Origin of the sequence: Microbacterium sp. NPDC089987 (assembly GCF_044748505.1) — a bacterium.
GTDB lineage: Bacteria > Actinomycetota > Actinomycetes > Actinomycetales > Microbacteriaceae > Microbacterium.
This window is the reverse complement of record NZ_JBIVGE010000001.1, coordinates 224,731-282,401: the sequence shown is the minus strand read 5'-3', so window position 1 is coordinate 282,401 and position 57,671 is coordinate 224,731. Positions and strand designations below refer to the sequence as shown.

General features: G+C 68.9%; 49 protein-coding genes and 3 tRNA genes (2 of these 52 only partly in view). 10 read left to right on the top strand and 42 right to left on the bottom strand.

The features are described 5' to 3' along the window. The 3 genes in view from glmM to rplM are tightly spaced (at most 29 nt apart) and all read right to left on the bottom strand, a layout consistent with a single transcriptional unit that may run on beyond the window. Window positions 1-308, bottom strand: partial view of a phosphoglucosamine mutase gene (glmM, locus tag ACIPV2_RS01385; RefSeq protein WP_400837447.1) — the 5' portion only. It extends 1,057 nt beyond the left edge of the window; 308 of the gene's 1,365 nt are visible here — the first part of the coding sequence; its start codon is at window positions 306-308; the stop codon falls past the left edge of the window. Between the two features lie 17 nt (window positions 309-325). Beyond that, on the bottom strand, window positions 326-811 hold the full coding sequence (gene rpsI / locus ACIPV2_RS01380) for a 30S ribosomal protein S9 (protein WP_099195945.1): 486 nt from the start codon (window positions 809-811) through the stop codon (window positions 326-328). 29 nt (window positions 812-840) lie between these two features. Beyond that, window positions 841-1,287: a 50S ribosomal protein L13 gene (gene rplM / locus ACIPV2_RS01375; RefSeq protein ID WP_071640481.1), complete on the bottom strand. Its 447-nt coding sequence runs from the start codon at window positions 1,285-1,287 to the stop codon at window positions 841-843. Between the two features lie 670 nt (window positions 1,288-1,957). Here rplM and ACIPV2_RS01370 point away from each other — a divergent pair. Next, complete coding sequence (locus ACIPV2_RS01370) at window positions 1,958-2,953, top strand: hypothetical protein (RefSeq protein ID WP_400837443.1); 996 nt, start codon at window positions 1,958-1,960, stop codon at window positions 2,951-2,953. A gap of 405 nt (window positions 2,954-3,358) precedes the next feature. Here the strand turns inward: ACIPV2_RS01370 and ACIPV2_RS01365 are convergent, their stop codons facing one another. The 18 genes from ACIPV2_RS01365 to ACIPV2_RS01280 form a co-directional block, all read right to left on the bottom strand. Further along, complete coding sequence (locus ACIPV2_RS01365) at window positions 3,359-4,027, bottom strand: endonuclease/exonuclease/phosphatase family protein (RefSeq protein WP_101188158.1); 669 nt, start codon at window positions 4,025-4,027, stop codon at window positions 3,359-3,361. A 64-nt stretch (window positions 4,028-4,091) separates the two neighbouring features. After that, a complete protein-coding gene (gene truA, locus ACIPV2_RS01360; RefSeq protein ID WP_400837439.1) occupies window positions 4,092-4,940 on the bottom strand; it encodes a tRNA pseudouridine(38-40) synthase TruA in 849 nt (282 codons plus the stop codon). Window positions 4,941-4,969: 29 nt separating this feature from the next. Continuing rightward, entirely contained in the window at window positions 4,970-5,206 is a 237-nt protein-coding gene (locus ACIPV2_RS01355; RefSeq protein WP_400837437.1) for a YbdD/YjiX family protein, read from the bottom strand. Next, window positions 5,206-7,479, bottom strand: coding sequence for a carbon starvation CstA family protein (locus tag ACIPV2_RS01350; RefSeq protein WP_400837434.1), 2,274 nt, complete (start codon window positions 7,477-7,479; stop codon window positions 5,206-5,208). Before ACIPV2_RS01350 ends, ACIPV2_RS01355 begins: the two co-directional genes overlap by 1 nt. A 117-nt stretch (window positions 7,480-7,596) precedes the next feature. Continuing rightward, the gene (locus tag ACIPV2_RS01345) at window positions 7,597-10,944 is read right to left on the bottom strand and encodes an ATP-binding protein (protein WP_400837431.1); all 3,348 of its coding nucleotides are present in this window, start codon (window positions 10,942-10,944) and stop codon (window positions 7,597-7,599) included. Further along, a complete protein-coding gene (locus tag ACIPV2_RS01340; protein WP_400837428.1) occupies window positions 10,941-11,837 on the bottom strand; it encodes a DUF4194 domain-containing protein in 897 nt (298 codons plus the stop codon). The genes ACIPV2_RS01345 and ACIPV2_RS01340 overlap by 4 nt, the downstream gene beginning before the upstream one ends. Beyond that, a complete protein-coding gene (locus ACIPV2_RS01335) occupies window positions 11,830-13,299 on the bottom strand; it encodes a DUF3375 domain-containing protein (RefSeq protein WP_400837425.1) in 1,470 nt (489 codons plus the stop codon). Before ACIPV2_RS01335 ends, ACIPV2_RS01340 begins: the two co-directional genes overlap by 8 nt. A 203-nt stretch (window positions 13,300-13,502) precedes the next feature. Continuing rightward, window positions 13,503-13,576 (bottom strand) — tRNA-Met (locus ACIPV2_RS01330). A 32-nt stretch (window positions 13,577-13,608) separates the two neighbouring features. After that, window positions 13,609-13,680, bottom strand: a tRNA-Thr gene (locus ACIPV2_RS01325). 66 nt (window positions 13,681-13,746) lie between these two features. Then, entirely contained in the window at window positions 13,747-14,997 is a 1,251-nt protein-coding gene (locus ACIPV2_RS01320) for a M23 family metallopeptidase (RefSeq protein WP_400837423.1), read from the bottom strand. Window positions 14,998-15,128: 131 nt separating this feature from the next. Continuing rightward, window positions 15,129-15,923 carry an inositol monophosphatase family protein gene (locus ACIPV2_RS01315; protein ID WP_400837420.1) on the bottom strand — a complete coding sequence of 265 codons (795 nt, stop codon included), beginning with the start codon at window positions 15,921-15,923 and terminating at the stop codon, window positions 15,129-15,131. Next, window positions 15,920-17,200, bottom strand: coding sequence for a hypothetical protein (locus tag ACIPV2_RS01310; protein WP_400837417.1), 1,281 nt, complete (start codon window positions 17,198-17,200; stop codon window positions 15,920-15,922). The genes ACIPV2_RS01315 and ACIPV2_RS01310 overlap by 4 nt, the downstream gene beginning before the upstream one ends. 74 nt (window positions 17,201-17,274) lie before the next feature. Then, window positions 17,275-18,084: an enoyl-CoA hydratase/isomerase family protein gene (locus tag ACIPV2_RS01305; protein ID WP_400837415.1), complete on the bottom strand. Its 810-nt coding sequence runs from the start codon at window positions 18,082-18,084 to the stop codon at window positions 17,275-17,277. Between the two features lie 158 nt (window positions 18,085-18,242). Then, window positions 18,243-18,734, bottom strand: a complete 492-nt coding sequence (locus tag ACIPV2_RS01300; protein ID WP_400837412.1) for an FBP domain-containing protein — start codon at window positions 18,732-18,734, stop codon at window positions 18,243-18,245. A gap of 9 nt (window positions 18,735-18,743) precedes the next feature. Next, complete coding sequence (locus ACIPV2_RS01295) at window positions 18,744-19,265, bottom strand: nucleoside deaminase (protein WP_400837409.1); 522 nt, start codon at window positions 19,263-19,265, stop codon at window positions 18,744-18,746. 19 nt (window positions 19,266-19,284) lie between these two features. Then, window positions 19,285-21,927: a multicopper oxidase domain-containing protein gene (locus ACIPV2_RS01290; RefSeq protein ID WP_400837407.1), complete on the bottom strand. Its 2,643-nt coding sequence runs from the start codon at window positions 21,925-21,927 to the stop codon at window positions 19,285-19,287. Next, window positions 21,924-23,243 (bottom strand): hypothetical protein, encoded by a 1,320-nt coding sequence (locus ACIPV2_RS01285; protein ID WP_400837404.1) that lies wholly within the window; start codon window positions 23,241-23,243, stop codon window positions 21,924-21,926. The genes ACIPV2_RS01290 and ACIPV2_RS01285 overlap by 4 nt, the downstream gene beginning before the upstream one ends. Before the next feature lie 65 nt (window positions 23,244-23,308). After that, entirely contained in the window at window positions 23,309-23,968 is a 660-nt protein-coding gene (locus ACIPV2_RS01280; RefSeq protein WP_400837401.1) for a helix-turn-helix transcriptional regulator, read from the bottom strand. A gap of 58 nt (window positions 23,969-24,026) precedes the next feature. On the opposite strand from ACIPV2_RS01280, the gene ACIPV2_RS01275 reads away from it, so the two are divergent. After that, window positions 24,027-24,344 (top strand): DUF2249 domain-containing protein, encoded by a 318-nt coding sequence (locus ACIPV2_RS01275; protein ID WP_400837398.1) that lies wholly within the window; start codon window positions 24,027-24,029, stop codon window positions 24,342-24,344. Between the two features lie 27 nt (window positions 24,345-24,371). Here ACIPV2_RS01275 and ACIPV2_RS01270 read toward each other — a convergent pair whose 3' ends face one another. The 4 genes from ACIPV2_RS01270 to ACIPV2_RS01255 all read right to left on the bottom strand — a co-directional run bounded on the left by ACIPV2_RS01270 (window position 24,372) and on the right by ACIPV2_RS01255 (window position 28,067). Beyond that, window positions 24,372-25,571, bottom strand: coding sequence for a hypothetical protein (locus tag ACIPV2_RS01270; protein WP_400837395.1), 1,200 nt, complete (start codon window positions 25,569-25,571; stop codon window positions 24,372-24,374). A 9-nt stretch (window positions 25,572-25,580) separates the two neighbouring features. Next, window positions 25,581-25,796, bottom strand: coding sequence for a hypothetical protein (locus tag ACIPV2_RS01265; RefSeq protein ID WP_400837392.1), 216 nt, complete (start codon window positions 25,794-25,796; stop codon window positions 25,581-25,583). 69 nt (window positions 25,797-25,865) lie between these two features. After that, window positions 25,866-27,446, bottom strand: coding sequence for a tetratricopeptide repeat protein (locus ACIPV2_RS01260; protein ID WP_400837389.1), 1,581 nt, complete (start codon window positions 27,444-27,446; stop codon window positions 25,866-25,868). 312 nt (window positions 27,447-27,758) lie between these two features. Next, on the bottom strand, window positions 27,759-28,067 hold the full coding sequence (locus ACIPV2_RS01255; protein ID WP_400837387.1) for a hypothetical protein: 309 nt from the start codon (window positions 28,065-28,067) through the stop codon (window positions 27,759-27,761). A 382-nt stretch (window positions 28,068-28,449) separates the two neighbouring features. Here ACIPV2_RS01255 and ACIPV2_RS01250 point away from each other — a divergent pair, with 382 nt between their 5' ends. Next, entirely contained in the window at window positions 28,450-29,103 is a 654-nt protein-coding gene (locus ACIPV2_RS01250) for a hypothetical protein (protein WP_400837384.1), read from the top strand. 206 nt (window positions 29,104-29,309) lie between these two features. On the opposite strand, the gene ACIPV2_RS01245 is transcribed toward ACIPV2_RS01250, so the two are convergent. Together ACIPV2_RS01245 and ACIPV2_RS01240 are read right to left on the bottom strand one after the other, a co-directional pair. Then, a tRNA-Tyr gene (locus ACIPV2_RS01245) sits at window positions 29,310-29,390 on the bottom strand. A gap of 86 nt (window positions 29,391-29,476) precedes the next feature. Further along, complete coding sequence (locus tag ACIPV2_RS01240) at window positions 29,477-30,382, bottom strand: carbohydrate kinase family protein (protein ID WP_400837381.1); 906 nt, start codon at window positions 30,380-30,382, stop codon at window positions 29,477-29,479. A gap of 106 nt (window positions 30,383-30,488) precedes the next feature. Between ACIPV2_RS01240 and ACIPV2_RS01235 the strand changes: the two genes are divergently transcribed. After that, complete coding sequence (locus ACIPV2_RS01235; protein WP_400837378.1) at window positions 30,489-31,076, top strand: hypothetical protein; 588 nt, start codon at window positions 30,489-30,491, stop codon at window positions 31,074-31,076. Between the two features lie 196 nt (window positions 31,077-31,272). Here the strand turns inward: ACIPV2_RS01235 and rpoC are convergent, their stop codons facing one another. Next, window positions 31,273-35,148, bottom strand: a complete 3,876-nt coding sequence (gene rpoC, locus ACIPV2_RS01230) for a DNA-directed RNA polymerase subunit beta' (RefSeq protein WP_400837375.1) — start codon at window positions 35,146-35,148, stop codon at window positions 31,273-31,275. A gap of 46 nt (window positions 35,149-35,194) precedes the next feature. Next, on the bottom strand, window positions 35,195-38,695 hold the full coding sequence (locus ACIPV2_RS01225) for a DNA-directed RNA polymerase subunit beta (RefSeq protein WP_400837372.1): 3,501 nt from the start codon (window positions 38,693-38,695) through the stop codon (window positions 35,195-35,197). Between the two features lie 204 nt (window positions 38,696-38,899). Between ACIPV2_RS01225 and ACIPV2_RS01220 the strand changes: the two genes are divergently transcribed. Then, window positions 38,900-39,403: a hypothetical protein gene (locus ACIPV2_RS01220; RefSeq protein WP_400837369.1), complete on the top strand. Its 504-nt coding sequence runs from the start codon at window positions 38,900-38,902 to the stop codon at window positions 39,401-39,403. Between the two features lie 16 nt (window positions 39,404-39,419). On the opposite strand, the gene ACIPV2_RS01215 is transcribed toward ACIPV2_RS01220, so the two are convergent. The 4 genes from ACIPV2_RS01215 to ACIPV2_RS01200 form a co-directional block, all read right to left on the bottom strand. Then, window positions 39,420-41,150 (bottom strand): ABC transporter ATP-binding protein, encoded by a 1,731-nt coding sequence (locus ACIPV2_RS01215; RefSeq protein ID WP_400837366.1) that lies wholly within the window; start codon window positions 41,148-41,150, stop codon window positions 39,420-39,422. An 11-nt stretch (window positions 41,151-41,161) separates the two neighbouring features. Further along, complete coding sequence (locus ACIPV2_RS01210) at window positions 41,162-42,109, bottom strand: ABC transporter permease (protein WP_101188138.1); 948 nt, start codon at window positions 42,107-42,109, stop codon at window positions 41,162-41,164. Continuing rightward, window positions 42,109-43,113, bottom strand: coding sequence for an ABC transporter permease (locus ACIPV2_RS01205; RefSeq protein ID WP_101188137.1), 1,005 nt, complete (start codon window positions 43,111-43,113; stop codon window positions 42,109-42,111). The genes ACIPV2_RS01210 and ACIPV2_RS01205 overlap by 1 nt, the downstream gene beginning before the upstream one ends. Window positions 43,114-43,252: 139 nt before the next feature. Further along, window positions 43,253-44,929 (bottom strand): ABC transporter substrate-binding protein, encoded by a 1,677-nt coding sequence (locus ACIPV2_RS01200; protein WP_400837362.1) that lies wholly within the window; start codon window positions 44,927-44,929, stop codon window positions 43,253-43,255. 163 nt (window positions 44,930-45,092) lie between these two features. On the opposite strand from ACIPV2_RS01200, the gene ACIPV2_RS01195 reads away from it, so the two are divergent. From ACIPV2_RS01195 to ACIPV2_RS01180, 4 genes are all read left to right on the top strand, one after another. After that, the gene (locus tag ACIPV2_RS01195; RefSeq protein WP_400837359.1) at window positions 45,093-46,334 is read left to right on the top strand and encodes an LCP family protein; all 1,242 of its coding nucleotides are present in this window, start codon (window positions 45,093-45,095) and stop codon (window positions 46,332-46,334) included. A gap of 16 nt (window positions 46,335-46,350) precedes the next feature. After that, window positions 46,351-47,220 (top strand): spermidine synthase, encoded by an 870-nt coding sequence (locus tag ACIPV2_RS01190; RefSeq protein ID WP_400837356.1) that lies wholly within the window; start codon window positions 46,351-46,353, stop codon window positions 47,218-47,220. A 109-nt stretch (window positions 47,221-47,329) separates the two neighbouring features. Further along, window positions 47,330-47,860, top strand: a complete 531-nt coding sequence (locus ACIPV2_RS01185; protein WP_101188134.1) for a hypothetical protein — start codon at window positions 47,330-47,332, stop codon at window positions 47,858-47,860. 34 nt (window positions 47,861-47,894) lie between these two features. Then, window positions 47,895-48,383, top strand: coding sequence for a SprT-like domain-containing protein (locus ACIPV2_RS01180; RefSeq protein WP_400837352.1), 489 nt, complete (start codon window positions 47,895-47,897; stop codon window positions 48,381-48,383). Between the two features lie 135 nt (window positions 48,384-48,518). Here the strand turns inward: ACIPV2_RS01180 and ACIPV2_RS01175 are convergent, their stop codons facing one another. The 9 genes from ACIPV2_RS01175 to ACIPV2_RS01135 all read right to left on the bottom strand — a co-directional run bounded on the left by ACIPV2_RS01175 (window position 48,519) and on the right by ACIPV2_RS01135 (window position 57,189). Continuing rightward, window positions 48,519-48,893 (bottom strand): DUF3054 domain-containing protein, encoded by a 375-nt coding sequence (locus tag ACIPV2_RS01175; RefSeq protein WP_400837350.1) that lies wholly within the window; start codon window positions 48,891-48,893, stop codon window positions 48,519-48,521. A 130-nt stretch (window positions 48,894-49,023) separates the two neighbouring features. After that, the gene (locus ACIPV2_RS01170; protein WP_400837347.1) at window positions 49,024-49,701 is read right to left on the bottom strand and encodes a 2-phosphosulfolactate phosphatase; all 678 of its coding nucleotides are present in this window, start codon (window positions 49,699-49,701) and stop codon (window positions 49,024-49,026) included. 91 nt (window positions 49,702-49,792) lie between these two features. Next, window positions 49,793-51,262 (bottom strand): FtsX-like permease family protein, encoded by a 1,470-nt coding sequence (locus ACIPV2_RS01165; RefSeq protein WP_400837344.1) that lies wholly within the window; start codon window positions 51,260-51,262, stop codon window positions 49,793-49,795. Further along, window positions 51,259-52,020 carry an ABC transporter ATP-binding protein gene (locus ACIPV2_RS01160; protein WP_400837341.1) on the bottom strand — a complete coding sequence of 254 codons (762 nt, stop codon included), beginning with the start codon at window positions 52,018-52,020 and terminating at the stop codon, window positions 51,259-51,261. Before ACIPV2_RS01160 ends, ACIPV2_RS01165 begins: the two co-directional genes overlap by 4 nt. Window positions 52,021-52,122: 102 nt before the next feature. Next, on the bottom strand, window positions 52,123-52,758 hold the full coding sequence (locus ACIPV2_RS01155) for a response regulator (RefSeq protein WP_400837338.1): 636 nt from the start codon (window positions 52,756-52,758) through the stop codon (window positions 52,123-52,125). Window positions 52,759-52,785: 27 nt separating this feature from the next. Further along, window positions 52,786-54,000, bottom strand: a complete 1,215-nt coding sequence (locus ACIPV2_RS01150; RefSeq protein WP_400837335.1) for a sensor histidine kinase — start codon at window positions 53,998-54,000, stop codon at window positions 52,786-52,788. A gap of 293 nt (window positions 54,001-54,293) precedes the next feature. Next, window positions 54,294-55,085 carry a class I SAM-dependent methyltransferase gene (locus ACIPV2_RS01145; RefSeq protein ID WP_400837332.1) on the bottom strand — a complete coding sequence of 264 codons (792 nt, stop codon included), beginning with the start codon at window positions 55,083-55,085 and terminating at the stop codon, window positions 54,294-54,296. Window positions 55,086-55,156: 71 nt separating this feature from the next. Then, window positions 55,157-56,278, bottom strand: coding sequence for an AMP-binding protein (locus ACIPV2_RS01140; RefSeq protein WP_400837329.1), 1,122 nt, complete (start codon window positions 56,276-56,278; stop codon window positions 55,157-55,159). After that, window positions 56,278-57,189, bottom strand: a complete 912-nt coding sequence (locus ACIPV2_RS01135) for a 1,4-dihydroxy-2-naphthoyl-CoA synthase (protein ID WP_400837326.1) — start codon at window positions 57,187-57,189, stop codon at window positions 56,278-56,280. Before ACIPV2_RS01135 ends, ACIPV2_RS01140 begins: the two co-directional genes overlap by 1 nt. A 72-nt stretch (window positions 57,190-57,261) precedes the next feature. Here ACIPV2_RS01135 and ACIPV2_RS01130 point away from each other — a divergent pair, with 72 nt between their 5' ends. Then, window positions 57,262-57,671: the 5' portion of a peptidylprolyl isomerase gene (locus ACIPV2_RS01130; protein ID WP_400837323.1), read on the top strand. Its footprint extends 289 nt past the window's final position; 410 of the gene's 699 nt are visible here — the first part of the coding sequence; its start codon is at window positions 57,262-57,264; its stop codon lies beyond the right edge, outside the window.

Here is a 57,671-nt window from a genome sequence, read left to right as displayed (position 1 = left end):
CCGAAGTCGGCGTCGACGTCTGAGATGAGGAAGGCCGCGGCCGGCGTGGGCAGGGTTCCGGCATCCAGCACATCCACGCCCGACGAGGCGAGACCCGCCTCGACGGCGGCGCTGAGGAAGTGCCCCGAGATGCGCGGATCACGCGCGACGACGGCGGTGAGCCGCTTGCCGACGGTGCGACGCGCGTCGGCAATACGGCCCTGGCCCAGGACGACAGCAGTCGCCTGGGCCAGGTGGAGCGCAAGCTCGGCGGTGAGGAGCTGACCGTTGGCCAGCCCCCGCACGCCGTCCGTTCCGAACAGTGCCATAAGAGGAACTGCGCGGATCAGCGCTTCGAGTACTGAGGAGCCTTGCGGGCCTTCTTGAGACCAGCCTTCTTGCGCTCGATGACGCGAGCGTCGCGCGAGAGGAAGCCGGCCTTCTTGAGGGTCGGGCGGTTGTTCTCGGCGTCGATGTTGTTCAGCGCACGGGCGATGCCGAGGCGCAGCGCGCCGGCCTGGCCCGAGTCGCCGCCACCCGAGATGCGGGCGATGACGTCGTACGCACCCTGCAGGTTCAGCACCGTGAAGGGGTCGTTGATCAGCTGCTGGTGCAGCTTGTTCGGGAAGTAGTCCTCGAGCGTACGACCGTTGATCGTGATGGTGCCCGAGCCGGGAACCAGACGCACGCGGGCAATGGCCTGCTTGCGACGGCCGACAGCGGCGCCGGGAACGGAGAGCACGGGGCGGGGAGCCGACTCCTGAACCTCAGCCTCAGGGCTGGAGGTCGAGAAGTTCTGCGGGAATTCGGTGGTGTCCTGGATTTCAGCCACGAGTATGTCCTTTGAAATCTGAGGGGCGCTTACTGCGCGACCTGGTCGAGGGTGTACGGCGTGGGCTGCTGAGCGGCGTGCGGGTGCTCGGCACCTGCGTACACCTTGAGCTTCGACAGCTGCTGACGACCCAGGGTGTTCTTCGGGAGCATGCCGCGGACGGCCTTCTCCACGGCGCGAACCGGGTGCTTCTCGAGGAGCTCGGCGTAGCTCGTGGCGGTCAGACCGCCCGGGTAACCCGAGTGGCGGTAGGCCATCTTCTTCTGGAGCTTCTGACCCGTGAGGGCGACCTTCTCGGCGTTGACGATGATGACGAAGTCACCGGTGTCGACGTGGGGAGCGAAGGTGGCCTTGTGCTTGCCGCGCAGGATCGCTGCGGCGTGCGAGGCGAGGCGACCGAGAACGACGTCAGTGGCGTCGATGACGATCCAGTCACGCTGGACCTGCCCGGCCTTCGGGGTGTAAGTGCGCGTCACGATAGTGCTGCTTTCTTGATTCGAACGGAGAGGTTCGTGAATCCCACTCCGGGGTGGGTTCCGCCTCGAGGATCCGAGAAGAAACACGCGCCAGTGGAGGGCTCACGTTCGCGGGTGCGACCGCAGTTGATCACACACCAAGGGTCAAGCTTACAGCATCCGGGCTGGTGCGACGAACTACTCTTCCCTACTCCCGCCGCAGGTCCCATATGGCCGCATCGACTCGGGTGAGGCGGCCACATGGGACCGCCCGGTGTGTTTGGCGGCGTGCTCTCCCTTCTCGCCCTCTCCCCTCCTGCCGCCGCAGGTCCCATATGGCCGCATCGTCTCGCGCAAGGCGGCCATATGGGACCACTCGGTGTGCTTGGCGGCGTGCTCTCCATCCTCGGCCTCTCCCCTCCTCGCGCCGCAGGTCCCAAATGGCCGCGTCGTCTCGCGCAACGCGGCCATATGGGACCACCCGGCTTGCTGAGCGCCGTACTCTCCCTCCTCGGCCTCTCCCCTCCTCCCGCCGCAGGTCCCAAATAGCCGCATCCCCGCGAGTGAGGCGGCCATATGGGCCCACCCCGCGAGCGCTGATCGTCCTGCACATGCGCTGTCTGCTTCGGGTTCTCCACCGTCCGTGCGTCTGGCTTGTTCACCAGTCCCAGGTCGAGGCGAGAGTAGACGGATGCCGACGACACCGAGCGACCTGCCGACGACAGTCGGCGCGCATTTCAGCGTCGGGAGGGGTCGAGAAGCCGGCCTCACGAGCCGCCGGATGCGCGCGAAGGATCTCGTCCGGCCGTTCCACGGCGCACGTCGCACGGTCGCCGACATCGCCGCAGAGCAGGACGAGATCGCCCGAGACACCGAGCCGCTCGCCCCGACGCGCGCGAGCATGCGCCGCATGCGCTCGAAGGCACTGTCGTACCTGCAGGTCGCCACCCCCGGCAGCTTCATCTGCGGCGCCAGCGCCGCCGTGCTGCACGGCTACCCGGTGAATCCCCCGAACGACCTCGACGTCGCGGTCTTCGCGCCGCGGCGAGCGCCGAAGGGGCGGGGCGTCAAAGGACGCACAATCGCAGTGCATCTGGTCGACGTCGAGGTGGTCGACGGCATCCCGACCTCCTCTCCAGCCAGCACGTGGGCGATGCTCGGACGCGATCTCAGTGTGCGAAAGCTGATCATCCTCGGGGATGCCATCGTCCGAGTTCCCCGCGACGAGCGAGGGATCAAGCATCCGGAGCGGGCCGGGGCGACGATCGAGCAGTTGCAGGCCTCGATCGACGCCGGTTCACGACCCGGGCTGAAGAAGCTGCGCGCCGCGCTGGACCGGATCCGGGTCGGCTGCGCATCGCCGTTGGAGACCGAGTACCGGCTCGACAGCGAGGACGCCGGCCTGCCCGAGCCAGAATTGGATGCCGACATCTGCGACGCTCGAGGCCGGCGACTGGGCATCTCGGAATTCGCCTACCCGCGGTACGGCGTCGTGGTCGAGGTTGAGGGCGATCACCACCGCTCGTCGAAGCATCAATGGAATCGCGACCTGCAGAAGTACCGAGACTATGCGAACGCAGGCTGGGAGGTCGTGCGCTTGACCGCATACGACATCCGGACGCTGCGGAGGGGCCATCGCATCGTGCGCGAAGTCCTGATCCGGCGGGGTTGGCGCCCTGACCTCTGAACCGTGCGCTCGCCCCTTCGACGAGTGGGCCCAGGTGGTCGCGTCCCCGCGCCGAGGCGGCCATATGGGACGACCCGAGCAAGGGTGTCAGGTCACAGGTCCAAGCCATGTTACGAGTGGGCCCAAATGGCCGCACCCCCCGCGCCGAGGCGGCCATATGGGACCACCCGAGCAAAGGGGGGCGAGGTCACACGGCCCGAGCCACTCGACGAGTGGGCCCAAATGGCCGCATCCCCCACGCCGAGGCGACCATATCGGACCACCCGAGCAAAGGGGGGCGAGGTCACACGGCCCGAGCCACTCGACGAGTGGGCCCAAATGGCCGCATCCCCCACGCCGAGGCGACCATATGGGACCACCCGAACAGCGAGCCGGGGCCAGGCCAGGCGAGCCCCCGCCCCCGACTTACTCCGCCTCGGCCGTGACCAGGATCGGGCGGTGATCGCTCGTGGCTTGCGGCAGGGTCGTGATCTTCGAGATGTCGAAGCCGACCGAGGTCGCGAAGTCGTAGTGCCCCTTGAACACCCGGTAGCGCGTGTACGTGCGGTCGTCGCTGAGGGTGAGGGTGTACCCGTGATCGCGCACCGTCTGGCCGAGTCGCTCCTTGAAGACGGGGTAGTTGTAGTCGCCGACCATGAGCACGGGCATTCCGGGCCCGAGCTCCTGCAGGGCATCCAGCCCCGCCCTGATCTGGTTGCGGCGCAGCGAGTTGAGGGCGGTGAGCGGCGCGGCGTGGAACGACGCGACGATCAGCCCGTGTCCGGTGTCGATGTCGCGCAGCCGCGCGCCGAGCACGCGCTCGTGCGCCGGCTTCAGCACCCGATCGTGCAGCGACTTCTTCAGCCCGATCGTGCGCACCTGCTCGACCTCGAACGTGTTGCGCCGCAGGTACATCGCGAGCCCCAGCCGGTTGCCGCTGGTCGTGTGCACGAGGGACAGCCCGCCGATGACATCCGGAAGGGCGGTGGTGTCGCACTCCTGCAGACAGAGGATGTCGGGATCGTGCTCGTCGACGAGCGCCGTCAGCTCCGTTGCGGCGCGATGCTTGCGAAGGTTGTACGAGATCACTCTCATACCCGCCACGTTACCGCCGTGCCGCAGTGCCAAGACCGGGGTTGCGCACGAGACCTGCGCGGGACTATTCCTCGTCGCGGTCGCGTCGGGCGCGGGTCTGCTCGGCGCGGGATGCCAGCAGCTCGTCGGCCGGATACCCGACCTCGACGAGCGTGAGCCCCCTCGCCGGCAGCACCTTGAAGGCGCTGGTGCGGGTCAGCTCATCGCGCAGCCGGGCGACGTCGGAGACCTCGAGCTTGCCCTCCCCCACCGCGGCGCACGCGCCGACCAGCGCCCGCACCATGCTGTGGCAGAACGCGTCGGCCTTCACCTCCGCGACGAGCACGCCGTCGCGGTCACGCGCCCAGCGGTAGTCGAGCAAGGTGCGGATGGTGGTCCCCTCCTCGCGCGGCTTGCAGTACGCGGCGAAGTCATGCAGGCCGATGAGGGTCTGCGCGGCGGCATCCATCCGCTCGACGTCGAGAGCGGCGCGGATCGTCGTCGTGTCGTTGCGGCGCATCGGGTCGTAGCCGACCGTCGCGTCGGCGAGCCGATAGCCGTACCGCCGCCACACCGCCGAGAAGCGCGCGTCGAACCCCTCGGGCGCGAGGCTCGTGCGAGTGACGGTCACGTCGGGGTAGTTGCCGAGCACCCCTCGGATGCGACGGGCGAGAGATCCCGCAGGATCTGACGCCGCGTGCCCGTGGCGCGTCTGGAGTCGAGCCCACTGGAGCTCGTCGAGATCGAGGTGCGCGACCTGATCGGAGGCGTGCACACCGGCATCCGTCCGCCCGGCGACCACCAACTGGGCGTCGGAGCCGAGGATGCGCGCCAGCGCCGCCTCGATCGTGCCCTGCACCGTGCGCAGGCCGGGCTGCTTCGCCCAGCCGCGGAAGTGGGTGCCGTCGTAGGCGATGTCGAGACGGATGCGCACCCGTTCAGCCTAAATGGGCGGGCCGGACGTCAGCAGCAACGGGCCCCGGGGTTGCGGTCCTGCTCGTCCATCCGCTCTCGCCAGAACTCCCGCTCGGTGAGCACCGGCGCATCCGGGTGCTGCGCCCGGTGATGAGCGACGTACGTCTCGTACGCCCGGTCACCCATCAGCGTGGTGACGTACCACCGGATGCCCGAGGCCGCACCCCGCATCCGCCGCCAGAGGGCGACGGATGCGGAGCGGAGCTCCAGGCCGGACGCGCTCATCAGTGGCCGCCTCGAGTGCGGGCCGTACCGGTAGCGCTGTCGTGCTCGCGCCACTGCTCTTCGATCTCGCGCTCGGCCTTCGTGGCGATGAAGCCGGCCGGGGCGAAGCGGCGCGAGGGAGTCGGCTCGTCCTCACCGTCGTCGGTGATGCCCCTGCGGATCGAGTTCACTCCCGAGATGACCGCCACGGCGATCACGACGATGGTCAGCACCACGAACACGATCGACAGGGTGCCCTGTACGGCCGTGTTGCGGATCACCGCCTCGACCACCTCGGGCTCGCCGAGGCTGCCGTCGGCGGCCGCCTGCGCGGCACGGTACTTGGCGTTGTTGGCCCAGTACCCGATGGCCGGCACCGGCGAGAAGATCTTGTACATCGACGCGGTGATCGTGATGACGGCGGTGAAGGCCAGCGGCACCGCGATGATCCACAGCCAGCGCACGTAGCTCGGACCGCGCTTGGCGACGATGGCGAACACCACGGCGAGCGCGATCGCCGCCAGCAGCTGGTTGGCGATGCCGAACAGCGGGAAGAAGGTGTTGATTCCGCCGAGCGGGTCGGTGACGCCGAGGATGAGGATGTAGCCCCACCCGGCGACCATGATCGCCGTGCAGATCCAGACCCCGGGACGCCAGCTGATGTCACGGAACTTGGGCATCCAGGCGCCGATCGAGTCCTGCAGCATGAAGCGCGCCACGCGGGTGCCGGCGTCGACGGCGGTGAGGATGAACAGCGCCTCGAACATGATCGCGAAGTGGTACCAGAAGCCCATCATCGCGGTGCCGCCGCCGATCTGGTGCATGATGTGCGCGAGCCCGAGCGCCAGGGTGGGAGCGCCGCCCGTGCGCGAGACGACGGTCTCCTCGCCCACCGCCGTCGCGGTGCTCGTGAGCATCTCGGGAGTCAGATTCACGCCCGTGAGGCCGAGCGAGTTGACGAAGGTCACGGCTCCCTCGACGGTGCCGCCGGTGAGCGCTGCCGGCGAGTTCATCGCGAAGTAGATGCCCTGGTCGATCGAGATCGCGGCGACGAGCGCCATGATCGCGACGAACGACTCCATCAGCATCCCGCCGTAGCCGATGAAGCGCGTCTGGCGCTCCTTCTCGATGAGCTTCGGCGTCGTGCCCGACGAGATCAGCGCGTGGAAGCCCGACAGGGCCCCGCAGGCGATGGTCACGAACAGGAACGGGAACAGCGTTCCGGAGAACACCGGCCCCAAGCCGGTCTCGGCGAACTCGGTGAACGCGGGCACCTCGATCTCGGGGCGCACCAGCACGATGGCGCCGGCGAGCATCACGATGACGCCGATCTTCATGAAGGTCGACAGGTAGTCGCGCGGGGCGAGCAGCAGCCAGACGGGCAGCACGGCGGCGATGAATCCGTAGACGATGATGGCCCATGCGATGGTGCTGCGATCGAGGTGGAAGATCGCCTGGCCCCAGTCGGTCGCGGCGACGGCGCCGCCGCCGACGATGGCGGCGATGAGCAGCACGAATCCGATCAGCGACACCTCGGTGATGCGACCGGGTCGCAGGAAGCGCAGGTACAGGCCCATGAAGATCGCGATGGGCAGCGTCATACCGACGCTGAAAACGCCCCACGGGCTCTCGCCGAGGGCGTTGACGACCACCAGCGCGAGGATCGCGATGATGATGACCATGATGAGCAGCGAGGCGATGATCGCCGCAGTTCCGCCGACCTTGCCGAGCACGTCGCGTGCCATCTGCCCGATCGAGCGTCCGCTGCGTCGCATCGAGAAGAACAGCACGGTGTAGTCCTGCACGGCACCGGCCAGCACGACGCCGACGATGATCCAGATCGTGCCGGGGAGGAAGCCCATCTGGGCGGCGAGCACCGGACCGACCAGCGGGCCGGCTCCGGCGATCGCGGCGAAGTGGTGGCCGTACAGCACGCGACGGTCGGTGGGCACGTAGTCCTTGCCGTCTTCGCGGATCTCGGCGGGGGTCGCACGGCGGTCATCCGGGCGGGTGATGTACCGCTCGATCACCTTCGAGTAGAACCGGTAGCCGATCGCGTAGGTGCAGACCGCCGCGAACACGAACCAGATCGCGTTGACGGTCTCGCCGCGGACGATGGCGAGCATGGTCCACGCCACGCCGCCGAGCAGGGCGACCGCGACCCAGAGCACGATCTTCGGCACGGTCATGCGGGATTCCCGCTCGAGCTCAGCCTCAGGAACGGCGACAGGTGGCAGTGCGGGGTCGTGCACGGACGCGCCGGCGCCCCTGCGGGATTCTCGGGAGGAAGCCATGGGATCTCCTTGACGGCATCATTGCGGTGTAGGGGCTCCCTCACATTATCGACGCGGGGATGCCGCGCCGGGGGGCATACCGCACCGTGGAGCCGATTTGGGCAACGGCCACACCCGTCAGTCGACCGCGACCTTCGGCTTCGCCCACGAGCGCCCGCGGGTGTCCTTGAGGATCGTGTACTCCACATCGACGTGCGGCTCGATCGCGCTGTACTTGTCGTTCGGCGCGCCGATCACGAGCTGGAATCCCAGCCCTCGCCACGCGCCGATCGCCCGCTTCGTGAAGTGCGCGTCGGCCTTGATCAGCGCCTCGTCCATGAACACCGGCGCGTAGCGCGGACGCGAAGCGCCGGCATCCCCCAGCTGATATCGCAGAGCCGCGCCGACGATGAACGCGACCAGCTCCTGCGACTCGCCACCGGACTTCTCGCCGATGTGGTCGTACAGCGCGACGTGCTCGCCCGTCTCGGCGAGCACCCGCTCGGCCGACACCCGTACGTGGTTGCGCACGTCGATCAGCTCGGCGAAGTCGGGAGCCGTGCGGCGCATGCGCCCGATCAGCCGGCTCATCCGCTTGTACGCGTGCTCGCGCTCGTCGTCGGTCGAGGCCGCCTCGATCAGGCCGCGCACCTCGCGCAGCTCCCGGCGGAAGCGCTTGCGCGCCTCGGACTGGTTCTCGCGCGGCGAGATCTGCAGGCGATGCCGGTCGTCGTAGAACGGCAGCTCGCGCATGATGCTGTTGATCGGCTCGATGCGCTCCCTGATCTCACGCACCGAGCGGCTCAGCGTCGAATCGAGGCTGGTCAGGTCGTTGCCCGAGAGCCCCAGCAGGCTGTCGCGCCACTCGTTCTCGAGCTCGTGCAGGCCGTTCGTGCGCAGCGCCTCGAGGATGCCGAGGAACTCCGGCACCGAGGCATCCGGATCCGGCAGCAGGTTGAGGTTCGGCCACCGCTCGAGGAACGACGCCATCAGCTGCCGCATCCGCTCCCGCCGCTCGGCGTGCGCCTCCTCGGCCGCGCGGCGGTCGGATGCCAAGCGCGCCGCCGCCGACTTCAACGCCAGGTCGAGACGGGCCAGCCGGTCGCTCGCCGGCGCACCCTCCCCCTCGCCGTGCTCGAGCATGAACCGCTCATCGAGGAACGCCGCCTGAGCATCGCCGACCGACATCTCCGCAGCATCATCGACGACCCGCTGGCACTCGTCGACGTCGTCGGTCACCGCGCCCCAGCGCTCCTGGGCGTCGGCGCGCTGCGCGCCGAGCGCACCGATCTCGTCGCGCAGCACGGCGGCACGGACCTTGAGGCCCTCGGCCCGCTCCCGCAGATCCGCGATCTCCGGGTTCGCCGTCGTCACCTCGGCCTCGACGGCCTGCCAGCGCTCGACCTCCGCCGCCAGCGAGGCGACGTCGATCTGCTCCCAGCTCAGGTCATGGATCATCGCGAAGGCCGTCGAGCGCTGCTCGATGGCATCCATCGCCGCCTCCGCATCCGTCACCGCGGCGGTCGCCGCCGCGACTTCCGTCTCAAGGGCGGCGGCCTGCTCGTCGAGCGCGCGCAGGCGCCGCTCGTTCGAGAATCCGATCACGTTCTCGCGGCCATGCCCGCCGTGCGCGCCGCGGCTGCCCTGCGACATCTGGCCCGTGATCGTGAGCGCCGTCGAGTGCGCGCCCAGCTGCGCCGACGAGTCGACGCACACGAATCCGAAGCGCTCGTCGAGGCGCTGCTGCAGCCAGCCGGTGAACGGCGTGGGACGGTAGTCGAGACGGCCCGGCAGCGTGCGGGCATCGGCAGAATCGGTCGACGCCAGCCCCGTCTGAACACCCTCGTAGCGCAGGCGGATCGGCAGCCGCACCTCGTCGATCGCCGCGCGGAACCGGTCGATGTGCGCATCGTCGAGCAGCAGCGTCGTGGCGAAACCGCCGAGCGCGAGATTGAACGCCTCGCGCCACGGCTCGAACTCGGTCCGCACCTCGATCAGCTCGCCCACGAAGGGCAGGTCGCCGGCGTCGAGACCGGCGGCCTCGGCCAGCAGCATGCGCGCCCTGTCGAGGGCGGGAGGGATGCTGCCGCGCAGCCGATCCGCCTCCGCGCGCTCCTCGGCGAGCGCACGCCGGCGCTTCGCGAGCGCCTGCCGGGCGGATTCCGCCTCGGCGAACGTCGCCCTGGCCTGGCGGCGAGCGGATGCGTCCGACTGCGCCGCCCGGGCGGCCGCCTGCACCTCGGCGAACTCCTCGGCCGTCGTCGCCGACAGCCCGAGCTCGGCCAGCACGGCGTCGAACCGGTCGCGCTCGCGCTGCACGTCGGCGAGGCGTCGCTCGACCGCGCGCAGCTCGCGCTGCGCGGTCTCGAGCCGGTCGCCGCCCGACTGCCGCAGCAGGTCGAGCAGGCCGTCGCGCTCGGCCTCGGCGGCGTCGACCAGCGCCTTTTTCTCGCGCAGGGTCAGGTCGAGGGCGTGCGTGCGCTCGCGCAGCTCGTCTTCGACCTCGCGCAGCAGGTCGAGGCGGCGCTCGGCCCGCCACAGCGCGGCGCGCGAGTCCGGGGAGGCGAAATCGCCCACCTCGTCGATCAGCCGCACCTGCTCTGCGGCTGCCGTGATCTTCTCCCGGATGCCCTGGATCGGCTCGAGCGCGTTCACCTGCTGGCGCGCGGTGATCATGCTCGTGCGGGTGCTCTCGAGCTCGTCGAAGTGCGCGACCACGGCATCCGCCGTCGCCATCGTCTCGGGCTCTTCGAGAACCAGCCGCTTGTACAGGTCGTCGACCGTCGTGATCTGCTGACCGGCCTGGATGCGCGCGAGCAGGCTCATCGCCTTCGCGCCGGAACCCGCCGCGCCGATGCCGAGGACGGCATGCAGTCGTGCGGAGAACTCGCGGTCGGTGGCGAGGGTCTCCAGCCCGAGGGAGCGCAGCGCGGAGTCGGCGAGCCGCTGCGAGGCGACCTCTTCGAGGCGCGCGAGGTCGAAGAATCCATCGGTCGTCGCACGCACCCGCACGGTGTCTTCGAGGATGCGCGCGCCCGCCGGGATGTACCAGGCCCGCAGCGCCGTGAAGCGCGAGCCGTCGTGGTCGAGCCACGTCATCGCGATGGCCGTCCAGGTGTCCTCACCATCGCCGCGCAGCACACGGAGCTTGGTGCCCTCGTCGGTGCGTGACTCGTCGATCTTGCCGCGGCCGTACGAGAGGATGTTGCGCTGCTCATCCCCTCGAGGGCGACCCGTGATCCCGCCGTTCGAGGCGCCGTTGAACGGCGTCGTGTGCGGCATCATCAGGGCGATGTAGGCGTCCATCAGGGTCGACTTGCCGGAGCCCGAGCCGCCGCACAGCATGGTCGCGTTGGGCGAGAACCGGACCCGGTGCGGGCCGCCGTCGTAACCGCCCCAGTTGATGAGCTGCAGATCCTCGGCGACCCACTGCTGGCCGCGGGAGTCAGCGGGGATGAGCCCGAAGAGGGTGTCGAGCATCGTCACAGCGTCGTCTCCTTCTGGGCGGTCGCGGCTCGGGCGGTTTCTGCTCGGGATGCCTGTTGCGCCGCCTGCTCGCGCAGCCATGCGCGAAGCTCGGCGAGCCTCTCGGCGCTCAGCACCACCTCGACGAGCGGGCTGATCCGATAACGGCCGAGGGTCTCCTCGTCGATCACGCCCTCGCGGTCGAGCCGGTCGAGCGCCGCGCGGATCGCCTTCTGCTGACGGGCGGTGCTGCCATCGGCATCCGTCAGATAGCTGAGCACGGTCTGCTCGATGTCCTCGATGTCGATGCGCGGGGCCGGCTCCCCCGCCGCGGATTCGCGCTGGAAGACCGTGCGCAGGTGCACGAGCACGAGCGTCTCGGTGCGGTTGTACGGGGCGTCCTTGAGCAGGATCGGCACCTCGAACTCGTCGGAGCGCACCTGCTGCTTGTACGCCACGCCGCGGCCGAGGTCGACCACCAGTCGCAGGTACATGTCGTGCATCCGCGATTCGATGAGCTGCTGGTGCTCGAGCAGCAGCGCCCACTCGGCGCGGTTGTCGGCGCTGAGGAACCGCCGCTGCAGCACGTGCACGAGCACGCGGCGCACCTCCGAGTCGAGCGTGCCGCGGTCGCCGGGGAAGAGCTCGTCGAGGTCGTCCTCCATCGCGACCGGGGCGATGAACGGCGCGTCGGTCTGGGCGTCTGCGCGGTCGCCGGGTCGCTCAGGGATGGAAAGCGCCGGTTCCGCGGCATCCGCACCCGCGTTTTCCATCCCTGACCCGGGTGCCCGATCCGCGGCCGTCGACTCGGGGATGCCGAACGCCGGTTCCGCGGCATCCGCACCCGCGTTTTTCATCTCCCGCCCGGATGCCCGATCCGCAGCCGGGCCGGAAGCAGCAGTCTCGTCAGTCATCGTCGTCCTCCTTGGCCGCGCGGGCGGTGGCCGAGACGAACGCGAAGCGTCTCGTGGTGCCGTCGGGGCGCAGCGTCTCGACGGTCGACAGACCGTCGGTCTCGTTCATGCCGTTGCGGTGCGCGATCTCGAGCAGACCGACCAGGTCCACCGGGCGCCGCGTGTCGTCGGGAGCGTGCGCGAAGGCATCCCCCAGGTCGAACCCCTCCCCGAGACCCGCCACGTAGGTCTCGAGCTCGGCGTACCGCGGCCCGCCCCACGAGCGCGAGTCGGCTTCGAGGTACTCGACGTCGTCGGCATCCGTCAACGGCGCTGGAGCACCCGGCGTCCGGACGTCGCCCACCGTCTGACGGAGGCGTCCGAGGTCGATGAGCGGCAGGCTGCGCACCGGGTCGACGGTCGCATTCGACGGAGCCGCCTGCGCCCAGTGATGCAGGCCCGAGATGACATCGCGCAGCAGGTCGTCGATCTGCCGATCGCGCAGCGGATCGTGCGTCTTCACCTGCCCGGTGATCACGTGCGAGGCGCGACGCTGCGCGGCCAGCACCTCCTCGACGCCCAGCTCGACCCGGCGGCCGATCGCATCGAACTCCGCCCGCTGGGCCTGATCGAGGTGCCGGGCGAAAGGGTGCGCGAGCAGATCGTGCAGCTGCTCGGCGAGAGCGTCGATGCGCTCGGGGTCGCCGATCAGCTTGAGGGCACCCGCGAAGGCCCGCCCCTCGGGGGTGGACTGCATGACGTCCTTCGCGCGCTGCAGGTACTCGCGCAGCACCTCGCCGGTCGGGCGCTCGTCACGGCGCAGGTGCGCGACGACATCACGCTGCATCGCCTTGAGCGACTCGGCGACGCGGGTGAAGTCGGCGGGCAGTTCGCGCGCCAGGTGCAGGATGTTCTCGGCTTCTTCGTACAGCTCCTCGTCGTCGACGGGAACCGTGCCGTTCGCCTGCACCCGCAGGATCTCGGCGTCGAGGGCATCCCGTTCGGCGGTCAACCGGGCGATGCGCTTGACGGGGTCGGCCTCGGCCTCATCGGCCAGGCGCTCGACCGCGTCGAGCAGGGTGCGCACCCGAGAGTTCGACACCCGGGTGCGCCCGCCGCCGGTGCGGCCGGTGATCTCGAGTGCTTCGACGGCATGCGCTGAGAGCCGGTACACCTCGACGTCGTCGTCGATCTGCTGCACGAGCCAGCCCTGCTTCGCCCAGGTGCGGCAGACCTCCCGTCCGCTGCCCGCGGGGATACGGCGGTCGTCATCGTCGTGTCCCGCAGAGCGCAGCTCGTCGAGCGCCTCGGCGACCTCGGCGTGCGCATCGGCGACGGGCACGGAGGGGCGCTCAGCCGAGAACAGCATCGACAAGGCTGCGATGACGAAGGGCGCCTGGCGACCATGGAGCAGCCCCAGCGTCGGCGTTCGGAAAGCCGCGAGGGAGCGAGAGTATGCCGCCTCGGCACGCGCGCCAGTCACACGCTCCAGTTTATCGGGCGGGCTCGGCGCTCCTGTCGCCCGCCGTCCGTCTCCCCGCCGGCCGCGCGAGACTTGCGTTCCAGCATGAGACCGACCTTCGCCAGGCAAGTCTCGTGCTCGAACAGAAGTCTCGGGGCCGGGCGGCCGCTTCGATCGCCACCAGATACGACAAAACCCCCGGCTTCACCGGGGGTTTCATTCTGTAGCAGGAGCGGGGCTTGAACCCGCGACCTCACGATTATGAGTCGTGCGCTCTCACCAACTGAGCTACCCTGCCGCAGGGCATCCGATCGAAATCTGAATGCTGCGAGCCCCGAGTCAGGATTGAACTGACGACCCCTTCCTTACCATGGAAGTGCTCTGCCACTGAGCTATCGGGGCGTGCTGCCCGTTTCCGGGCAACCAGATGAGATTATCACCTCACGGTGTCTCGCGCGAAATCGAGGCTCAGTACTCGTAACGCCCGGCGTTTCGCTGCATCCACGGCAGCGGATCGACCGTCGAGCCGTTGATGATGATCTCGAAATGCAGGTGCGCACCGTACGAACGGCCCGTGTTTCCAACGTGTCCGATGACGTCGCCCACCTTGACCGTGTCGCCGGCCTTGACCTGCATCGAGCCGTGCTGCATGTGCGCGTAGTGGCTCGTCACGACCTGGCCGTCGATGACGTGATCGATGTAGATCGTCACGCCGTACGCGCCGCCCGACTCGGTGGCCGTGCGCACGGTGCCGTCGGCAATGGCCTGGATCGGCGCGCCCTCTCCAGGCACGAGGTCGATGCCGGCGTGCAGCCGGCCCCAGCGCTCCCCATAGGGGGAGCTCATCGCCACACCGACCTTGAACGGCCACTGGATCGCGGCCTCGGGGTCGTTCGTGTACAGGCTCTCGGAGAACTTGATGCCCTCTTCAGCTGCGACCTGCGCCAGCGAGATCGTCGAGTACGAGTCGGAGCGGGCGAGCGACTCGCCCTGCGCATCGGCGGGAGCGACGAACGCCTGGATCTGGCCGTCGTCGACCTTCGCCGAGGAGGCAGCGGCAGCGCCGGCGACGAGGGAGGTCGACGCGCCACCCTGACTGGCGGCCACGGCCGATACGGGCAGTGTCATCGACACGGCGATGAGGCCGGCGACGCCCATGACGCCGAGGCTGGCACCGGCCGCGACGAATCGCGCGACCCGAGGACGCCGAGGAGCGACGTGAGAGACGACGATGCCCGCAGACACAGGCTCGTCGGCGACGGGCACCTCGTCGACGGACTGGTCATCGACGGGACGGAAGCCAAAGGCCTCCGACGCCACCGTGAACGCGTCTGCGTCGACCGTTACAGCGACGGGATCCACGATCTCGGAGGGCTCCTCGCGCACAGCGGGAGCGGGAGCGGGAGAGGCAGCGGATGCCACGGATGCGACGATCTCGGCGATGACTGCAGCGGGCGCGGCGATGACGGCCTCGGGCTCGGTGACGGTCTGCGCTTCGGGGCTTCCGCCCGCGGCCATCCGACGGGCGCGACGGCTCGTCGCGGCAGCCGAGACAGCGGCGGCGGTCACGGCCGCAGCAGCGGCGACAGCGGATGCCGCGGAGGGGACGACCTGGTCTGCGTTCGGAGTTGTGGAATCGGCGGGGGCCGTCGTGGCGGCGCGCAGTCGATTCGAACGACGCGTGGTGGCAGCGGCGTTCTCAGTGTGCTCAGGGGGCAAAACGGATCTCTCGGGTTTCGGGTCAAGCTGAAGAAGGGCTTGATCACTCACGTCGTTCGGGCGACGAAAGTAACGATCAGGTAAACGCTATCGTGCTCCGGCTGAAAAAGCCATGAGTCCGAACATACTCATCATCTGCCGTCGTCGGCGAGCAGCTCGCACAGCCGTCGGTGCACGTCTGGGCCTCCGGCGACCAGCATCGGTCGGGCGGCGGCGGGGTGGAGGCGCGTCACCACTCCCCCGGCTTCCTCGACGAGAAGCACCCCGGCGGCGAAGTCCCAGGGCTTCAGGCCCCGCTCGAAGAACCCGTCGAGGCGCCCGGCCGCGAGGTAGGCGAGATCGATCGCCGCGGACCCCATGCGTCGCACGTCGCGGGCGATCGTCATCGCGCGTCTGACGGTGGCGAGATCGCCGTCGTGGGTCGACGGGTCGTACCCGAACCCGGTGCCCAGCAGTGCTCCGGCCGGGGTCTCGGTGGTGACGACCAGACGTTTGCCGTCGAGCCACGCGCCCTCATCGCGAACAGCGGTAAACAGCTCCCCCAGCGCGGGCGCACACACGGCACCGGCGATGCTGCGCCAGCGGTCGGGATCGGGCTCACCCTCGACGACGGCGATGCTGACCGAGTATCCGGGCATGCCGTAGGCGTAGTTGACCGTGCCGTCGATCGGGTCGACCACCCAGGTGCGCCCGCTCGAGCCGCGCTCCGCGCCGGTCTCCTCACCGAGGAATCCGTCTTCGGGTCGCTCCGCCTTCAGTCGCTCACGGATCAGCTGCTCGACCTCACGATCCGCCTCGGTCACGATGTCGGAGATGGTGGACTTCGTCGCGGCGAGCGCGACTCCCTCGGAGCGCCGACGCCGAGCCAGATCGCCGGCTTCCCGCGCGATCTCCGCGGCGAGCGTGCCGAGATCGGCTGCGGTCACGGCTGGTCCTCGGTCCGCTCGGGCGCGTGCGGCTCAGCTGCTGGCCCGCCCTGCCCAGCAGCGGTCGGCGGAGCCGGGGGCACGGGCGGAGCCGGGTGCTGTGCAGCTGCGGTCGGGGGAACCGGACCTGCGGACTGCGGAACCGGCGGCACGCGAGGAGCCGGAGGCACCGGAGGGGCAGCGGGAGCTCCCCCGGCGCGGGGTACTGGAGGCACGGGCGGAACCGGCGGAGTGGCGGATGCGGCGGTTCCGCCGAACGGGGCCTGCGACGTCGGCGGAGCGGGCGGCGCCGGGGGTCCGGCGGGAGCGGACCCGGCACCGTGGTGCTCAGGCACACGCGCGAACGGCGCGCTGTCATCCCACCTCGGCTCGACCCGCGGCGCCACCGACGGCGGTCCGGTCTGGGCACCCGTCTGGGCGGCCTGCCCGTAGGCGTCGTGCGGAGCCTCGAGCGTCGGGAAACTCGGCGACGTCTGCTGCGGCGCATAGGTCGGGCGCCCGGTGTAGTACGCGTTCAGGTCGGGGCTGCCGTCGGGCAGCGCCGGCAGCGGCGTGCGGCCATCGGCATAGGTCGGCCACATCTGCTGCGGGGCAGCTGCGGCAGCGGGCCGCGCGGGGCGGGGCGCACGCGGCGCGAACAGCGCGTTCAGCAGCGGGATCAGGGTGGTGCCGACGGCGGTGAGGATCGCGAGCGCGACCACGATGCGCCAGTACAGGTCGTCGTATCGGAACTGATCGGGGAAGGTCAGGTGGAACACCAGCAGCGCGACCAGGCCGGCGAGCATCGCGAACGTGACGATGACGATCACTCGCGTGAACGTCGTGACGTATCGGCGGGAGGCGCTCGTGAACAGGCGCACGTGCAGCAGAGCCAGCTGCAGGATCGCGATCACGAGGAGGAACTGGAAGAACCTCACGCCCACCCAGCCGTACCACTCCGCGACGTCGCGCGGCAGCCAGATCTTCACCGCACCGACGAGGAGCACGATGATCCAGCTGATCATGCTGCTCAGGGCGAGCCAGTTAGGACGTCGCTCGGCGAGATGCGCCTCGGCGATCGCGACACCCGCGAACAGGGCGAGCAGCAGGATCGTCAGGAAAGCTCGGCCGATGAGGCCGTCCTGGTCGCCGACGAGCACCCAGACCACGCACACGAGGGCCGCGGCGATCAGTGCGCCGATCGCGATCCAGATGGCGCCGCGCAGCAGCTTCGACGACATCGGCTTGTGCGCATCGGCGTTCGCCGGATGCCCGGCTGACGGTGTGACGTCGGACATGGTGAGATCCTCCCCGGTCGGTGATCTCATCCTCCCATGCACCCGTCAGGACGATCGGATGCTGTGGATAAACGTCAACGCTTGCGCGAGGCCGCCGCGAATCCGGCGATGCGCGCCTGAGCGTCGGCCGTGTCGAACGCCGCGCCGATGGAGTCGGCCTCGGCGCTCAGCTGCTCCTCGAAGGAGCGCGACGGCTGCGAGCGCACAAGACGCTTCGCCTGCCCGTAGGCGGCGGATGCACCGGCCAGCCAGAAGCGCGCGACCTGCTCGGCGCGCTCGCGTACGGCATCCGCCTCGGCATCCGGATCAGACCCCGCCTCGCCTGCGGCACCCGCCACCGCCTCAGCGACGAGGCCCCACTCGACGGCCTCGTCTGCCGACAGCATCCGGTCCTGCAGCAGCAGCTGAAGCGCACGGCGCTCGCCGACGGCCCGCGCGAGCTGCGCCGAGACCGACAGGTCGGGCGTCAGTCCGATGTTCGCGTAGCGGCTGCCGATCTTCGAGCTCGCGCCGACCACCGCGTAGTCGCTGCACATCAGGATGCCCAGGCCGCCGCCCGCCGTGGTGCCGTGCGCGGCGGCGACGACGGGGATCGCGGACGTGGTCAGCGACAGGATGCCCGCGTTGATGACGTGCGCGAGGGACGTGATCTCGTGCCCGCCGGCCATCCCGGTCGACATGGCGAGCACATCGCCGCCGGCACAGAAGGCCCGGCCGTTTCCCTCGATGAGGATGGCGCCGACATCGTCGCGGGCCACTGCTTCGGCTGTGGCGTCGCGCCAGGCGTGCGCCAGATCGGCGTCGAAGGCGTTGAGGCTCGCGGGACGGTTGAGCGTGAGTCGGGCGAGGCCCTCGCCGATCGTGAGCAGAAGCGGCTCGGTCATGGCTCTCCTTCGATGCGCAGGACGGGGTTTCAGCCTACCTGGCACCGAGGTTCACGCGGTGGGTGGTGCCCCGCGAGCGCGGCCTGGGTGCGAGGTCAATTGGGTACGGAAGCAGCGCCGAAACCGTACACAAGTGACCCCGCCAGGCGCGGCGACCGTCAGTCCTCCGAAAGCACGCGCACCACGAAGTCCTCCATGCGGTGCCTCGTGCCGTCGAGCCGCTGGTCGATCTGACCAGGGGCGCGCACCTCGCTCGGCGCGAGCGGATGCGCGAGTCGCACGTTGTCATGACACGACAGGTCCGCGCAGATGTAGGTGCCCGCGCTGTCGCCGCGACGGCCCTTCGCTCCCCCGCGCCGTGCGGTCAGCAGCGCCACCTGGCTGCCCGGCTGCATGGTGCGGCAGATGTTGCACATGCCCGAGCGCACCCGCGCCGGGTCGGTGGAGCGCAGCACGATGCCCATCGGATCCCCGTCGTGCTCGACGATCACGACCGCGCGACGGCTCGATTCGGGGTCTCGCCAGGCGAGGAAGTCGATGTAGTCCCAGTCGGTCAGGATGAAGTCGTGCGGCATCCCGATCTGCTCGATCTCATCGGCGTCGGCGTTCTTGATCGCCTCGCGGACCTGGGTCTCGGTGAGTGGTCGCATCGATCCAGTCTAAGAAGACGAGCGCTCGGCGAGGCGCCGCTGCAGCTCCTTGACGTCGTCGACGAGGTCGTCGGCGGGCCCGTCGACCCGGATGCCAGGAGCCACCACCTCGATCGGCAGCGCGGCCACAGGTCCAGGCGCCAGTCCCCATTCCCCGTGCCACTGCGACAGCTGCGCCGACGAGGTCGCGTACACGATGCGCCCGAGGCCGACCCAGGCGTGCGCGGCCGAGCACATCGGGCAGTGCTCACCCGAGGTGTAGACCGTCGCATCCGCCCGCTCCTGCGGAGACAGATGCGCCGCCGCCCACCGGGCGATCTCGAACTCGGGATGCCGGGTGTGATCGCCCCCGGCGACCCGGTTGCGGTCTTCGAAGAGCACCTCGCCATCGGGCGAGATGATCAGCGAGCCGAACGGCTCGTCGCCGTCGTCGAGGGCCTCGCGCGCGAGCTCCACGCATCGGCGCAGGTGGGTCAGGTCCGTGGCATCCATGGCATCCATGGCATCCACCCTCTCATCCGGCGCGTTCATCGTCCCCGCGGCTCGGGCGCTACTCCCCCACCGCGAACAGACCGTGCGCTCCGCGCTCGGCGTCGATCATCAAGTGCGACACGAACGGATACGTGCCAGCCTCCGGGAAGGTGAGCTCGACGAAGCCGCCCTGCGCGGGCTGCAGCGCCAGCGCCTGCGAACCGGTGTCGGTCGAGTGGTCGAGCAGGTATGCGCCCTCCGCCCAGACCGTGTCGAACTGGCCGCCGATGACGTGGAAGCTGCTGGGGCGCTCGATCCCGGCATCCAGCACCCAGACGCGCACCCGCTCGCCGACCTTCGCCGGCAGCGGCGCATGGTCGTACTGGTTCGCATACCCGTTGAAGGTGACGAGGTCGGGGTCGCGGGTGGCGATGCCGTCGGGGTCGACCGTGCCGCCGTCGTGATCGCCGAGGTAGTACTCGCCCTGCACGAGCACATAGCTGCGGTCGACGGCGGGCAGGCCGGCCGGCTCGATCACCACGGCGCCGTACATGCCGTTGGCAATATGCGCCGTCATCGGCATGGTCGAGCAATGGTACATCCAGATGCCGGCCCGGGTGGCGGTGAACGTGTAGGTGAGGCTCTTGCCGGGCGGGATGGTGCGCATCGGCCGATCGGGGGCGAGCGAGCCCGCGTGGAAGTCGATGGAGTGCCCCATCGTGCCCTTGTTCTCGAGCGTGATGACGAAGCGGTCGCCGACCCTGCCGTGCAGCAGTGGCCCTGGCGCGGTGCCGTTGTAGGTCCACAGCGTCTGGGTCACGCCCGGCGCGACCTCGCGCTTCTCGTCGCGGACGGTCAGGGTCAGCTCGCGGGTGACGGGAGCTTCGGATGCCGGCAGCGCAGGCAGCTCGGCATCGAACGGCTCGAAGCCGGGGCCGGGGTCGGCCATCAGGTCTAGGGTTTCCGCGGGCTCGCTCGCGCTGTCGCCGCCCATGCCGCCCATGTCGTGCCCGCCGGCATCCGCGTCCGCATTCGCGGCGGCGCCCGCCTCGGCGCCGGTGGCGACGATCTGCAGGGTCATGCCCATCTGCCGGTGCCCGAGGATCGAGCACCACCCGTCGAGATCGGCGGTGATGACACCGACGTCGATGGTCTCCTTCTCGCCGGGAGCCAGGCGGCCGCCGGCGATGCCGTTGGCGAAGACAAGATCGTGCACCTGCTCGTCGTCGGTGTTGGTGACCTCGATGACCAGCCGGGTGCCCGCGGGCACCTCGATGCGGTCAGGGGTGAAGCGCATGTTCGCCGCTTCGACCTGCACGGTCTGCACCGGGGCATCCGCCGCTCCCACCGGTGCCGCACTCCACCCGAGTCCGACCGGATCGACCGCGGCGAGTCCTGCCGCGACGAGCACGACCGCCAGCAGCCCTGCGACCGCCTCCCCCGACCGGCGCCCCGGCGCCTGCTCGCCCTCGGGCACGATCGGGCCGTGACGGCGAACGGCGTTTCCGACGGGGCCGGCGGCTTTCGCGCGCCGCTGGGCGCGCATCGCCCGCCACATCACGACGAGGAACGACGCCATCGCCACGAGGTACATGATCGATGCGACGACGCGCATCAGGCTCGACACCGGCAGGGCGCAGACGGCGAGCGCGGCGTTCGCCACGGTGACCCGCAGGATGCCCGCCGCGTCGAACCCGGCCGTGCCCACGCGCACAGGGGTGGGGCCTCCGCCCAGCACCACGGGCACGAGGTAGCTCAGCGCACCGACGAGCACCTGCGCCGCGAACCCCGCGGCGAGATAGGGCACGACCTGTCCCAAGAGGGCGTCGAGCGCCGTGAAGCCGCTGCCCTCGAGCGCGGCCAGGACCGCGCCGACCGCCACCGCGGCGACCGCGCCCGCCCACCACAGCAGCGCCGCACCGACCGACAGGGCGGCGAAGGTGCGCGGCGCCTTCTGCCGTGCGGCGCGGATCAGCGAGACGAAGATGATCACGAGGCCCACGAGGTAGGCGCCGAGCCCGACGGCGACGACGAGCAGCTGCGCGAGTGCGGCGCCGGTGGCGGCGATCACGACACCGCCGGCGAGGACCGGCAGAGCGCGGGATGCCCCGGTCGCAGCGCCTTCGTCGGCGCGGGTGCGCAGGATCGTGGGCCACAGCGTGACGACCGTACCCGCGACCGTGAGCCCGATCCAGCCCAGCACGTTGATCAGGGCGTGCGCGACCACGAGGTTCGGCGCGGAGTCGCCGCGGGCGAGCCACGCGCCGAGGGCGGCGCCGATCGTCAGCAGCGCGGCGGAGGAGATGTAGTACCGGATGGTGCGCCCGAACCGGCCGGGCATGCTGCCGCGCATACGTCGGACGAGCGTGGCTGCGTGCCAGGCGACGGCCACGATCAGCGCGGCGGCTCCGGTCAGGGTCACCGCCCAGATGCCGCTCAGCACGCCGGCGATCACCAGCGCAGCGGCCGAATTCGACAGGATGAGCCGGATGCTCTGGCGCCTGCGGTCACGGTCGGTGGCCGCACTGCGCAGCAGCGCGAACGAGAAGTACTGACTCCACACGAGGATCGCGTGGGTGACGGCGCCGAGCAGCAGCAGGTGCATCATGAGCCAGCCCGGCATGGGCAGCGCGCGGTGCGCCAGTGCGGCGATCACCGTGAGCAGCAGCCACAGCACGGTCGGGATGTCGCGCATGGGCCAGAAGCCGCGGTTCTTCGTCATGGTGTGTCTCCCTTAGGGGCGGGAGTTGCGCCCGGGGCTCCCGGTGCCACCGGTGCTCCCGGCGCCCCCAGTGCGGAGGAGATCTCGCTGATCGAAGGGCCGACGCGCAGCATCCGTCCGCCCATGCCGGAGTTCTCCTCCCGGGGGTGCGCGCCCTGATTCGCCGTCCGAGGCCCGGCAGGCCGTGCGCGACCGGCCACCGGAGCCGGCCCGAGCACCGCGCTGCCCACGGCCGTGACCACGAACAGCAGCAGGGCGATGACGCCGAGCACTCCCCCGATGCGCCAGGCCACCGGCATCCCCAGCCCGTCGCCGAACCAGACGCGCACGACCAGCGCCACCTGCAGAAGCGCGATCGGCGCCCAGAACGCGGGGCGGTACGGCAGGGCGATGCGCAGCACGGCGGGAAGGATCGTCGTCGCGTGGGCCATGATCATCGAGAACGTGTAGCCGAGGAAGATCGCGTGGATCACCGCGTCGTAGGCGGGCTGCGCCTCGGGCATCCCGAGCAGCAGCACGAGTCCCGCGACCGCGAGCCAGACATACCCGGCGAGGATGCACGCCGCCATGTACCGCGTCACGCCCGTCGCGCGGATGGTGCGGCGGGCGACATCATGCGCGATCAGCCAGCCGGTCAGCGAGAGCAGCGCGAGACCGAGTGCGATGGCCCCGAGATCGGGGAACACGAGTCCGACGACGAGCGCCGCGGTCACCGCCCAGCCGTGCAGGAGGAGCCGGATGCCCGCCCGCGGCCCCATCGTGATGCGCGCCAGCTCCACCCGCTCGGCGGCGATGGTCAGCACGAGGAACCCGATGAGCCACGGGATCACGCGGGTCATCGTGTCCTGCCCGATCCAGATGAGCGCTCCGGAGAGCGCCAGGCCGGCGGCGAGCAGCTGGGTGAGCAGACCGTGGTCGTACTGCCGCCGCCACAGCGGGACGTAGAGGACGAGGAAGGATGCCGCGCCCGCGGCGAGCACGATCTTCGCGACGACCAGCGGCACGGCGGGGACGACGAGCAGAACACCGCCGATGCCGAGCAGGGCCGGCGCGAGGTAGCCGAGTGGGCGAGCGAGAGCGGTGGCGCGTTCCAGGCTGATCAGCGTGCCCACGAAGCCGAGCACGAGCAGCATCCCGTGCACGTCGGGCAACCGCTCGGCGGTCACCGGAGCGGGAAGCCCGAGCAGCAGCAGGCCGGCGTCGAGCCCGGCGAGCAGGGCGAGGCCGGCGGGCAGCATCCACACCAGGCGCAGGCCGGGGCGGCGGCGGGCGCGCCCTGACCCCCGTGAGAAACCACTTCCGTCGTGAGAAACCACGCGCGGGGTGATTTCTCGCGCAGAACGTGGTTTCTCGGCGGAGGCGGCGGGGCGGTGCGCGCCGGTCACGATGCGGTCCGCAGGTGCAGAGCGCAGGCGCCGTCGGCCTGGAAGGGCAGCAGCGTGGCATCCGCCGCCGCATCGCGAGAGCGGAGGATGCCCGCGATCATCCCCTCGTGCACGGCGCAGACGACGTCGGCGCGTCGGGCCGCCGCCGACAGCAGCGGGCAGCGGTGCAGCCGGATCTCGTCGCCGTCGTCCGCCGGCGCGAAGCCCTGCTCGCGCATGAGGTCGACGACCATCGTGCGGGGGTCGCCTGCGGCATCCGGATGCTGGGCAGCAATCTCCGCGCCCCACTGCTCACCCGAGGCGCGGGCCTGCCCGGCAGGATCGGCGGCGACCCTAGTGAGTGTGTCGGCGAGCGCGAGAGCGAGCCCGGCGTAGGGGTTCACGGTGTCAGGCGGCGGCGCCTGCCACCGCCAGCCGGGGCGACCCCGACCCTGCACCTCGGCGCGAACCCGCCGCAGGCGGCCGTCCAGGCGCAGGCGCTCCAGGTGCTCGCGCACCGTGTTCTCGTGCAGGCGGGTGGCGGCGACGATGTCGGACGTGGACGCCGAGACGCGCGACTCCACCTCGCGGAGGATCCGCTCGCGCGTCGAGGAGTACCGGCTGCCGTCGGCGCCGCGGCGAACGGGCTTTTCTCCGGCCGACTCGATATTTTCCACGGTATCCAGTGTAATAAAATCGATCGCACACCCCCACCTCGCGGAGACGGAGAAAATCATGGGAAGCATCGAGATCCACCGGTCACGTTCCGAAGCCACCACCCAGATGGCCGGCAGCACGGGCTGCGCCTGCGGCGGCCACGACGAGGAGCTGCCCGAGCTCGACGCGCAGGCCATCCCACACGCGGTGCGCCACGCGGCGATCTTCGGTGCGATCGAGTCGCTCCGGCCCGGCAGCGCCCTGGTGATCTCGGCGACGCACGATCCGGTCCCGCTGCTCACCCAGCTGCGCGGCAAGCACGGCGACACCTTCCACACGCGCTACCTCGACGAGGGTCCCGAGCGCTGGCGCATCCTGGTTCGCAACGCCGGCTGAGCCCGGGAACGACTTGCCTCGATGCGTTCACGGTAGCGGAGGCCGTGCAAGGACGCGTTTCCGCGAGAGCCTCGACGCTGGACCGACGTGGGCACGAATTCCGCTCGGGGCCCATCGGGAGTTCCGCCACTCTCGAAGCGCGGCGCTCATGTCCTGGCTCACGTCCCGCACGACGGTGTCGAGCCTGCCGAACGTCTCGCCCGTCACACTCTCGATGATGCCGAACATCGGCCCGTTGGAGAACGCGAACTGCGTCTTCCCTCTGATCTCGTAGTGCATGCTTCGGTTTCTCACCAAGTCCATTCCCTTGGCAGACAAGCGCCGTGCATCGACCGAATCCGCTACCTCGCGGACGCGTGTCGCCGCGGGCGAGGTGCGCGCCGGGTCCGCGGCGAGGATCTTCCTCACCGACGACAGCGCGTGCCAAAGGCTGATGAGCCGTGCCCGGAAAGCTGCCGTGACGTGAGGTCCGGTCACAAGCGGTATCAGCGTTGCAGCAGTGTTGACCTCCGACTCAATGAGCAGAAGTAGCAGTCGCTGATCTATGCTCCGAACCCCGTCATATCCGCGCTTCAGATACCGATTGACGGAACGGTCGTTGTCCCTGATGGAGTCCATGGCCGTCAGATCCAAGCTCGGGGTGATGGCGTCGTTCTTGCCGGACAGGTAGCTGAAGACCTTGAGAGATGTGTAGAGGTCCAGACCGAGCTTTCGAAAGTGAGCCGGTCGGTTCTCAACTGGAACCTCATCGAGCCGGAATCGCAGGTGAAGCGGAATCGTTGCGCCGACGACGGCGCCGCCTAGGGTGTAGAAACCGAGATCCGGTTGCAGCCAGGAGAAGCCCCTCCGAACCTTCGACATCAGTTCGGTGCGCTGCGACATCCACGCCTCGTGAATGTCGAGTTCGTATTCGTTGACGGGCTGCCCCTTCTTGACCGCGTTGTCGAGCATCTTCGTCGCGTGCCGAGCGGGTGGGATGGAGGAGTGAAGCTCCGGTCGGAGCAGGTCCACGAAATCGGGAAGCGCAACATTCTTGTTCGGCGACGTCAGCAGCTCACGGCCCTCGTAGACGACCCGTGCGGCGTGCCCCGATAGAAGGAGAGGGACCATCGCCTGCGCTGGACCATTGTGCCGTCGAGCACTGGCCAGGATGTCACCGATCCACAGGGCGTCCTCGAGCAGCAGCAGACGCCCCACAGTGACCTTCAGTTCGTCCTGAGTGGGCACGACACTCCCCTAGTTCTGCATGCGCCGTAGGACGTCGTCGGCCTCTCCGGCCCACAGCGTGCGGAGCATGTCTTCGGTCTGCTCCCGAGTGAAACGCCAATAAGAGCCGCGGTCGACGTATCGGAAGTCGGAGGCCTTAATCATGAACTGCAGCATCCCGCTCAATGCGCGGTGTGGGTGCCTGCCGTAGAAGTACCAGAAGGCGAGTGCGTTCTCGACCTCCATCAGCAACGTGTCGGAGGCGCTGAGATCGATGGTCCCACCGAGAGTGGCTATGGGGCGCACGTGACTGCACTAGGAGTTCGACACCGCGACGTCGGTACCGCTTCCCGGACGCTGGTCACAGGACGCCTCCTCGATGTGGCGAAGAAGATTCTCGAGGTAATCACGGACATTCGGGAAGTCGCCGAGGGCGAGCTCAGCGTCGTAGTCGTCCGCGACGGGGTGCTCCCACAACCACGCGCTGCCGGCGCCGACCGGGCTCTCCCATTCAAGTGCTTCTCGTGCCGTCTTCAGCGCCTCCCCGTCCTCGCCGGTGAGATGTAGGGCGAGCGCGATGTTCGCCGCGGTGAGCAGAGACGGCGTCCGGCTTAGCGCCTCAGCTCGCCGGAGCATGACGATAGCGTCTTCCGAGTCTGCGGCGAGGCTACAGAAGCCCAGATTATTCCATGCCTCCGCGTCTCCCGGAGACAGTTCGACTAGCCCCTCGAAGATCCGACTCGCCTCCTCCCACTGCCCCGTGACCAGCAAGTTCGAGGCGCGCTCGGCGTACTCGGAAGAAACGAACCCGTGAACGTAGACGGGGCCGGAGTACCGTTCGAGGCTGCGCGTCATCGCAAGGCGGCTGGTTGTGTCCGCGTCAACCACTCGTTCCGCCATCGCGCGCGAGTCGCACCGCACATCACTGCCGTTCGACGCCCAATCCCACTCGAGTGCGAGGGAGCCGGCACTCCACTCTTCGACGCGGGTGACGGTAAAACGCTCCCAAAGCCAGAGACCCACTGGATCGGTGGTGGGCGTGGGCTCGTGTGCGGCGAAGAGTGGGGCGTGGGGAGGTCTCACGCTGAGAGCTCCGGCAAGGTCGACCGACATTATGTTTGTCAGCCACCGCACTACTCGCCGTCGGAATGTCGAGGTGAGTGAATGGGCGATGACGGGATGCTGGACCAGTTCGTCCAACTCGGCCTCGTCGTCAAAAAGGTGCGGAAGGGCCGTGCGGAGTAGTCGCTTGCTCGAGGTGTCTGCGTGACCGCGCCGAATCGTACGCGCCGTATCTTCCGCGGACAGCGTGGCGGCGTCCCACCAGCCCGCGGTGCTGTCAAATTCAGGAGCGCCAATTACGTCCTCGATGTCGACACGGCCTTCCCTGTTGAGGTACTCAAGCGTCACTCTAACGATGACCGCCGACGCAACCTGCTGTGCGATCCCGCTGTGGAACACAGACTCGATTGCTTCGATGCGTCGCTCAGCCTCGCCCCAGAGGCGCAGTGCGTCATCCAATCGTGTGATTGTGCCCGTCAGCGCATTCGTGACCAGCGCATTGTTCAGCGACAGCAATAACGAGGCCGTGCTCTGGTGTCGCGGTTCTTTGTCACGGTCGGTGATGTATTCACGGGTGGCGTCATAATCCCGCATCCCGCCAGCGGAGCGCACGGGGATGGCGCGACCGTGCATGATGAGGCCTCCGATCTGCGTCTGGTACTCACCGCGGCTCTGCACGCCAAGTTTCTGCGACAGAGCGCGGCACTCTTCGGAGCAAGTGGGAGTTCCGTCCTCAGTGCGGTAATACGGGCATCCCGGCGTGAGCTTAGGGAGTGTGCAGGAATCGGCATACGTCACCACTGCCTCGGCTATCAGCCGCGACTCTGCATCCATCCGACACCCTCCCTAGTTGGGATGGGCAGCGATGCTCACAATCGTGATCTTCCCGTCCCCGGGACCATAATGCCAGAACACCCGCCACGCGCTCGGGGTGCGGTTCTCGACGTACGACTCCCACACCTCTTCGCCGTTCGCGCCCGAGATGGAACTGTACTTGTGTGAGTTCAGTCCGTTGTATCTCGGGTCGCGCTGCAGAAGACCGAGAGTCTTGCGCACCTTTTTGAACCGCACCTGGCTAGACGGGGTGTCAAGCTGCTCGAATTGCTGCTTCGCTTTCTTCGTGAACGAGAGGTCAAAGCTCAAAACCTAGACCTCGTCGTCTTCCTCGTCGATCTCGTCGTCGGCGAACTCCTCGAAGCTGCCGAGGCTGACGACCTCGCCGGCGGCGCTCTGGCGCAGCCCCTCTGCCAGGTCCTGCCTGACGAGCTGGTTTTCCCACACGATGAGTTCGCGCTTGGGGATGGAGACCAGCGGCGTGAGGAGGATCTCACCGTCGTCGTTCACAGCGACTGCGTAGCGGTCGTCGCGGCGGACCCCGGTCTTGCCGAAGGCGATGCGCGCTCGCTCGTCGGCCACGACTTCACCGGCTGCGACGAAACCCTGCATGTTCTTCATGGTCATCTCCTTGATCCATGCTGACAATACCACGAATGAGATATGTCACGGATGGGTAAAGCCCATCTGAATCCTACCCCACGGCGCTCCACGTTCCCAAGTACCATCGTTCCGTCGCTGACCGCACGTGTCGGCGACGATGGAAGCCGCGCCGCCCGGAGGCCCCCCAGCCTCTCCTCAGGCCAACAAGGGCTTTCACGAGGCGCAGATGCACAACCGCAAGCCCGACGGGCAAAGCGCACTCCACGCGGGCCACAAGTTCAGGCTCAAGAAGCGACGCGACGCCCTCCTCGCCGCTCGCCGACGATTCGAGGCTCCGCGACCGAACGTGCCGGTCCACAAGTCCGAGCAGATCTACGCCTACGGCACGTCCGAGTGGTAGATGGCGTACACCGAAAGCGTGAACAAGGAGACGTCTTTCCGGCTCGGCTTCCGGGATGCGAACGATGCCCTCATGGCCCAGAACACGGAACTCACCGGACAGGCGGCCCACGGATTCATCACGACGCTCATCGTCGCCGCGATGAACGCCGGCCGCATCGCACAGTGGGACCTCTATCACTCCCTCGACAAGGGCGACGGCGTGCTTGTGGACGAGTGGTCGGCGATGCTGCACCTCATGTTGCCGCGGCTCGAAGCCGTCATGACCGAGCGGAGCATCAAGATGCAACCGGACGCCGTGAACGCGGACACGCCGGTGGGCAGCGGACCGTCGGGCACGACGAAGACACGTACGACTGGGTGCCAGATGTGCCGCGAGCATCGTCGAGATGCACCGTGCCACCCCAGACGCCGGAGACCGCATGGTCGAGATGCTCGCCAGGAGTCTGCGCGACCAGGCCGCGCTGCTTCTCCTGAGCGACGGCCACGAGCGAGACCTCAGCCGCCACTCGACCTCGCCCTTTGTCTGAAGTTCATCGACGCAGAACCCCACGCGGGTGATGAGGACGACGTCTGGGAGGCGGTGCCCGCGGATGGCGTGCTCATCGCGGCGGAAGCGACCATCGAGCCGGGGTGGGACTGGCATCACGCGTGAGCGTTGAGCTGAACGGAGACCCTGCTCCGTCCAGCTCGCATGTTCCTTACCAATTCCGATGCAGCAGGGCTCGGCAGCTGAGGACCGAAAAGGCAAAAAGGAACTGGGAAAAGAGAAGAGCCACCGTTTCCGGTGGCTCTTCTCTCGTTGACCTGGGCTTCCGAGTTACGGGAATGAAATTCCTGAGATACGGGAATAGCCCGGTGTGGCAAGTGAGGGATTCGAACCCCCGAAGCTTACGCGGCTGATTTACAGTCAGCTCCCTTTGGCCGCTCGGGCAACTTGCCAGTGCACACCCGTCCGGCTTTCTCAGCCAACCGGGGGCGCGAAGATCAAGCATACCGGTCACCGGCGGCGGTGAGAAATCGAGCGATCAGCTGCCGAACACGCCCCGCTCCGCCTCGTGCAGCGACTCCGGCGTGCGCAGCAGACCACCCTCAGCGCGGCAGGTCGCCGCGGCGATGAGCATCGCATCATCGAGCAGCTGCTGCCACTCGGCATCCGTCTTCGGCTCGCCGTGCGACAGGGCGGCGGCGACGGATGCCAGGGTCGCATCTCCCGCGCCGACCGTGTCGGTCACCGGGCCGGGAAGCGTCGCGATCGGGGCGCGGAAGACACCGGCATCGGTCTCGAGGACCGCGCCGTCGGCGCCCGCGGTGGCGAGAACAGCGCCGGCTCCGAGCCGGCGGAGGCGGTCGCGCAGCGCGTCGAGATCACCGTCGTACAGCAGAGTCGCATCGTCGGCTCCGACCTTCACCAGCGCGGCCCTGGCGGCGAGAAGCTCGAACCCGCGAACGAACTCCGCGACATCGCTCATCATGCCGCTGCGGGGGTTCGGGTCGAGGGCGATGCGGGCATCCCGCAGCGCGTCGACCAGCGCATCCACCTCATCGCTCCGGTCGAACGGGAAGCAGCTGATCGCCACGACATCGGCCGTCGAGATCGCCTCGCGCGCGGCGTCGCCGTACCGGATGCTTCGGCCGCGAGCCGCATCGTTGAAGGCATACTGCGGCTCGCCGGCGGGCGACCGCGTCACGACCGCCCGCGATGACCCGAGCGGGGCGGCGCTCTCAATCAGGCGCACATCGTGGTCTCGCAGGTACTCGCGGATGTGCTCACCCGCCTCATCAACGCCGACCATCGCGATGAGCGTGGTCTCGACCCCCAGCCGGCGCAGGCCGACGGCGACATTCAACGCGGCTCCGCCCACCAGCTCGCGCACTCCGGAGGCACCACGGATCTCATCGATCAGGGCATCCCCGATCACCACAGCAGTCATGCTGTGAGGGTACCGCGGGCGGTGCGTCAACGGGAGTGGCGGACGCGCGAGACTGGATGACGGCGAGGCGCTCGCGCCGAAGGCACGGCGGGCCTACCCTGACAGCATGAAGCTCCGCGCCGGCGCGGCAGTCGCGCTCATCCTGGCATCCGTCACGCTGCTGGCGGGCTGCACCTCCGCTGGGCCCGACGATGCGGCGAAGCCGTCGAAGAGCGCTGCGCCCTCGGCATCCGGTTCGGCGTCCACCGCCGCGTCACCAACGCCGACGCCGACGCCGACGCTCATGCCGCTGCCGGGCGACTGCCGCGAGATCCTCTCAGCCGACGTGCTGGCGCAGCTCGACGGCGTGCCGCTCAACGATCCCGCCTTCGGCGACAGCGGGCTGCTCGGCGACTCCCTCGTCTGCAACTGGGGCCACCCCGCCGCCGACACCACCGGACTCACGACGACCATCTCGCGAATGGATCGCGGGCCGGCGCTCGACATGCTCAACGGTCTCGCCGACAGCGAGGGCTTCACCTGCTACACGCCCGACGGGGGCACCCGCTGCGAGAAGAGCTGGCAGAACGAGCTGTACCCCGTCACCGATGGTCGCACGCTCTTCTGGCGCGACGGTCTGCTGATCGACACCCGCTACTCGAACCTCGCGCCGGCGGGCTACACGTCGAGCATCGTCAAAGCGCTCTGGCCCTGACCTTGCCAGCCGCGAGACTTGCTTTCCAGCATGAGACGAGCTCTCAGAGCGCAAGTCTCGTGCTGGAACGCAAGTTTCGCCGTCGAATGCTCGCAACCAAAAGCTCACGCGCCGCCCCGCCCACGCCGGCCACCGGGCACGGGGAAGGCCCCGGCCCTCCGAAGAGGGGCCGGGGCCTTCCGACTCACATCAGCACTCAGTTGTAGGTGCCGGGCGTGATGTCGTCCGTCGAGAACGCGTCGAAGTCGACGTAGCCGAAGTCGCCGTCGGCGTACGCACCGTCGGATGCGAAGATCCGGTTCGGGTAGCGCTCGCTCTTGGCCTCTTCCGTCGCCTCGACCGTGATGTCGCGGTACTTCGACAGACCGGTTCCGGCGGGGATGAGCTTTCCGATGATGACGTTCTCCTTGAGACCGATCAGCGGGTCGCGCTTGCCCTCCATGGCGGCCTGCGTGAGCACGCGGGTCGTCTCCTGGAAGGATGCCGCCGACAGCCACGACTCGGTCGCGAGCGACGCCTTCGTGATACCCATCAGCTCCGGGCGACCCGACGCGGGGCGCTTGCCCTCAGCCACGGCCTCGCGGTTGATCTGCTGGTAGCGCTTCGAGTCGACCATCTCACCCGGAAGCAGCGTCGTGTCAGCGTGGTCGACCACGGTGACCTTCCGCAGCATCTGGCGAACGATGACCTCGATGTGCTTGTCGTGGATCGGCACACCCTGCGAGCGGTACACACCCTGCACACCGCCGACGAGGTACTTCTGCACCTCGCGGGCACCCATGACGCGCATGACCTCCTTGGGGTCGAGCGTGCCGACCTGCAGGGGCTGACCGACGGTGACGTGCTGGCCGTCCTCGACGAGAAGCGTCGCACGCTTCAGCACCGGGTAGACCACCTCTTCGTCGCCGTTGTCGGGCGTGAGGATGACCTTCTTGGCCTTCTCGGTCTCCTCGATCGTGATGCGGCCATCGGCCTCGGCGATCGGGGATGCACCCTTCGGGGTACGCGCCTCGAAGAGCTCCTGCACACGCGGCAGACCCTGGGTGATGTCGTCGGCCGAGGCCGAACCACCCGTGTGGAAGGTACGCATCGTCAGCTGGGTACCGGGCTCACCGATCGACTGAGCGGCGATGATGCCGACGGCCTCGCCGATGTCGACGGTCTTTCCGGTCGCGAGCGAACGGCCGTAGCACTGCGCGCAGACACCGACGGCCGAGTCGCACGTCAGCACCGAGCGGACCTTGATGGTCTCGACGCCGGCCTCGACGAGCTTGTCGATCAGCACGTCACCCACGTCGTCGCCGGCGGAGGCGACGACCTCGCCCGCCTCGGTGACGACATCGGATGCCAGGGTGCGGGCGAACACCGAGTTCTCGACGTTCGCGTCGCGGGTCAGCACACCCTGCGAGTTCGGAGCGGCGATCGGGAGCTCGAGGCCCTTCGACGTGCCGCAGTCCTGCTCGCGGATGATGACGTCCTGCGACACGTCCACCAGACGACGGGTCAGGTAACCCGAGTCGGCGGTACGCAGAGCGGTGTCGGCCAGACCCTTACGGGTACCGTGCGTCGCGATGAAGTACTCCGCCACCGACAGACCCTCGCGGTACGAGGAGATGATCGGACGGGGGATGATCTCACCCTTGGGGTTGTTCACCAGACCACGCATACCCGCGATGTTGCGGATCTGCAGCCAGTTACCACGAGCACCGGAGGTCACCATGCGGTTGATGGTGTTGTCCTCGGGGAAGTGCTCGCGCATCGCGGCCTGGACCTCGTCGGTCGCCTCGGTCCAGATCTTGATGAGCTCCTGACGACGCTCGACATCCGTGGTCAGACCCTTGTCGTACTGCGACTGGACCTTCGCGGCCTGCTTCTCGTAGCCGGCGACGATCTCGGCCTTGTTCGGCGGGGTGAGGATGTCGCTGAGCGCGACGGTGACGCCCGAGCGGGTCGCCCAATGGAAACCGGCATCCTTGATGCGGTCCAGCGTGGCGGCCGTCTCGACCTTGGGGTACTCCTCGGCCAGCTTGTTCACGATCTGCGACAGCTTGCCCTTGTCGGCCTGGCCGCGCACGAAGGGGTAGCCCTTCGGCAGCGCGCCGTTGAAGATCGCCTGACCGAGCGACGCGTCGACGAGACCGTGACGCTCGTAGCCCTCGGGGGCCTCGCCCTCGAGGAAGGTCAGACCCGGGATGCGGATGCGGACCTTCGCCTGCAGGTCGAGGGTGCCCTCGTCCTTGGCCAGGATCGCCTCGGAGACCGAGCCGAACGCACGACCCTCACCGGCAGCGCCCTCCTTGACCGTGGTCAGGTGGTGCAGACCGATGATCATGTCCTGCGAGGGCAGGGTGACCGGACGGCCGTCCGACGGCTTGAGGATGTTGTTCGAGGCGAGCATCAGCACGCGGGCCTCGGCCTGAGCCTCGACCGACAGCGGCAGGTGCACAGCCATCTGGTCACCGTCGAAGTCGGCGTTGAACGCCGCGCAGACGAGCGGGTGCAGCTGGATGGCCTTGCCCTCGACGAGCTGCGGCTCGAACGCCTGGATGCCGAGACGGTGCAGCGTGGGCGCACGGTTCAGCAGCACCGGACGCTCGCGGATGATCTCCTCGAGCACGTCCCAGACCTCGGGGCGGGTGCGCTCGACGGCGCGCTTGGCCGCCTTGATGTTCTGCGAGTGACCGAGGTCGATCAGGCGCTTGATCACGAACGGCTTGAAGAGCTCCAGAGCCATCTGCTTGGGCAGACCGCACTGGTGCAGCTTCAGCTGCGGGCCGACGACGATGACCGAACGGCCCGAGTAGTCCACGCGCTTGCCGAGCAGGTTCTGGCGGAAACGACCCTGCTTTCCCTTCAGCATGTCGCTGAGGGACTTCAGGGCGCGGTTGCCGGTGCCGGTGACGGGACGACCGCGGCGGCCGTTGTCGAACAGCGCGTCGACGGCCTCCTGCAGCATCCGCTTCTCGTTGTTGACGATGATCTCGGGGGCGCCGAGGTCGATCAGACGACGAAGACGGTTGTTGCGGTTGATCACACGGCGGTACAGGTCGTTCAGGTCGGAGGTCGCGAAGCGGCCACCGTCGAGCTGCACCATCGGACGCAGCTCCGGCGGAATCACCGGGACGACGTCGAGGACCATCGCGGCCGGGCTCATGCCGGTCTCGAGGAACGAGCTGACGACGGTCAGGCGCTTGATCGCACGGATCTTGCGCTGGCCCTTGCCCTCCGAGATCTGCAGGTGCAGGCTCTCGGACTCGGCCTGAAGGTCGAAGGTCTCGAGGCGACGCTTGATCGCCTCGGCACCCATGTGCGCCTCGAAGTACTGACCGAAGCGGTCCTGCAGCTCGTGGAACACGTCGTCCTCGGGGCGCAGCGCGCCCACCTCGAGCGTGCGGAAGTCCTCCCACACGCGCTCGAGCTTGGCGATGGCCTCGTCGGCACCCTTGCGGGTGAGGGTCATCTCCTTCTCGGCGGCGTCCTTGACCTTCTTCTTGGCGTCGGCCTTGGCACCCTCTGCCTCCAGGGCAGCGAGCTCCTCCTCCAGCTTCGCCATCCGCTCCGCGATCTTCGCGTCGCGGCGGTCGCCGAGCGTCTTCAGCTCGAGACGGATGTTGTTCTCCTGCGTGGCGAGGTCGCGGTGACGAGCATCCTCGTCGACCGAGATCACCATGTAGGCGGCGAAGTAGATGACCTTCTCGAGGTCCTTCGGCGCCATGTCGAGCAGGTAGCCGAGACGCGACGGAACACCCTTGAAGTACCAGATGTGCGTCACGGGAGCGGCGAGCTCGATGTGACCCATGCGCTCACGACGGACGGAGCTCTTGGTGACCTCCACGCCGCAGCGCTCGCACACGATGCCCTTGAAGCGGACACGCTTGTACTTGCCGCAGGCGCACTCCCAGTCGCGGGAGGGTCCGAAGATCTGCTCTCCGAAGAGACCGTCCTTCTCGGGCTTCAGCGTGCGGTAGTTGATCGTCTCGGGCTTCTTGACCTCACCGAAGGACCATCCGCGGATGTCGTCAGCGGTGGCCAGGCCGATTCGAAGCTCATCGAAAGTGGTTGATTCGAGCACTAGTTCTCCTGTGTAGAAAAAATCTGTCGCTTGTCGAGGACCGAGATCAGATCTCGTCGATCGACGCGGCTTCGAAACGGCTGGAGATGTTGATGCCGAGCTCCTCCGCTGCGCGGAAGGCCTCGTCGTCGGTGTCCCGCAGGTTGACAGCGGTGCCGTCAGCCGAGAGCACCTCGACGTTCAGGCAGAGCGACTGCATCTCCTTCATGAGCACCTTGAAGGACTCGGGGATGCCGGGCTCCTGGATGTTCTCGCCCTTGACGATGGCCTCGTACACCTTGACGCGGCCGAGGATGTCGTCGGACTTGATCGTCAGCAGCTCCTGCAGCGCGTATGCGGCGCCGTAGGCCTCAAGAGCCCACACCTCCATCTCACCGAAGCGCTGTCCACCGAACTGCGCCTTACCGCCGAGCGGCTGCTGGGTGATCATCGAGTACGGGCCCGTCGAGCGAGCGTGGATCTTGTCGTCGACGAGGTGGTGCAGCTTCAGAATGTACATGTAGCCGACCGACACGGGAGCCGGGAACGGCTCGCCGGAGCGGCCGTCGAACAGCAGCGTCTTGCCCGACGAGTCGATCAGGCGCACGCCGTCACGAGTCGGCAGGGTCGAGTCGAGCAGGCCCGAGATCTCGGACTCGCTGGCACCGTCGAACACCGGGGTGGCGACCTTGGTGTCGGGGGCGACGTCGCGACCGTTCTCCGGCAGCTTGACGGCCCACTCGGGGTCGCCCTCCACCTTCCATCCGGTCTTGGCGATCCAGCCGAGGTGGGTCTCGAGAACCTGGCCGAAGTTCATTCGACCCGGGATGCCCAGCGGGTTCAGCACCACGTCGACCGGCGTGCCGTCCGACATGAACGGCATGTCCTCGACGGGCAGGATCTTCGCGATGACACCCTTGTTGCCGTGGCGGCCGGCGAGCTTGTCGCCCTCGGTGATCTTGCGCTTCTGAGCGATGTAGACCACGACGCGGCGGTTGACGCCCGAGCCCAGCTCGTCGTCGCCCTCCTCGGCGTCGAACTCCTTGACGGCGATGATCGTGCCCTGCTCACCGTGCGGAACCTTCAGCGAGGTGTCGCGAACCTCACGGCTCTTCTCGTTGAAGATGGCGCGCAGCAGGCGCTCCTCGGCCGACAGCTCGGTCTCGCCCTTCGGCGTGACCTTGCCGACGAGGATGTCGCCGGGGCGGACCTCGGCGCCGATGCGGATGATGCCGCGCTCGTCGAGGTCCTTCAGCAGCTCGGGGCTGACGTTGGGGAGGTCACGGGTGATCTCCTCCTTGCCCAGCTTGGTGTCGCGGGCGTCGACCTCGTACTCCTCGATGTGGATCGACGAGAGGGTGTCGTCCTTCACCAGCTCCTGGCTGAGGATGATGGCGTCCTCGAAGTTGTGGCCTTCCCACGGCATGAACGCGACGAGCAGGTTCTTGCCGAGCGCGAGCTCGCCGTTCTCGGTGGCGGGACCGTCGGCGATGACCTCGCCGACCTCGACGCGCTCACCGGCGCTGACGATCACGCGCTGGTTGTAGGAGGTGCCCTGGTTCGAGCGGTCGAACTTGCGCAGGTGGTACTCCTGCGTGCCGCCGTCGTCGAGCATGATCACGACGCGGTCTGCCGAGACCTCGCTGACGACACCGGCCTTCTGCGCAGTGATGACGTCGCCGGCGTCGATGGCGGTGTAGCCCTCCATACCGGTGCCGACGAGCGGCGAGTCCGAACGCAGCAGCGGCACAGCCTGACGCTGCATGTTGGCGCCCATGAGCGCGCGCTGTGCGTCGTCGTGCTCGAGGAACGGCACGAGCGAGGTCGCGACCGACACCATCTGGCGCGGCGAGACGTCCATGTAGCCGATCTCCTCGGGCAGGAACAGGTCGACCTCACCCGATCCGCCGCGGGGGCGGGCCAGGACGTGGCTCTCGGTGAAGCGGCCGTTCTTGTCGAGCGGTGCGTTCGCCTGAGCGATGTTGAAGTCGACCTCCTCGGCTGCCGTGAGGTAGTCGATCTGGTCGGTGACGGCACCCTCGACGACGCGACGGTACGGGGTCTCGATGAAGCCGAACGAGTTGATGCGCGCGAAGGTCGCGAGCGCACCGATCAGGCCGATGTTCGGGCCTTCCGGGGTCTCGATCGGGCACATGCGGCCGTAGTGCGAGGGGTGCACGTCTCGCACCTCGACGCCGGCGCGGTCACGCGAGAGACCACCGGGGCCGAGGGCCGACAGACGGCGCTTGTTGGTCAGGCCCGCGAGCGGGTTGTTCTGATCCATGAACTGCGACAGCTGCGAGGTGCCGAAGAACTCCTTGATCGCGGCCACGACGGGGCGCACGTTGATCAGGGTCTGCGGGGTGATCGCCTCGATGTCCTGCGTGGTCATGCGCTCGCGGACGACGCGCTCCATGCGCGACAGACCGGTGCGGACCTGGTTCTGGATCAGCTCGCCGACGGCGCGAATGCGACGGTTGCCGAAGTTGTCGATGTCGTCGGTCGCGATGCGGATCTCGGTCTTCTTGCCGCCGCGGATGCCCTCGAACGTCTCGTCGCCGCGGTGCACGCGCACCAGGTACTTGATGGTCGCGACGATGTCGTCGACGGTCAGCACCGAGTCGGTGAGCGGAGCTGCGAGACCGAGCTTCTGGTTGATCTTGTAGCGACCCACCTTGGCGAGGTCGTAGCGCTTCGGGTTGAAGTAGAAGTTGTCGAGCAGCGAGCGCGCGGCCTCGGCGGCCACCTGCTCGCCCGGACGCAGCTTGCGGTAGATGTCGCGCAGCGCGTCTTCCTGAGTGAGGATGGTGTCCTTCGCCAGGGTCTCCTCGATCGAGGGGAAGCCGGCGAACTCGGCGAGGATCTGCTCGCTCGACATGCCCAGCGCCTTGAGGAAGACGGTGACGGACTGCTTGCGCTTGCGGTCGATGCGCACGCCGACCTGGTCGCGCTTGTCGATCTCGAACTCGAGCCACGCACCGCGGCTGGGGATGACGCGAGCGGTGACGATGTCCTTGTCACTGGTCTTGTCGGGGGTCTTGTCGAAGTAGACACCGGGCGAGCGCACGAGCTGCGAGACGACGACGCGCTCGGAGCCGTTGATGATGAATGTGCCCTTGCCGGTCTGCAGCGGGAAGTCGCCCATGAAGACCGTCTGGGTCTTGATCTCACCGGTGAGGTGGTTCATGAACTCGGCCTCGACGTACAGCGGGGCGGCGTAGGTCTTGCCGCGCTCCTTGCACTCGTCGATCGAGTACTTCTCGGGCTCGAGGTACGGGTTCGTGAACGAGAGCTGCATGGTCTCGCCGAGGTCCTCGATCGGGGAGATCTCCTCGAAGATCTCGCCGAGACCCGAGACCTCGGAGACGTCGCTGCGGCCGGACTTCTTGGCCTCGGCGACGCGAGCCTTCCAGTCGTCGTTGCCGACGAGCCAGCCGAACGACTCGGTCTGCAGTGCCAGCAGATCCGGGACGTCGAGCGTGTCGGAGATCTTGGCGAACGAGAGGCGGGAGACTCCGCGTCCGTTCTTGTTGGTGGTGGATGTGGATGCGTTGCGAGCAGCAGCCAAGGGAGTAACCTCCGTGAGCCCGTGCAGGGGCTGGTCGATTCCTAGACGTCGGTGGAGAACGCGCTCGAGAGCTCAACGGATGCCGACCACCATATGAGGGCACGGAGAAGCGAGCGCAACTACCAACTATACGCACGATTTCACGACATGGCAAGCGGAATCCTTGACCAATGCCGGATGCTGGGGTATGAGCGACACTGCAGTATGCGCATCGTGCTGAAGTTCACCATCGACTGCGACGCCGACACCGCCTGGCGCGCGCTGCATTCGCCGCGCATCGTGGGCGAGCTCTACGCTCCCCTGCTGCAGATGCAGCCACTGCTGGCCGAAGGCCTGCCGGAGCGCTGGATGCCCGGCGACGAGGTCCCCGTGCGCCTCGCCGCGCTCGGACGCATCCCGGTCGGAACGCAGCTGATCCACATCAGCGACCGCACGGTCGACGGGCCGGACGGGCCGGTGCGGATCCTGCGCGACAGCGGCATCCCGCTCACCGGCCCGCTCGGCGGACTCGACGTGTGGGATCACCAGATGGCGGTCTCCCCCGCGCCCGGCCGGGCGGGGCGGACTCTCTGGCGCGACCGGCTCACCTTCGACGGGCCGAACGCCGTCCTGCTCTGGCCGGTGCTCTGGGTCTCCTGGCAGGCGCGTGCCCTGCGCGTGCGCTCGCTCGCGCGGCGCTGGGCGCGCGACCCGCAACTGCGAGGCTGACTCCCCCGCACCGGAGTCAGGACGCGATGCCGAGTTCGTTGCCGGGGATGGATGCCAGCAGCCGGCGGGTGTACGGGTCGCGGGGGTTCGTGAAGATCTCCTCCGAGCTCGCCGCCTCCACGAGCGCACCGTCCTTCATGACGCACACGTAGTCGCTGATCAGGCGCACCACCGCGAGGTCGTGCGAGATGAACAGGTAGCTGAGTCCGTACTCCTTCTGCAGATCGCCCAGCAGCGTGAGGATCTGATCCTGCACGAGCACATCAAGCGCCGAGACCGGCTCGTCGCAGACGATGAGATCCGGCGAGAGGGCGAGGGCCCGTGCGATGGCGACACGCTGGCGCTGACCGCCCGACAGCTCCGACGGATAGCGCTGCAGCATCGAATGGGGCAACGCGACGTCGTCGAGCAGCGAGCGCACCCGCGCGCGACGCTCGGCGCGGCTGCCGCGCTTGTAGAACTCCAGCGGCTCGGCGATCAGGCGCTCGATCGTGAACATCGGGTTCAGGCTCGAGTACGGGTCCTGGAAGACCGGCTGCACGCGCTGCCGGAACTCGCGCGACTGCGCGCGGTCGAGCTTGGCGATGTCGTTGCCCTCGAAGCGGATCGTGCCGGCCGTGGGCTCGATCAGCTTGAGCAGCATGCGCGCGGTCGTGGTCTTGCCCGAGCCGGACTCCCCCACGATCGCGACGGTCGTGCCGCGCGGGATCGCGAGCGAGACGTCGTCGACGGCGACGAAGTCCTCCGCCTGGCCGCGGATCGGGTACACCTTGCGCAGCCCCTCGATCTCGACGATGTTGTCTGCTGAGCCTGTCGCCTCCTGGGTTGCTGAGCCTGTCGAAGCACCCTTCGACAGGCTCAGGGACCCATTCTGGGTTGCTGAGCCTGTCGCCTCCTGGTCTGCTGTGCCATACACCTCCGGCTGCAGCCTCGCCGCGGCGATCGACGGCGCCGCCTTCACCAGGCTCTGCGTGTACGGGTGCTGCGGATCCTCGAGGATCTGGCGGGCCGGGCCCTGCTCGACCACGCGCCCGCGGTGCATGACCACGACGCGCTGCGCGCGTTCGGCGGCGAGACCGAGATCGTGCGTGATCAGCAGCACGGCCGTGCCGAGCTCGCGGGTCATCTCGTCGAGCTGGTCGAGGATCGTCTGCTGCACCGTGACGTCGAGCGCGCTGGTGGGCTCATCGGCGATGAGCAGGCGCGGCTGGCAGGCCAGACCGATGGCGATGAGGGCGCGCTGACGCAGCCCGCCCGACAGCTCGTGCGGGTACTGCTTGGCGCGACGCTCGGGGTCGGGAAGGCCGGCGGCAGAGAGCGCCTCGACGACCTTCTGCTGCACGTTGCCGCGGTTGGCGAGGCCGTGGGCGAGCAGCGTCTCGGCGACCTGCGTGCCGATCTTGGCGACGGGGTTGAGGTTCGACATCGGGTCCTGCGGCACCATGCCGATGTCGCGTCCGCGGATCCTGCGCATCTCGTTCTCGGAGATGCCGACCAGCTCGCGTCCGTCGAGCATGATGCTGCCGCCGGCCACCCGCCCGCCCGAGGCGAGCAGACCGATCACGGCCATCGCGGTGGTCGACTTGCCCGAGCCCGACTCGCCGACGATCGCGACGGTCTCACCGGGGGCGATCTCGAGGTCGACGCCCTCGACGGCGTGAACGACGCCGTCCATGGTGCCGAAGTCGACGGCGAGGTTCGACACCTGCAGCAGCGGCTGGCGCACGGCATCCGGATTCGTGTTCATGTTCTCGTTCCTCATCGCGCACGCGTCCGGGGGTCCATGGCCTCACGCAGCGCCTCGCCGAACAGCGTGAAGCCCAGCGCGGTCACCGCGATGCAGATGCCGGGGAGGAAGGCCAGCTGCGGCGCGATCGCCAGTTCGGCCTGCGCGTAGGTCAGCATCCGCCCCCACTCCGCCGTCTCGGGGCGACCGCCGCCGAGACCGAGGAACGACAGCGCGGCCGCGTCGATCACCGCGGTGGCCAGGGTCAGCGTGCCCTGCACGATGACGGGACCGATGGCGTTCGGCAGCACGTGCGACATGGTGATGCGACCGCGGCCGAGGCCGAGGGTCTGCGCCGAGAGCACGTACTCGGCCGAGCGCTGCTGCAGCATCGAGGCGCGCAGCAGGCGCGCGAAGATCGGCACCTGAGACGCTCCGATGGCGATCATCACCGCGGAGGGCGTCTGCCCGAGGATGGCGGCGATCGACACGGCCAGCAGCAGGTTGGGCACCGAGAGGATGATGTCGACGATGCGCATGATCAGCGTGTCGACCCAGCCGCCGAAGGTGCCGGCCAGGAGGCCGAGCAGCATGCCGCCGACCAGGCCGAGTGCGGTCGAGACGACGCCGACGAGCAGAGAGGCCTGTGCACCCCAGATCAGCTTCGACAGCACGTCGCCGCCGAAGCGGTCCAGCCCCAGCGGGAACCCGTCGATCTCGCCGATTCCGGGGATGGTGGTCGGGGTGATGTGCTCGGTGCCGGGCAGCGCGCGCTCGGGGTACGGCGCCAGCAGCGGCGCGAGCGCCGCGACCAGCACGAAGAGCAGCACGATGGCGAGGCCGACCCAGGCAGCAGGGTTTCGTCGCAGCCGCCGGAGGACGTCGTGCCAGAATCCGCCGCCGGTCTTCAGATCGGCCTGTGCGACGGCGACGGTGTCGAGCACCTCGCCGCCCTGTGCGGGTGGAAGCACTGCGCTCATCACTGGACCCTCACTCTCGGATCGATCAGGCTGTACGACACGTCGACGGCCAGGTTGATCAGCGCGTACGCGATCGCGATGAAGATGATGAAGCCCTGCAGCACCGGGAAGTCGCGCGAGAAGATCGACTGCGCGAGGAACGATCCGATGCCGGGGTAGGCGAACACGGTCTCGGTGAGCACCGCGCCCGAGATCAGCAGGCCGGTCTGCAGGCCGATCGTGGTGATCACCGGCAGCATCGCGTTGCGCAGGATGAATCGGCTGCGCAAGGTTCCCGGTGCCACGCCCTTCGCCTTGCCGGTGCGGACGTAGTCGGCGTTCTGCACCTCGAGCACGCTCGCCCTGGTGATGCGCACTATGATCGCGAGCGGGATCGTGCCCAGCGCCAGCGCCGGCAGCGCGAGGTGCAGCAGGGCGTCCCAGGCCGCGTCGAACTCGCCGGTGATGATGCCGTCCCAGACGTAGAAGCCGGTGACGTGCGTCGCGTTGATCCGCGGGCTCTGCCGGCCGTCGGAAGGCAGCCAGCCCAGCTGCACGGCGAAGATGTACTTCAGGATGAACGCCAGGAAGAACACCGGGATCGTGATTCCGATGAGGCTCGAGATCACCGCGGTGTGGTCTGCCCACTTGCCGTGGCGCCGCGCCGCCCAGTATCCGAGCGGGATGCCGACGCCGACCGCGAAGATGAGGGCCGCGACGCTGAGCTCGATCGTGGCCGGGAAGCGGCGGAAGAACTCTTCCACGACCGGGCGGGAGGTGACGATCGATGAGCCGAAGTCGCCCTGCAGCAGCCGCCCGATCCAGGTCACGTACTGCTCGATGAGCGGGCGATCGAAGCCGTAGAGCTTGTTCACCTGCTCGACCGCGGCGGGCGTGGCCTTCTCGCCGAGCAGCGCGACCGCCGGTCCGCCCGGAAGGGCGCGGACCCAGGCGAACAGCAGGATGCTGAGGCCGAAGAGGGTGGGGATGAGCAGCAGCAGCCGCTTGCCGATTGTTCGCAGCACGAAGTTCTCCGTCAGGGCACGTCGCCCGCTCTCACTGGCCCTTCGACAGGCTCAGGGCCCTTCGACAGGCTCAGGGACCCATCTTGGGACGCTGAGCCTGCCGAAGCGCATCCAGTGAGAGCGGACGACGTGGCGGGCATCACTTGGTGAGGACGATCTCCGAGAAGACCTCGTCGTTCACCGGGCTCGCCGGATAGCTCTTCACGCGCTCGCCGAAGGCGAGCGTCGGAGCCGGGTGGGCGAGCGGGACACCGGGGATGAACTCGGCGACCTGCTCGTTGATCTTCTCGTACGCGGCGGTCTGCTCGTCGATGTTCGAGATGCCGCGGGCGTCGGTGAGCGCCGAGAACAGCTCGGCGTTGTCGAAGCCCCACTCCGCGCTCTGCTGTCCGAAGAACACGCCGACGAAGTTGTCGGTGTCGTTGTAGTCGCCGGTCCAGCCGAGCAGGTGGATGCCGTGGTTCGGCGTGCTGGAGATCTTCTCCAGGTAGTCCGGGCTCCACGCGTCGGTCTGCGCGTTGACCTTCACGCCGGCCTCCTCGAGCTGCTTCGCCAGGACGGTGAAGATCTGCTCGGGGTCCGGCATGTAGGGGCGCGAGACGTTGACCGGGTAGTTGAAGGTCAGCGTCAGCGGCTTGTCGGCCGTGTAGCCGGCCTCTTCGAGCAGCGACTTCGCCTTGGCAGGGTCGTAGTCGTAGGTCGTGACGTCCTTGTTGTAGCCATTGACCACCGGCGGCACGAACTGCGTGGCCTTCTCGGTGCCCTCGGGCAGGACCTGCTTGATGAGCGCGTCCTTGTCGACCGCGTACGACAGAGCCTGACGGACCTTGATGTCCTGCAGCTCGGGAACGGCCTGGTTGAAGCCGAGGTACAGCACCGTGAACGGCGGACGCGAGACCATGTTGAAGCCCTTGTCATCCAGGGCCTTCGTGTCGGCGGGGCCGACCAGGTCGTAGCCGTCGATGTCGCCGGCCTCGAGAGCCTGGCGGCGGGCGGTCGGGTCGCCGATGACCCGGAAGACGATCTCCTCGATCTGCCCCTTCTCACCCCAGTAGTCGTCGTAGGCCTTCAGGGTGACGTTCTCACCCGGCGCCCACGAGTCGAACTGGAACGGACCGGTGCCGACCGGGTGGCCCTTCGCGTACTCCGAGAGGACCGGAGCCTCGGCGGTGCCACCGACCTCGTCGGCCTTGAACTCCTCGAGCGCCGAGGGGCTCTGCATGCTGAAGGCGGGCAGCGAGAGCGAGGCGACGAAGCCGGCGAACGGCTTGTTCAGCTCGATCGTGACCTTGTCGTCGCCGTCAGGCGTGCACGACTTGTAGACGGCGTCGGCGGCGTTGCTCTTGTAGCCGTGGAAGAGCTTGTTGTAGTAGTAGCCGAGCGCCTCGGACGCCAGCAGGTCGGTCCAGTTGTACCAGCGCTCGAAGTTGAAGCAGACGGCCTCGGCGTTGAACGGCGTGCCGTCCTGGAACGTCACACCGGTCTTCAGGTCGAAGGTGTGGCTCATGCCGTCGTCGGACGACTCCCACGACTCGGCGAGCAGCGGAGCGGGGTCTGCGGTGCCGGGCTTGGTGCCGACGAGGCCCTCGAAGATCTGACGCGAGACGCGGAACGTCTCGCCGTCCTGTGCGAGAGCGGGGTCGAGGCCCTGCGGGTCGGCCGATGCGGCGAAGACGAAGGTGCTGTCGACATCGCCGGACGACTTGGAGCCCTTGTCGTCGTCACGCTGGCTGGCGACGCAGCCGGTCAGCAGCATCGCTGCGACGGCGGCGCCGGCGGCGAGTGCGAAGCCTCGCCTGCGGGTGCTGTGGAGCATGGTGTGCCTCTCTGTGGAATGCTTCTTCGCATGAACCGGATGCCCCATCGCATCCGCACATGATGTCTTGACGCTACTCAGCGCCGCCGCTGATCGCCAAACTTTCGCATGTTGCGATCCGGTATCGGGTCGCACCGGGGCGGGCGCTGTAGGGTCGGATGCCATGACGCGCACCCCCGTGGCTCAGCACGCGCCGCACCGCACGCCCTCAGCCTGGGGATCCGTCCTGCGGATGCTGGGCATCGGCGCCGCCGTGGTGGCGGTCTCCGCCCTCGGGATCGGCGGCTTCATCGCCGCGGATCTCGCCGTGCGGGTGGGTCAGGATGCCGTCGATCTGGAGGACGCTCCGGAGGTCGCTCCGCCATCGCTGGGCGCGTACCCCGGAGAGTTCGCCGTCCTCCTCGTCGGGACCGACGAGTGCGGCGAGGTGTCGACGCAGAAGCTCGGCGAGCGGTGCGTCGATGAAGAGGGCATCCGCAACGACGTGAACCTGCTCGTGCACGTCTCGGCCGAACCGCGCAAGGTGAGCGTCGTCTCCCTGCCGCGCGACCTGATCCTCGAGGTGCCGGAGTGCACACGTGAAGACGGCTCAGTGGCATCCGGATCATCCGCCGCGGTGATCAACACCGTCTTCGAACGCGCCGGCCTGTCGTGCGTGGTCAAGTCGGTCGCCGAAGCCAGCGGAATCGACATCGGGTTCGCCGCGAAGCTCAGCTTCGACGGCGTGATGGAGATCACCGACGCGATCGGCGGCGTGGAGATCTGCATCGGCGGCACGGGCATTCGCGACAGGCACACCGGTATCGACTGGGATCCGGGTCTGCGCACGGTGTCGGGCTACGAGGCCCTGCAGTTCATCCGGGTGCGCAAGGGCATCGGCGACGGCAGCGACCTCGCGCGCATCTCCAACCAGCAGCAGTACATGTCGCGGCTGGCGAAGACGATCCTCAGCAGCGAGACGCTCACCGACGTGCCGAAGGTGCTCCGCCTGGCGAACGTGATCGCCGACAACGTCGATCCCAGCAGGGACCTCGCCAACCCGGTGCGGCTCGCACAGCTCGCACTCGCGCTGAAGGACGTCCCGTTCGAGGAGTTCAAGTTCCTCCAGCTGCCCACCGTCGAGGCCCCGTCCGACCCGAACCGGGTCGTGACCGACGAGAGCGCCGCGGGGCCGATGTGGGAGGCGATCCGCACCGGCGAGTCGATGCAGATCACCGGCGAGGCCAGCAATCACGGCGGTGTGGTGGCGGAAGACGCTTCGGCGTCGCCGTCCGCTCCGGCCGCCCCGGAGTCGACGGCCCCCGACGCGCCGACGCCGTCCGCGACCGAGGGGGTCGTGCTGTCGGAGCAGATCAGCGGCATCGACCTGAACCAGCAGACCTGCTCGGGCGGCAAGCGGCGCTGACGGATACCCTCGAGGGATGGGACGAGCACGCGCGCGCGATGCGGCCAACCCGCAGGCGCGACTCGATCACGGCGGTATCGCCGAGGTGGCACCGAGCGAGTTCGGCAGCGGATTCGAGCTGATCGTCGACGGCACCCCGCAGTCGCACGTCGATCTCGATGACCCGACCCATCTGCACTTCGAGTACATCGTGCGAATGGGTGCGGTGATCGATCAGCTCGGCTCGTCGGCATCCGCCCCGCTCAGCGTCGTGCATCTCGGCGCCGGTGCCCTGACCATCCCCCGCTACATCGAGGCGACCAGGCCCGGGTCGCGCCAGCAGGTGATCGAGCTGGAGGGCCCCCTCGTCGCGCTGGTGCGCGAGCACCTCCCCCTGCCGCGGTCGGCGGCCATCCGCATCCGGATTGGCGATGCGCGCGAGGGGCTGCGACGGCTGCCGCCCGCCCTCACCGGACACTGCGATCTCGTCGTCTCGGACGTGTTCTCGGGAGCGCAGACCCCCGCGCACCTGACCAGCCTGGAGTTCTACCGTGAGATTGCCGAGCTGCTCGCGCCGGCGGGCGTGCTGCTGGTGAACGTCGCCGACGGACCGGGGCTGGCCTTCGCCCGGCGCCAGGTGGCGACCGCGATGAGCGTGTTCGACGAGGTCGCGCTGCTCGCCGACACGCAGGTGCTGAAGGGCCGCCGGTTCGGCAACCTCGTGCTGGCCGCCTCGCGGACGCCGCTGCCGACGGAGTGGCTGCCGCGGCTGCTGGCCGCCGGCCCACATCCGGCGAAGATCGCTCAGGATGCCGAGGTCGCGGCCTTCGCGAAGGGCGCCGCGATCGTCACTGACGCGGATGCCGTGGCATCCCCCCGCCCCGACGCGAGCATCTTCCTGCGCTGACGCAACCGGGACGCTGGGGTTCGATCACGCCGTCTCAGGGCGAGCCTCGAACGGTTCTCAGGTCGGCGAGGCAGACTGGGAAGACGGTCGCAGAAGGGAGCCAGCAGTCGTGAATCTGATCCAGGGTTATGACCCAGAAACCCTCCGAGAACTGGTGGATCCGCGCGAGTGCCTGGCCCGGTTGTCCGAGATCGAGAACCAGCGCAGCCTGCCTGTGCTGCTCGAGCGCGTGTGGCTGCTGAAGGTGCTCGACCGGCTCGACGAGGCGCTCGAGCTCGCGGATGAGGCGGTGCGTCAGGCTCGCATGGCCGGCACCCGCAAGGACCTGCTGCGCGCACGCGTGCTGCACGGCACGGTGCTGCAGAACCGCGGCGCGAACGCCGCGGCGGCGCAAGAGCTCGCGACGTGCGCGAACGAGGCCGAGGGCCAGGGCTGGGCGGGAATCGCCGCCTTCGCGCATCAGCACCACGGCAAGAACGCGTACGAGGTGCGCGACTTCGAGCAGGCGCGCGAGAGCTTCAAGCGCTCGCTGTTCCTGCGCCGGTCAGCGGGGGCCGACGACGCGGATCTCGAGAAGGCGCTGCGCGCCATCGAGGCCGCCGAGCGGCGCAGCGCGATGGAAGCCGGCGCGCTCGTCTAGAGCCGATGTCTGTGGCTGGTCTTACTCTGATGCCATGGCCGATCTGAATCGCGTCCGCGTCTGGGGCGACGCTCTGATTCGCATGCACCTCGACGAGTCGTGGTCGTTCGACTTCGACAATGCCAAGCGTCGTGCCGGGTTGTGCGACTATCAGCGCCGGCGCATCTCGGTGTCGCGATATCTGGCCGCCCGGTTCGACGACGACGAGATCCATCAGACCCTGCTGCACGAGGTCGCGCACGCCCTGGCAGGTCACGCCGCCGGACACGGCCCCGCCTGGAAGCGCACCGCTCGTTCGCTGGGCTACGTCGGCGGCACCACTCACCACGGTGAGACCGCGACCGAGCTCGCCCCGTGGATCGGGCAGTGCCCGTCCGGGCACGTCGCCTATCGTCATCGCCGTCCGGCGCGTGAGACATCGTGCGCGAGGTGCTCTCGGCGCTTCGACCGGCGGTTCCTGTTCGAATGGCACCGCCGCGAGATCACCGCCGCCGACCGGCTCGCCGCGCAGCTGCCCCGCTGAACGCGCTGCCCTGCGCTGCGGTCCGGGGCCCATTCAGGCGCGCGCGGAATCACAGGACTTCACGCGAAATGCAGGAGCGCAGGGCGGCATCCCTCCTGCCTTTCGGGTGAGCTCCTGCGTTTCGGATGAGCTGGTTCAGTCAGCGGTGCGCGGCGCGCGATATCGCCGTGCGAGCAGGGCGATCAGCCGCCAGCCGAGCAGCATGGCGGCGAGCACCAGCGTGGCGACGATGATGAACGGGGTCTCGGCGGTGTCGCCGGTGGCGATGCGCAGCAGCATCCCGCCGCCCACGGTCACGATCCAGACGATCGCACCCCACCCGAGCGACCACGGACGTCGCGGACGCGCCGGCACGAGCGCGGCGAGCGCGTGCCCGACGACGAGCGCGACCAGGAAGGGCCATGCCGTGAGCAGGAACCCGAGCGGATTCTCATCGTGCGATGCGCGCCCGATCGCCGCGAAGATGAGCACGAACACGGCGTCGACGATGACCGCGGGGAGAAACCTCATGTTCCGACCCTATGTCGCCGCTTTGTGGCGCTGTCGATGGCGCGCGGTGCCGGCGCCAGTGTCAGGAATCTCAGACGAAACCGGATGCCCGCGGCGCGCCGCCCCCGCGTGATTGAGGCTCCCGACCGGGTCAGCTGAAGCGCTCGAAGACGCCGTCGCTCAGCACGACGGCGGCGTCGACGGCATCCAGTTCTGCTGCCTCGGCGGTGGCCGCCGGCCGCACTCCTGCGGCCTCCATGCGGGCGGTGGACGCCACGCCCTCGACCAGCTCACGACCGGAACCGCTGCCGACGAGCATGTGCCGCAGTCCGGGCCGCAGCGCGCGGTAGGCCTCGGCCGCGGCGGCCGCTTCGGGCGAGGAGTGATCGATGCCGAGGTCGCAGAGCGCGGAGATGATCGCGCCTGCGCCGAGCTGGTCCTCGACCGCGAAGCGCAGCTCGCCGGTGGCGGCGAGCTCGCCCGCCGCGATGATCGAGACCGACGCGCGAGTGCCCTGCCGCTCCTGCACGGCCATCACCGCACGAGCGGTCGCTGCCGCATTGCGGATGCCGCCGACCAGGACGGTCGGGGCACCAGCATCCGGAGCAGCCGATGCCGACGCAGCGGCGACGACGGATGCGCCGTTGGTCGACCACCGGATGGCATCCGACAGAGCGATCCGCTGGCCAGCGGCGACCGCGTCGGCGAGGGTCGAGGAGAAGCGCAGCACGTCGACAACGATCACGATGTCGGCGGGCGCGAGACGCGCCAGCCCCTGCGTGCCCCATTCGAGGCGCACCTGGTAGGAGGACTGGTCGAACGGTGGCATCCGATCAGCCTAATCCGGCTTCCGTCGAGAGCTCGCCGGAACCCCGTGCCTGCGAACGCGCACAACACGGGGTCTCGGCGACAAGCGCGACTCAGTCGGCGGCGAGCGCCTCGACCGGCGCGACTCGCGTCGCGAGGCGCGTGGGCGTCACCGCGGCGACGACGGTCAGCACACCGGTCGCGACGACGATGATCATCACGGGGATCCACGGCACGGCCGGGTAGACGAGCCCGGCCGGCTCGAAGTCGGGCAGCACGGGCACCGATCCGAGCAGCGACTGTGCGGCGATCCAGCCGTAGGCGATGCCGAGCACGAGACCGGTGAGGGTCGCGGCGACCGTGATGTGCACGGCCTCGAGCAGCACCATCCGGCGCACCTGAGCCGAGGTCAGCCCGATCGCGCGCAGCAGACCCAGCTCGCGGCGGCGCTGCACCACCCCGATGGTGAGCAGGTTGACCAGCCCGACGGCGGCGATCACCGCCGACACGGCGACCAGCACCATCATGATGCTCGCGAAGGCGTCCATCGGGGCGAAGAAGCCGTCGACGAACTCTCCCTCGCTCTGGCGCATCATCAGCGCCTTCACCGATTCCAGCGCGACGGCGAACATCGTCACCAGCGCCACACCCATGACCACGCCGATCGCCATGCGGCTCGACCGCTCCGGATGCCGCAGCGCGTTCTCAGCCGCGAGTCGCGCGGTCGGGCCGCGGCCGAAGAGCCGACCGACCAGACGCAGCACAGGAGGCATGAACAGCGGCGACGCGGTCGCGAGACCGGTGAACGAGAACAGCCCGCCGAAGAACGCCACGACCACGCCGAGCGGGGTGATCAGTCCGAGCAGAACGCCACCGGCCAGCAGGGCCGCTCCGGCCACGATCAGCACGAGAGCGCCGACGTGCTTGCCGCGGCGGCCCGACTCCTCGTCGTGCGTGCGCTCGACCGAGCCGCCGAGCGCCTGCAGCGGGGTGACGGTGAGCACGCGACGCGATCCGATCCAGGCGGCCAGCCAGGTCGTCAGCGCCACGCCCACCACGGGGAACAGCACACCGGGCTGCGCCAGGGTGAAGTCGCCGGACGCGCCGTCGAGCAGAAGATCCCCGACGAGCACCCCGAGCGCTGAGAAGCCGATGCCGACGACCAGGCCGACCCCCGCCCCGATCAGGCCGACCACGAATCCCTGGCCGGTGACCTCCGAGCGCTGCGAGCGCGCCGACGCGCCGATCAGTCGCAGCAGGGCGATGCGCCGCGTGCGGCCGGCGATGATCGTCGAGAAGGTGTTGGCCGTGACGATCGCCGCCACATACATCGCGACGGCGACGAGCAGCACCGACAGGATCGTCACGACGATCGCGAGCACCTCGCTGTCGCCGATGAACGGATCGGACTGCAGCACGGCGCCGATGTAGGCGGTCACCTCGACGAGGATCACGCCGAAGGCGGCGGCGAGCGCCGAGACGAGGATGCTGGCACCCATCCCCCGCTCGCGCAGCCAGCCGAGCCGGGCCGCGCGCGGGCGGCTCGGTTCGAGACGCGGCATCGTCGCGGCGGGCGCGCTCATGCCGCCACCTCCGCGGCGAGCATGTGCGCGGCCATCTGCTCGGCGCTCTGCTTCGGGTGATCGGCGGTGATGCGGCCGTCGCCGAGGAACAGCACCCGGTCCGCGTGGCTCGCGGCGATCGCGTCGTGCGTGACCATCGCGATCGACTGCCCGTGCTCACGGCTGGCGCTTGCGAGCAGAGCGAGCACTTCGCGTCCGCTGCGCGAGTCGAGGTTTCCGGTCGGCTCGTCGGCGAACACGAGGTCGGGTGCCGTGGCGAGCGCCCGGGCGATCGCCACACGCTGCTGCTGCCCGCCCGAGAGCTCGTGCGGCCGGTGGGTGAGCCGGGATGCCAGGCCGAGGCGCTCGATGAGACCATCGATGCGCGCGCGTTCGATGGCCGTCGGCTGGCGCCCGTCGAGCTCGAAGGGCAGCAGGATGTTGCCGAGGGCGTCGAGGGTCGGCACCAGGTTGAACGCCTGGAAGATGAATCCGACGCGGCGGCGTCGCAGAATCGTCATGTCGAGGTCGCTGAGGCCGGTGATCTCGGTGTCGCCGATCCAGGCGCGTCCCTCGGTCGGGGCGTCGAGGCCGGCCATGATGTGCATGAGGGTGGACTTGCCCGAGCCGGACGGGCCCATGATCGCGGTGAACTGACCGCGACGGATGCCGACGCTGACGTCATCGAGGGCGCGGACGCCGGCGGCTCCGGCCCCGTAGGTCTTGGTGAGGTGCTGGACGCGAGCGGCGAGGCCGAGGTCCGAGGTCATGATCTCCATGCTTCGACGCTATTTTCCGGGCCTGCCCCGGCACATCGGCCTCGGGGTGGCATCCGGATACATCGAGAGGATGATCCGCAGCGGCGATCGGTGTACGCCGCGTCAGGTGAGGCCGTGCTCGAAGGCGAAGACGACCAGCTGCACGCGATCGCGCAGGCGCAGCTTCGTGAGGATGCGGCTGATGTGCGTCTTCACCGTCGCCTCGCTGAGGAACTCACGCGCCGCGATCTCGGAGTTCGACAGCCCCCTCGCGGCGAGCGCGAAGATCTCGCGCTCGCGGTCGGTGAGGTCGGCGAACTCCGAAGGCACCGGCTTGGTCTCGGCGGTGAAGTGCGCGAACAGCTCTCGGGTGGCGGATGCCGCGATCACACTCGATCCCGACACGACCGTCCGGATGGCCGCGAGCAGGAACTCGGGATCGGCGTCCTTGAGCAGGAAGCCGCTGGCTCCCCGCTGGATCGCTCGCGCCGCCGCCTCGTCGAGGTCGAACGTGGTGAGCATCACGACCCGCGGCGGATCGGGCTGGGCGAGCAGCTCGGCGGTGGCCGTGAGGCCGTCCATCACGGGCATCCGGATGTCCATCAGCACGACGTCGGGACGGGTGCGTCCGATGACCTCGAGCGCCTCTCTGCCGTCGCCGGCTTCGCCGACCACGTCCATGTCGGGCTGCGACGAGACGAGCATCCGCACGCCCGCGCGGAACAGCGCCTGATCGTCGACGAGCACGACCCTGATCATCCTGACCTCCTGGTCGTCTTCGGCCACTCAGTTCGCCGAGGGGCCGATCGGAAGCGTAGCGCGCACCGTGAACCAGGCCGGTTCATGTTGCACCGTGAGCGAACCGCCGACGAGCTGCGCACGTTCGCGCATGCCGATGACCCCGTGCCCGCCGGTGCTGGCGGGCGGCACTCCCGGCGTGGCCTGCTTCGAGGGCGGGATGCGGTTGCGCACCGCGATGTCGACCCGATCAGCCCACCAGGACAGCCGCACATCGACCTCGCCGCCGCCGTGACGGATCGCGTTGGTGAGCGCCTCCTGCAGGATCCGGTAGACGGCGAGCTGGATCGCCCCTGGCGGCTCGGCCGGCGGCATCGGGTCGACCGTCACCCGCGGCTCGACACCGGCTTGACGCACCTGCGCGAACAGCGCTTCGAGGTCGGCGAGGGTCGGCTGCGGGCCGTCTCCCTGGCGGTGACGCAGCTGCGTCAGAAGCATCCGCACGTCCGACAGAGCCGAACGCGCGGTCTGCGCGATCGTGACCAGCGCCTCCTGCGCGAGCTCGGGCTTCACCGCCGCCGCGTAGCGCGCCCCGTCGGACTGCGCGATGACGACGGCGAGGGAGTGCGCGACGATGTCGTGCATGTCGCGGGCGATGCGCACCCGCTCCTGCTCTTCGGCTGCCACCGTCTCGGCGCGCTGCTGGGCCTCGCGGTTGGCCCTGCTCTGCCGCACCAGCCGCCACAGCAGGCCGGCGCCCCAGGCTAGGGCGAGCGACAGCACGATCGTGAGGCCCATCGTCACGCTCAGCAGAAGCAGGCGCATCTCGATGGGCGCCGAGGCCGTGATCGTTCCGAAGTCGTACTGCAGCAGGCCGATGTAGAGGCCGCCGAGCACTCCGCCGCCGACGGCCGAGGCGCCGCCGAGCCAGAGCATCTGCTTCGTACCCCACGCAGATGTCGCGAACAGCACTTCGAAGATCGCGACGTCGACCGGGGCCGGGGGCAGCCCTGCGGTCATCTGCAGGAGCGCCCCTGCCCAGGCCAGGATGAGCGCGACCGGGGGCGAGAGGCGGCTGATCGCCACGGCGCCCCAGACCAGCAGCGAGACGACGACGAGCGCGAACGTCGCCTGGGAGTCAGGCAGCCAGAAGCTCATCTGCCCCGCGCTGAAGGCCAGGGAGAGCGGAACGGTGATCAGCAGGCCGAAGAGCGCCCCGAGGATGTCGAGGGCAAGCCAGGTCGTCGGGATGCGGCGGATCACCCCTTCACGCTACGGGAGCGCGTGACAGGGCGCGTCCGCCTGCAGATGTATCCCGGCCTCGTCGCTTCGCGGGGCCCGAATGGCCGCCTCCCGGCATCCGAAGCGACCATATGGGACCTGCGGACGCGAGCGCGGCGGCCGAGTCAGCATCCGGAGCGGCCGAGTCGCATCCGGAACGGCCGAGGGGCATCCCGTGCGGCCGAGTGGGCCCGAATGGCCGCCTCCCGGCATCAGAAGCGACCATTCGGGACCTGCGGACGCGCGGGCGGCGTGCAACACACGCGGGCGGCGTGTCAGGCGCGGCAGAGGATCTCGCCGTGCGGCACGACGTACCAGCCGTCGCCGTCGGACGCCCAGGCACGCCAGGCATCGCTGATCTGCTGCAGCTGCGCGCCGGTGGCCAGGCCATCGCGCTCGAGCTGCACGGCGAGCGCGGACTGCAGGATGCGGTCGGCCCACATCCCGCCCCACCAGCGGCGCTCCTCCGTCGTCGCGTAGCACCAGGTCGACGCCGTCGCGGTGATGTCGGTGAATCCGGCCGCTCGCGCCCAGGACAGCAGACGGCGTCCGGCATCCGGCTCTCCGCCGTTCCGCCGCGCCGCCTCGCGGTACAGCCGCAGCCACTCGTCTAGCTCGGGCAGCAGCGGGAACCAGATGAACCCGGAGTAGTCCGCGTCGCGCGCGGCGACGATCCCGCCCGGCTTCGTGACCCGACGCATCTCGCGCAGCGCCTGCACGGGATCATCCACGTGCTGCAGCACCTGGTGCGCGTGCACGATGTCGAAGGTGTCGTCGGCGAAGCTCAGCGCGTGCACGTCTTCGACCGAGAAGTCGATGTTCTCAACGCCCCGTTCGGCAGCGAGACCCCGCGAGAGCGCGAGAGCGTCGCCGGAGATCTCGGTGGCGGTGACCCGACCGACCCGGCCCGCGAAGTCGACCGTGATCGTCCCCGGTCCCGCGCCGATGTCGAGCAGGTGCGCCTCCGGGGCGAGGTGCGGTTCGAGGTACGCGGCCGAATTCGCGATCGAACGAGTGTTGTGCGAGCGCAGCACCGAATCGTGGTGCCCGTGCGTGTAGACGGCCATGCTCGTCAGTATGTCGCAGGCGGCGCCGACGCTCGTGCATGCGTCACGCATGACGCGTGCGCGCTCCGGGTTCAGTCCTGCGCGAGACGCCGCACGGCCTGCCGATCGGGCTTGCCGGATGCCAGCAGTGGGATCGCGCGAGTCTCCAGACGTGCCGGCCTGGCGTGGCGGCCGATCTCGGCCTCGACTCGGGTGCGGGCGGTCGCGAGCAGCCGCTCCGCGTCGTCGCTGGCCACGTCGGCGAAGATGACGGATGCCTCGCCCCATCGGGCATCCGGGATTCCGACGACGACCGCCTGCTCCAGACCCGGGATGCCGCGCACCACCCGCTCGACCCGGTCGATCGACACGTTCATGCCGCCCGAGATGATCACGTTGTCGAGGCGTCCGGCGATGCTGAGGCGACCGTCCGGCGCGACCGTTCCCGCGTCTCCCGTCCGGTACCAGCGCATGCCGTCGGCGTCGGTCGTGAACACCTCGGCGGTGCGCGCGTCATCGCCCAGGTAGCCGTCGGCGAGCATCGGTCCGCTGATGCGCACCTCGCCGTCGACCTCGGCGAGAAGCACGCCGTCCAGCGGGATGCCGTCGTACACGCACCCGCCGGCGGTCTCGCTCGACCCGTAGGTGCGCACGATCCGTGCGCCCGTCGCGGTTGCGCGCTCGCGCATCGGCTCGGGCAGGGCCTGCCCTCCGACGAGGATCGCCCGATACGACGCGAGGGCGCCGCGCACATCGGGTCGCGACTCCGCGGCGTCGAGCAGCGTGGCGAGCTGGGCGGGCACGAACGAGGTGAAGTGGTCGACGTCGTCACGCATCCGGGCGGTCGCCTCGAGAAACGCGTCGACGCTGAACCGCCCGTCGAGCAGCACCGGCTCGTGGCCGGCGAGCAGCGAGCGCCCGAGCACCTGCACGCCGGCGATGTACCCGGCCGGAAGCGCGAGCATCCACTGGCCCTCGCCGATGCGCGCGGCGGTCGCCTCGGCGCTGGCCCGCAGCGCGGACGCGCTCAGCACGACACGCTTGGGGACGCCGCTCGACCCGGACGTGGCGATGACGACGGCCGTTCCGTCGGGTGCCTGGTCGTCCGGGCCCGGAGTGAATCCCAGCGCGAGCGGGTGAGAGCCGTTGAGCGCTGCGGGAAGGGCATCCCGCACCGCGCGCGGATCGGAGCTCTCGACCGGATGCAGTCTCATCAGAAGTGGTACGGGAAAGGCGACCAGTCGGGGTCGCGCTTCTGCAGGAACGAGTCGCGTCCCTCGACGGCCTCGTCAGTGCCATAGGCGAGGCGGGTGGCCTCGCCGGCGAACACCTGCTGGCCGACGAGCCCATCGTCGACGGCGTTGAAGGCGAATTTCAGCATCCGGATCGCGGTGGGCGACTTCGTCAGGATGGTGCGGGCCATCGCCAGCGCCTCCCGCTCGAGTTCGGCGTGCGGCACGACGCGGTTCACGGCGCCCATCTCATACGCGCGCTGCGCGGAGTACTCCTCGGCGAGGAAGAACACCTCGCGCGCGATCTTCTGCCCGGTCTGGCGGGCCATGTACGCCGAGCCGTAGCCGGCGTCGAAGCTGCCGACATCGGCATCGGTCTGCTTGAAGCGGCCGTGCTCGGCGCTCGCGATCGTGAGATCGCACACGACGTGCAGCGAGTGCCCGCCACCGGCGGCCCACCCGGGGACGACGGCGATGACGACCTTCGGCATGAAGCGGATCAACCGCTGCACCTCGAGGATGTGCAGGCGACCGGCGCGAGCCGTGTCGTGGACCTCGGTGCTGGACTCGCTGTACTTGTACCCGTCGCGACCGCGGATGCGCTGGTCGCCGCCCGAGCAGAACGCCCAGCCGCCGTCCTTCGGGCTCGGGCCGTTGCCGGTGAGCAGCACCGCGCCGATGCGCGGATCCTGGCGGGCGATGTCGAGCGCGCGGTACAGCTCGTCGACCGTGTGCGGGCGGAACGCGTTGCGCACCTCGGGCCGGTCGAACGCGATGCGCGCGACGCCCCCGTCGCGCGACACGTGCGCGGTGATGTCGGTGTAGTCCTCGGCTCCGGGGGCGAGCTGCCACTCGGACGGGTCGAAGATGTCGGAGACGAAGTCGGCGGTCACGGCTCTCAGCCTATTCCGCGCGATGGGTTCCGGCGGGTGAGACCTCGCTGGCGGCTCGCGTACGATCGTGGCGTGCGCCTGACAACTCACCTTCGCCGTTCCGTGCTCGCCCTCACCGCCGCCGCGGCGCTCGCCCTGACGGGCTGCGCGTCGAATCCGGATGCCGCAGAGCCGGGCTCCGCGGCACCCGCGCCGTCGTCGTCCGCGTCCGAGGCATCCGGAACCTGCTCGTACCCCGCCAGCAGCCGCCCCGCGTCGAAGGACGTCGACGCACCCGCCGCCGACCCCACCGAGACGGCCGAGGTGCCCGTCACCGTCGCCACGGGCGTCGGCGAGCTGAAGATGACGCTCGACGCCGCGAAGACGCCGTGCACCGTGAACAACTTCCTCTCGCTCGCCGAGCAGGGCTACTTCGACGGCACCACCTGCCACCGCCTCACCACCGATGGCATCTTCGTCCTGCAGTGCGGCGACCCGAGCGC

Excerpts from the sequence above, each read along its gene's own strand:
- ACIPV2_RS01250 (WP_400837384.1), top strand. The coding sequence starts at position 28,450 with ATGGCGTACACCGAAAGCGTGAACAAGGAGACGTCTTTCCGGCTCGGC.
- ACIPV2_RS01180 (WP_400837352.1), top strand. The coding sequence starts at position 47,895 with ATGGCCGATCTGAATCGCGTCCGCGTCTGGGGCGACGCTCTGATTCGC.
- ACIPV2_RS01170 (WP_400837347.1), bottom strand. The coding sequence starts at position 49,701 with ATGCCACCGTTCGACCAGTCCTCCTACCAGGTGCGCCTCGAATGGGGC.
- ACIPV2_RS01255 (WP_400837387.1), bottom strand. The coding sequence starts at position 28,067 with ATGAAGAACATGCAGGGTTTCGTCGCAGCCGGTGAAGTCGTGGCCGAC.
- ACIPV2_RS01190 (WP_400837356.1), top strand. The coding sequence starts at position 46,351 with ATGGGACGAGCACGCGCGCGCGATGCGGCCAACCCGCAGGCGCGACTC.
- ACIPV2_RS01160 (WP_400837341.1), bottom strand. The coding sequence starts at position 52,020 with ATGGAGATCATGACCTCGGACCTCGGCCTCGCCGCTCGCGTCCAGCAC.
- ACIPV2_RS01265 (WP_400837392.1), bottom strand. The coding sequence starts at position 25,796 with ATGGAGGTCGAGAACGCACTCGCCTTCTGGTACTTCTACGGCAGGCAC.
- ACIPV2_RS01175 (WP_400837350.1), bottom strand. The coding sequence starts at position 48,893 with ATGAGGTTTCTCCCCGCGGTCATCGTCGACGCCGTGTTCGTGCTCATC.
- ACIPV2_RS01290 (WP_400837407.1), bottom strand. The coding sequence starts at position 21,927 with ATGACGAAGAACCGCGGCTTCTGGCCCATGCGCGACATCCCGACCGTG.
- ACIPV2_RS01210 (WP_101188138.1), bottom strand. The coding sequence starts at position 42,109 with ATGAGCGCAGTGCTTCCACCCGCACAGGGCGGCGAGGTGCTCGACACC.
- ACIPV2_RS01350 (WP_400837434.1), bottom strand. The coding sequence starts at position 7,479 with ATGGCTTCCTCCCGAGAATCCCGCAGGGGCGCCGGCGCGTCCGTGCAC.
- ACIPV2_RS01200 (WP_400837362.1), bottom strand. The coding sequence starts at position 44,929 with ATGCTCCACAGCACCCGCAGGCGAGGCTTCGCACTCGCCGCCGGCGCC.
- ACIPV2_RS01365 (WP_101188158.1), bottom strand. The coding sequence starts at position 4,027 with ATGAGAGTGATCTCGTACAACCTTCGCAAGCATCGCGCCGCAACGGAG.
- ACIPV2_RS01355 (WP_400837437.1), bottom strand. The coding sequence starts at position 5,206 with ATGAGCGCGTCCGGCCTGGAGCTCCGCTCCGCATCCGTCGCCCTCTGG.
- ACIPV2_RS01235 (WP_400837378.1), top strand. The coding sequence starts at position 30,489 with ATGAAGCTCCGCGCCGGCGCGGCAGTCGCGCTCATCCTGGCATCCGTC.
- ACIPV2_RS01310 (WP_400837417.1), bottom strand. The coding sequence starts at position 17,200 with ATGTCCGACGTCACACCGTCAGCCGGGCATCCGGCGAACGCCGATGCG.
- ACIPV2_RS01300 (WP_400837412.1), bottom strand. The coding sequence starts at position 18,734 with ATGCGACCACTCACCGAGACCCAGGTCCGCGAGGCGATCAAGAACGCC.
- ACIPV2_RS01195 (WP_400837359.1), top strand. The coding sequence starts at position 45,093 with ATGACGCGCACCCCCGTGGCTCAGCACGCGCCGCACCGCACGCCCTCA.
- ACIPV2_RS01260 (WP_400837389.1), bottom strand. The coding sequence starts at position 27,446 with ATGGATGCAGAGTCGCGGCTGATAGCCGAGGCAGTGGTGACGTATGCC.
- ACIPV2_RS01220 (WP_400837369.1), top strand. The coding sequence starts at position 38,900 with ATGCGCATCGTGCTGAAGTTCACCATCGACTGCGACGCCGACACCGCC.
- ACIPV2_RS01295 (WP_400837409.1), bottom strand. The coding sequence starts at position 19,265 with ATGAACGCGCCGGATGAGAGGGTGGATGCCATGGATGCCATGGATGCC.
- ACIPV2_RS01165 (WP_400837344.1), bottom strand. The coding sequence starts at position 51,262 with ATGAGCGCGCCCGCCGCGACGATGCCGCGTCTCGAACCGAGCCGCCCG.
- ACIPV2_RS01145 (WP_400837332.1), bottom strand. The coding sequence starts at position 55,085 with ATGGCCGTCTACACGCACGGGCACCACGATTCGGTGCTGCGCTCGCAC.
- ACIPV2_RS01275 (WP_400837398.1), top strand. The coding sequence starts at position 24,027 with ATGGGAAGCATCGAGATCCACCGGTCACGTTCCGAAGCCACCACCCAG.
- ACIPV2_RS01240 (WP_400837381.1), bottom strand. The coding sequence starts at position 30,382 with ATGACTGCTGTGGTGATCGGGGATGCCCTGATCGATGAGATCCGTGGT.
- ACIPV2_RS01215 (WP_400837366.1), bottom strand. The coding sequence starts at position 41,150 with ATGAACACGAATCCGGATGCCGTGCGCCAGCCGCTGCTGCAGGTGTCG.
- ACIPV2_RS01340 (WP_400837428.1), bottom strand. The coding sequence starts at position 11,837 with ATGACTGACGAGACTGCTGCTTCCGGCCCGGCTGCGGATCGGGCATCC.
- ACIPV2_RS01140 (WP_400837329.1), bottom strand. The coding sequence starts at position 56,278 with ATGAGACTGCATCCGGTCGAGAGCTCCGATCCGCGCGCGGTGCGGGAT.
- ACIPV2_RS01370 (WP_400837443.1), top strand. The coding sequence starts at position 1,958 with ATGCCGACGACACCGAGCGACCTGCCGACGACAGTCGGCGCGCATTTC.
- ACIPV2_RS01155 (WP_400837338.1), bottom strand. The coding sequence starts at position 52,758 with ATGATCAGGGTCGTGCTCGTCGACGATCAGGCGCTGTTCCGCGCGGGC.
- ACIPV2_RS01305 (WP_400837415.1), bottom strand. The coding sequence starts at position 18,084 with ATGACCGAGCCGCTTCTGCTCACGATCGGCGAGGGCCTCGCCCGACTC.